Here is a 53,477-nt window from a genome sequence, read left to right on the forward strand (position 1 = left end):
CGTGCGTTATGAAGAGGTGGAGGTCGCCCTGTCGGAGGGGGAGACCGCCAGCCTTCGCCGCCCGACCTACAGTGCCGAAGACCTCGGCTATGGCCCCTTGGCCGAGGGTGCGATGCTCAGCCCCCGCGTCGCCCCGCCGATGATCGGCTTGGGCCTGTTGGAGGCGATTCCAGCGGCAGATATCTTGGCGCTGGCCGACCCGGAGGACGCCGATGGCGATGGCATCTCGGGCCGGGCGCAGATTGTCTGGTCCTTTGAACATGCGCGTCCGATGCTGGGCCGTTTCGGCTGGAAAGCCGGGGCGCCGACGATCCGCGAGCAGTCCGCCAGCGCCTTTGCAGGCGACATTGGCATTTCCTCCCCCATTTTCGACGCGGCATGGGGCGATTGCACGACAGAGCAGACCGCCTGCCGCGCGGCACCCCATGGGGATGGTGACGACCGTGGCACCGAGATCGACGCCGAAGGGCTGGATCTGGTGACCTTCTACAGCCGCAACCTTGCCGTGCCCGCCCGCCGCGATGTTGGCGCACCTGAGGTGCTGCGCGGCAAGGCGGTGTTCCATGAGGTCGGCTGCACCTCCTGTCACCAGCCGAAATTCGTGACCGCACGACTGGAGGATCAGCCCGAGCAGAGCTTTCAACTGATCTGGCCGATGACCGATCTTTTGCTCCATGACATGGGCGAAGGGCTGGCTGACAATCGCCCCGAGGGCCGCGCGAATGGGCGCGAATGGCGCACCGCGCCGCTCTGGGGCATCGGCTTGACCGAGCAGGTCAACGGCCATACCCAATTCCTGCACGACGGGCGCGCGCGGTCGCTGCTCGAAGCGGTGCTCTGGCACGGCGGCGAAGCCCAGCCCGCCCGTGATGCCGTGGTCGACATGCCCAAAGCCGACCGTGACGCCCTGATCCGCTATCTGGAGAGCCTCTGATGCGCAGCCTGCTGACCGCCACCTTCCTTCTGACCGCCGCCCCCGCCCTCGCCGGGGTGGAGGAGGTGATCCAAGATCACGTGCTGCCCGGCACCGCCCGTTTCGCCTCTGCCACTGCGGCGCTCGACGCTGCAGCGCAGGCCAATTGCACCGACACGGCCCTGCGCCCGGCCTATCAAGAGGCTTTCGACGCATGGCTCGGCATCGCGCATCTGACCCTTGGACCGTTGGAGGAAGACGGGCGCGGGCTGGCCATCGCCTTTTGGCCCGACACGCGCGGCATGATCGGGCGTAGCGTGGCGCGACTGGTGGCTGAGGAAGACCCAATTGCGACAAGCGGGGAGTACGCCGAAGTCTCCATCGCCGCGCGCGGGCTCTTTGCGCTGGAACGGCTGCTTTATGACGATGACTTCGCAGGCTACGGGGCCGAAAGCTATCCCTGCGCGTTGGCTCGTGCGATGGCCGCCGATTTGGCCGTGCTGGGGCGCGAAGTCGACACCGCATGGCGTGAGGATTTTGCCGCCGCGCTCCGCAGCGCCGGGGAGGCGGGCAATGGCCGTTTCCTCAGCCCGCGCGAGGCATCGCAGGCGCTTTACACGGCTTTGGCGACCGGGCTCGAATTTCTCGTGGACCAACGTCTAGGCCGCCCGATGGGCAGTTTTGATACGCCGAAACCGCAGGTGGCCGAGGCGCGCCGTTCGGGCCGCAGCCTGCGCAATGTGGTGTTGTCACTCGAAGCATTGCAGGGTCTAGCCGACACGCTGTCGGACGCCGCCACCCCCAAAACCGACGCCGCATTCGACCGCGCCTTGAGCGCCGCGCGCGTGTTGGAAGACCCGGTCTTTGCCGGGGTGGCCGACCCGATAAGCCGCATCCGGGTCGAGGCGCTGCAAAACGATGTGCGGGCCGTTTCCGAAGCCGTGAGCGCTGAGATCGCCCCGGCACTTGGCGTTTCGGTCGGGTTCAACTCGGCGGATGGCGATTGATGCCCTCGCGTCGCCATTTCCTTGCGGGTCTCGCCGCCGCGACGAGCTTACCAGCGATTGGCTGGGCCGCCGCCGGCAGCCCTGCCTACCTTGCCGCAGCGCGCGACCCATCCGGGGCCTATGCGCTTTTCGGGCTGGACGGGACGGGCCACGACATTTTCCGCATTCCGCTGCCCGATCGGGGCCATGCCGCCGCCGCGCATCCCACGGCGCCCGAGGCCGTGGCCTTTGCCCGCCGTCCGGGGCGGTTTGCACTGGTGATCGATTGCGTGGAGGGCCGCGTCGCCCATCGCCTCGACGCGCCGGAGGGGCGGCATTTCTACGGGCATGGGGCGTTTTTGCAGGGCGGGGCCATCCTTGCCACCAGCGAGAATGAGATCGACACGGGCGAAGGGCGCATCGGGCTGTGGTCCCGCGCCGAGGGCTATGCCCGGATCGGAGAGATCGCCTCGGGCGGGATCGGCCCGCATGAAATCCGCCGCTGGTCTGAGGATGTGCTGGTCGTGGCCAATGGCGGCATCCGCACCCATCCCGACAGCGGCCGGGAGAAGCTGAACATCGACGTGATGCGGCCCAACCTGTCCTATGTCAACCTCTCGGGCGAGATGCTGGAGCAGGTCACATTGCCCGACGATCTGCGCAGGAACTCGATCCGCCATCTGGCCTTGGCGCCCGACGGGCAGGTGGCTTTTGCGATGCAATGGCAGGGAGAGCCGAACGACGCCGTGCCGTTGTTGGGCCTCCACCGGCGCGGGCAAAACCCGGTATTGGCCGAGGCCGATCTGGCCGAGCAAATCGCGATGCAGGGCTACGCGGGGAGCGTGGCATTCGCGGCAGATGGCGGGGCGGTCGGTATCACCTCCCCCCGGGGCGGGCGGCTGCATCTGTTTGACAGCAAAGGTGGTTTCCTTGCCAGCCACCGCCGTGCCGATGTCTGCGGGCTGGCGCCGGGCCGGGGCGGTTTCGTCGCCACGGATGGGCTGGGCGGTATCCTGTCGCTGCAAGAGGCAGCGCTGTCGCGGCTCACTACAGCCGCGCGGGCGTGGGACAACCATCTGGTTGCTATCGACGGATAGGCGGGCGGGGGCACTGCCCCCACCGGGTTTCAGTCGGTCTTATACGTCGGGTGGAACAGCCCGCCGGGCGAGAGGGTGAAAATCTCCACACCATCTTCGGTCACGCCGACCGAATGCTCAAACTGCGCCGAGAGGGATTTGTCGCGGGTGACGGCGGTCCAGTCGTCGGCGAGGGTCTTGGTCTCGGCCCGGCCAAGGTTCACCATCGGCTCAATGGTAAAGAACATGCCCGGCTCAAGCACAGCACCGGTTCCGGGGCGGCCATAGTGCAGCACGTTGGGCGGCGCGTGAAAGACCTGCCCCAACCCATGACCGCAGAAGTCGGTCACGACCGACATGCGGTGGCCTTCGACAAATGTCTGAATTGCATGGCCGATGTCGCCAAAGGTATTGCCCGGCTTCACCGCCTCGATCCCGTGCATCAGGCTGTCGTGGGTCACGTTGATCAACCGCTCGGCCTTGCGCGAAAGCTTGCCCGCCACATACATGCGGCTGGTGTCGCCGAACCAGCCATCGACGATCACGGTCACGTCGATGTTCAGGATGTCGCCGTCTTTCAGCTTCTTGTCGCTGGGGATCCCGTGGCAAACCACATGGTTCACCGAGATGCAGCTGGCATGCTGATAGCCCTTGTAGCCAATCGTCGCGGATTTCGCGCCGGCGGCGTTGACCTTCTCTTCGATCAGGCGGTCAAGCTCTCCGGTGGTTTGACCGGGGAAGACATGCTCTGCGATCTCGTCGAGGATCGTGGCGGCCAGACGGCCCGCCGCTTGCATCCCCGCGTGATCCGAAGGCTCGTAAATGCGAATGCCGTCGCGCGTCTGGCGGCCTCGGTGTGCGTTGTTCACCGCTCTCTCCATCTTTGTGTTCGCTCCTATTTAGCGTGGCTTTCCGGCAAGGGCCAGTGCAGCTCAGCCCGCAAAGGGGATCGGTTGCGCCAGTGTGACGGCTTGGGGCGTGATATGGGTGCCGATGGCGTAGATTTCCAGCCCCGCCGCCCGCGCGGCTTGGGACGCGGCGGCGTAGGTCGGGTCGATATCGGCGGCGAGGGTCATCTGCGTGCAATCGGTGCGCTGCACCAGATACAGCAGCACGGCGCGGTGCCCGGCCTGCGCCATCCGCGCCAGTTCGCCCAAATGCTTCGCCCCGCGTGCGGTGACGCTGTCGGGGAATTCGGCCAGACCCGTTCCGCGTGAGAGGGTGACCGATTTCACTTCGACATAGGCATCGGGCAGGCCATCACCGCGCAGCAGGAAGTCGATGCGGGAGTTTTCGCCGTATTTCACCTCGGGCCGCACCTCGGTGTAAGCCGCGAGCGGAGCCACTTCGCCCGCGATCAGCGCCGCCTTCATCGCGCGGTTGGGCAGGGCGGTGTCGACCCCGGTGAAATGGCCGTTCTCATGGTCGACCAGCCGCCAGCCGTAGTTCAGCTTTTTCTTCGGATCGTCGTTCGGCTCCAGCCAAATCCGGCTGCCCGGTTCCGCCAGCCCCATCATCGAGCCGGGGTTGGCGCAATGGGCGATCACTTCCTCGCCCGTATCCTCCAGCCTGCAATCGGCCAGAAAGCGTTTGTAGCGGCGGATCAGCCGGGCGGGGACAAGTTGGGTTTGAAAGCGCATGAGGCGCGGCCTATACCGAAGGGACGCCATCCTCAAGGAGCCACCTCCATGTCAAACCCCACCGCCGCGATGATCGTGATCGGCGACGAAATTCTCTCGGGCCGGACCCGCGACAGCAATATGCATCACCTTGCGGGAGAGTTGACGAAAGTGGGGATCGACCTCAAGGAGGTGCGCGTGGTGTCGGATGATCATGGCGCGATCATCGCCGCCGTGCAGGCACTCTCAGGTGCCTATGCCCATGTGTTTACCTCGGGCGGCATCGGGCCCACGCATGATGACATTACCGCCGATTGCATCGCCGCCGCCTTTAACCGTGATATCGACGTGCGCGACGACGCGCGCGAGATACTGGCCGAACACTACGCCCGCGCGGGCACCCAGATGAACGAGGCCCGCCTGCGCATGGCGCGCATTCCGGATGGTGCCGCGCTGATCGAAAACCCGGTCTCTGCCGCGCCGGGGTTCGTGGTTGAGAATGTGCATGTCATGGCCGGGGTGCCGACGGTCTTTCAGGCGATGGTTGCCAGCGTCCTGCCGGGGCTCACAGGCGGCCAACCCCTGATCAGTGAGACGCTGCGCATCGACCGGGGCGAGGGTGATATTGCCGGGCCTTTGGGCGCGCTGGCCGAGGAATACCCGCATCTGTCGATGGGCAGCTACCCGTTTCAGAAAGACGGCATTTTTGGCGCGCATGTGGTGATCCGGGGCAGCGATCCGGGGATGGTCGAAGCGGCGATGGTCAAGCTCAAGGCCGCCTTCGCATGAGCGAGGCGCAGGCGTTTTTTGATGCGGGCGACGCGACATGGCCCGCCGCGCGGCGGTTTGATCACGGGCCATGGACCTTGCGCGAAGGGCAGGGCGGCGGCAAACGCGTCTCGGCGGCGACGACACGCGGGGCGATAACCGACGCCGACATTCCGACCGCCGAAGCGGCGATGCGCGAGATGGACCAGCGCCCGCTGTTTATGGTCCGCGCGGGGGAAGATGACCTCGACGCGCTGCTGGCCGCACGGGGCTACGACGTGGTCGATCCGGTCAAGGTGCTGAGCGCGCCGATTACCCGGCTTACGGATGTGCCGATGCCCCCGGTCACCGCCTTTTGCATCTGGGAGCCGCTGGCGATCATGGCCGAGGTCTGGGCCGCCGGAGGGGTCGGCCCTGCGCGTCTTGCCGTGATGGACCGCGCCGCGACCAAAACAGGCATCCTTGCGCGCTGGAACGAGAAACCGGCGGGCGTGGCCTTTGCCGGGGTGCACGAGGACATCTGCATGGTGCACGCCGTCGAAGTGCTGCCGCATCAACAGCGCCAAGGTGTGGCCACTTGGATCATGCGCGCCGCCGCCCATTGGGGGCAGGCGCAGGGGGCCACGCGGCTTTCGGTGCTCTGCGTCGATACCAATACCCGCGCGCAGGCGCTCTATGCCAAGCTGGGCTTTGCCCCGGTCGGGCACTATCATTACCGTCAAAACACCGAGTGAAGGATAAGACCATGGCCAACGACATGCCCACCGCCCTTGATCTGCCGATGGTCGATCCGCTGCCCGAAGCGACGCAGAAGTATTTCGACATCTGTCAGGAAAAGCTCGGGATGGTGCCGAATGTTCTGCGGGCCTATGCCTTTGACATCGACAAGCTGAACGCTTTTGCGGGCATGTATAACGATCTGATGCTGGGCGATAGCGCGCTCAGCAAGCTTGAGCGTGAGATGATCGCGGTGGCGGTGTCCTCGGTCAACAAATGCTACTACTGCCTTGTGGCCCATGGGGCAGCGGTGCGCGAAATGTCGGGCGATCCGCAATTGGGCGAGGCGCTGGTGATGAACTACCGCGTGGCCAAGATTACGGCCAAACAACGGGCCATGCTGGATTTCGCGGTAAAGCTGACCGAGGCCAGCGCCAAGGTCGAGGAGGCCGACCGTCAGGCGCTGCGCGATGCGGGTTTCGCTGACCGGGATATCTTTGACATCGCCAGTGTGGCCGGGTTCTTCAACATGACCAACCGGATGGCCAGTGCCACCGACATGCGCCCGAACGACGATTACCACGCGCAGGCGCGATGAGCCGGGCGGGGGTTGCTGCGGTTCTGCTCGGGGTGCTGCTGGCGGCTCCCGCGGCGGCGCTTGAATTGGCGCTGCCCAGCACCGCGCGCCTGACGGCAGAGCGTAACACCGCGCCGGACCGCTATGCCGCGCCCGTGGGTGTCTATGCCGAAGGGCAGGTGGCGCGGGTCAATGTGGATGGCAGCGTGCGCCGCGCCGCGTGGCGGATGGACACGCCGGGGCTGACCGCCTTGCAGGTGATGCGCCCGCTGCGGCGACAGCTGGGCGAAGCGGGATTTGACATCGTGCTCGACTGTGCCGCGCGGGAATGCGGCGGCTTTGATTTTCGCTTTGCGGTGGAGGTGCTGCCGGGGCCGAACATGTATGTGAACCTGCGGGCTTTCCACTTCATCACCGCCCTGCGACGGGGCGAGGACGGAACGCCGACCGAGGCGATCAGCATCCTTGCCAGCACGGCGGCGACCTCGGCCTATGTGCAGATCATCCAAGCCCGCAGCGGCGACGCGCCCGAAGGGGAAAGCACCCCCATCACGCCAGAGGCGACTGCCGAGGTGCCGCTTGCCACTGCGACGGGCGATTTCGCAGAAACCCTGAAGGTCGACGGCCATCTGGTGCTCAACCGGCTGGAGTTCGAGACCGGCACCTCCGCGCTTGGACCCGGCCCCTTTGCCACCCTTGAGCGGCTAGCCGAGTTGCTCAAGGCCGAGCCGGATCTGCGCGTGGCACTGGTGGGCCATACCGATGCGGTGGGCAGTCTAGACGCCAACACCGCCCTGTCGCGCAGACGGGCCGAGGCGGTACGGGACCGTTTGGTGCAGAGCTATGACGTGGCCCCCAGCCGGGTCGAGGCGCAGGGTGCCGGCTATCTCGCGCCGCGGGCCAGCAACCTGACCGAAGCGGGCCGCGAGCAGAACCGCCGGGTTGAGGTGGTTGTGCTCTCTGCCGAGTAGGCTATTTCGTGACCGTCATCTGGGTGGCCAGCAGCAGGTTCGTCTCGCTGGAGCTCACCCCCTGAATGCGGCGGATTTGGCCCAGCACGCTGTCCAACTCTTCGACGGTCTCGGTCCCCGTTTCGACGATCAAATCCCATTTGCCATTGGTCGCATGGATCGCCTGCACGGCGGGCATGCCCGCAAGGATACGCTTGATCCGGTCGGTGCCCGCCCCTTCGATGGCCAAGAGCGTATGGCCCCGGATCGGGCTGTGGCGCATGTCTTCTTTCAGGATCAGTGTAAAGCCCAAGATCGCGCCGGAACTGACCAGCCGTTCCACCCGCGCGCGGACCGTCACCCGCGACAGACCGGTGGTGGCCGCCAGCGCGGAATAGGACATGCGCGCGTCGCGGCGCAGTTCTGCGATGATCTTGTTGTCGATCTCGTCCATGGGGGATCCCGTTTGCTTTGTTGAATAGGGTTTACGGCAGCGCGGGCAGGCTGGCCAGTCTTTGGGGATGCGCAATTGACGGCGGCGGGGAAACCCATAATCTGCCGCGGAAAGGATTTCCTCCATGCAAAGCCGCGCGCCCCTGTTCACCCCGGTCCTGATGGTCGGTTGTATCATCATCATGGTCAGCTTCGCCGTGCGGGCCTCTTTCGGTGTCTTCCAGATACCGATTGCCGAGGAATTCGCATGGGCGCGCAGCGAATTCTCCCTCGCCATCGCGATCCAGAACCTCGCCTGGGGCATCGGCCAGCCGATCTTCGGCGCGTTGGCCGAAAAGATCGGCGACCGAAAGGCGATCATCATCGGCGCGGTAGTCTATGCGGTGGGGCTGCTTTTGTCGGCCAATTCCGCCACTCCGATAGAGCATCAAACCTATGCTTGGCTGGTGGGGTTTGGCATCGCGGGCACGGGCTTTGGCGTGATCTTGGCCGTGGTGGGCCGCGCCGCGTCGGATGACAACCGCTCCATGTCGCTGGCCATCGCCACCGCGGCGGGCAGTGCGGGGCAGGTCTTTGGCGCGCCGGTGGCAGAGTGGATGCTGAGCTTCATGTCGTGGCAGATGACCTTTGTCAGCTTCGCGGGCGTGATCCTTGCGATGCTGCTGACCCTGCCGATGATGCGCGCGCCCACGATGGCGAGCCGGGCCGAGCTTGAGGAGTCGATGGGCCAGATTCTCGGCAAAGCCTTCCGCGATCCGTCCTATACGCTGATCTTTCTGGGCTTCTTCTCCTGCGGGTATCAGCTTGCCTTCATCACCGCGCATTTCCCGGCCTTTGTGACCGAGATGTGCGGCCCAATCTTGGCCGGAGGTGTGCTGCACAACATCGGCATTACCACCACCTCGGCGCTTGGCGCTGTGGCGATCTCGCTCATCGGCCTCGCCAATATCGCGGGCACCTTGCTGGCGGGCTGGGCGGGCAAACGCTATTCCAAAAAGTATCTGCTGGCGGGGATTTACGTTGGGCGCACGGTGATCGCAGCGGCCTTTATCATGTTCCCGATCACCCCGGTGACGGTGATCCTATTCTCCGTCGGTATGGGCGCGCTGTGGCTGGCGACGGTGCCGCTGACCTCGGGCCTTGTCGCGCATATCTACGGGCTGCGCTATATGGGCACGCTTTATGGGATCGTCTTTTTCAGCCACCAGTTGGGCAGCTTCCTTGGCGTTTGGCTGGGTGGGCGGATGTATGACATCTATGGCAGCTATACCGGCGTTTGGTGGGTCGGCGTGGCCGTGGGGGCGTTCAGCGCCGTGGTCCATCTGCCGATCCGCGAGAAACGGTTGGAGGGGCTGGTGACCGCTTAACGCGCGCGCCAACGCTCAAGGATGTGGCGCGCGGTCATCAGGTCCAGATGCGCGCCGCCGCCGTTCTTGAACAGGGTAATTTCATCGTCGCTTTGGCGGGTGAAGGCTCCGAGATCGTAGTAATCCGCGATCAGATGTGCGCGGGTAATGGTGCCTGCCTCAAGCGGGATGTTGATTTCGCCGATATGGCCGATGGTGGTGTCGAAACTGTCGACAAAGACCCGCGCGCGCAGGAGCGCCGTGTCGTCGACCTCGCGCATGTCGGGGCGGTAGGCGCCGATCAGATCGACGTGCTGGCCGGGTTGCAACCAGTCGCCCATGATCAGCGGGTCGGTCGACATGGTGGCGGAGGTGACGATATCGGCGGCGCGCACGGCCTGTTCCAGATCGGTGGCCACGTTGATCTTAAGCTCGGCCGCCATCGCCTCGGCGTTTTTGGCGGTGCGGTTCCAAACGGTGAAACGCGCCTGCGGGAAGGCGGCGGAGTAGGCGGCGTGCAGCGCGCGGCCTTGGGTGCCCGCGCCAACGATCAGGATGTTCTCGCTGTCGGGTCGCGCCAGCCGGCGCGCGGCGAGCAGGCTATCGCCAGCGGTCTTCCATTTGGTGACGAGGTGGAAATCCACGATCGCGGCGAGCGTGCCGGTTTCGTCATCAAACAGAGACACGCCGCCGTTGACCATCGGGACCTCGCGGTCGGGATTGCCGGGGAAGATCGTGGCGGATTTCACCGCAATGCCCAGCCCGTCGATCCATGCCGCGCGGCTGAGCAGCGTGTCCTTGCCGCGATAGAGGAAAGTGTCACCAATCTCGGCCTTGGGGAGGTCATGGCCCGTGGCCAGCGCATCGGTGAGCGCAATCCAATCCAGCAGCGCTTCGCCTTCGTCGAAGGAGATGTTGGGGATGTCGGTCATGCGGCCTCCTCCCGGTTTAGCACTCCGGCGGCGACAAGACGGTCGGCCCAGCCCTGCGGCCCGGTGAAGTGATGCGTCTGCCAGCCGCGCGCGGCGGCGGCGGCGATATTGTCGGCGCGGTCATCGGTAAAGAGCAGCGCTTCAGGCGGCAGGCCGCTGCCTTGCTCCACGGCTTCGTAAATCGATGGCGCGGGTTTGATCATGCCCAGGTGGCCGGAAATGAAATCGCGGTCGAACTCGCGCAGAAAGGGGTAGTGCGTGGCGGCAAGATCATAGCTTTGGATGCCAAAGTTGGTGAGCGAGAAGACCGGCACGCCGCGCGCCTGAAGCGCCTTCATCAGCCGCAGGGAGTGGTCGATCACTGGCGCGGCCATGTCGATCCAGCGGTCATGCCAGAGGCGGATTTCGTCGCCCCACTCGGGCGTCGCTTCGGCCATGGCATAGATCGTGTCGCGGAAGTTTTCGCCGCTGTCGACGCGGTCGTTCATGCCGTGCAGATCGACGGCAGCGAACATCGCGCGGCGGCGGTCTGCGCCGATGACGCTGTCGTAAAAGCGTTCGGGTTGCCATTCGATCAATACGTTGCCGATGTCGAAAACGACCGCCTGAGGTGTCATATCACTTGCCCTATCAATTCCTAAACGCGGGGCTAACCCCGCGCTGCCGCGCGCAATTCCCGCTCCAATGCCTCTAGGAAGCGGGAGCGGTCGGCCTTTGTAAACCCCTTGCCGCCGCCTTGGCGAAAGGGGTCTGCGGCGCGCAGGTCGGTCATCAGATCGCGGGTCGCCAGCACGTTGCCGATGTTGGCCTGCGTGAGGGCCTCGCCGTTGTGTTTCAGCACCCTTGCCCCGGCTTCCACGCATTTCGCGGCCAGCGGGATATCCCCCGTGACCACCACATCGCCGGACCCGCAGCGGTCGGCGATCCACATGTCGGCGATGTCGGGCCCGTCAGGCACGATCACCACCTCGACCAGCGGGTTCTGCGACATGCGCAAGCCCCCGTTCGAGACGAGGAACATCTTGACCTTATGGCGGGTCGCCACCCGCTCGGCTTCGGCTTTGACGGGGCAGGCGTCGGCGTCGATGTAGAGCGCGGTCATGGCTTAACCCGCATAGAGCGCGTCGGCGTGGAAGGCGACGTGATCTTCCATAAAGCTCGCCACGAAGAAATAGCTGTGGTCATAGCCCGGCTGCATGCGGAAGCTGCCTTGCTGGCGTTTCGCCGCCATGGCCTCGGCCAATGCTTCGGGTTTTAGCAGGTCAAGGAACTGATCGCTGCTGCCTTGGTCGATCAGGATGGGGCCATCAAAGCCCTTTTCGCGCATCAGCAGCGTGCTGTCATGCCTAGCCCATGTGGTTTCATCCGTGCCTAGATAGGCGCTGAGTTGCTTCTTGCCCCAGTCGCTCGACGTAGGGTTGGTGATCGGCGCGAAGGCCGAGACCGAGAGGAACCGCCCCGGCAGGTTCATCGCCAGCGTCAGTGCGCCGTGGCCGCCCATGGAGTGCCCGGTGATGCCCTGCCGCTCCATATCGAGGGCGAAGTTCTCGCTGATCAAGCCGGGCAGTTCCTCGGCCAGATAGTCCCACATCTGGTAGTGTTTGGCCCAAGGCTCCTGCGTGGCATTCACATAGAACCCCGCGCCTTTGCCGAGGTCGTAAGCGTCATCATCCGCCACATCCTCGCCCCGCGGGGAGGTATCGGGGAAGACGACAGCGATGCCATGTTCCGCCGCCCAAAGCTGCGCGCCCGCCTTGGTCATCGCGTTCTCATGAGTGCAGGTCAGGCCCGACAGATACCACAGCACCGGCACCGGGCCGTCCTGCGCCTCGGCGGGGAGGAAGAGGCCAAAGGTCATGTCGCAGCCGCAGGCGTCGGAGTTGTGGGAGTAAACCCCCTGCGTGCCACCGAAACAGGCGTTTTCCGAGATGGTTTTCATGGCAGCGTTCCTTTCGAACTTGAATGTGTCACAGGGCCGAAACCCAGCCTACGACAAGGCTGACGGTCACGATACTAACTGTGGTTGAGACGAGAATGGCGGCAGAGACCCGCTGAGGGGCGACGCCATAATGTTGGGCGAGCATATAGACATTGCCCGCCACCGGCAGTGCTGCGGCGGCGATGATGACCCCGGCTTTGTAGGGATCGACCCCGAAAAGAAACAGCGCACCAAAGGCCACGAAAAGCGGGTGCAGCACGAGTTTGCAAAAGGTCAGCCAGCCCGCGATCTCAATCCGCTCGGCGGATTTGGAAGCCAGCGACGCGCCGATGGCAAAGAGCGCCCCGGGGGTGGCAGCCCCGCCGAGGATGGCGAGGAATTCGTTCAGCGGTACTGGGATCGGGATGCCGAAGCCGGACCAGAGGAACCCCAAGGTGATGGCGACGATCATCGGGTTTTTCAGCAGCCCCAGTCCGACGATCTTGAGCGTCGCCAGCCGCAACTGCCCCTCGCGCGACCCGGTGATCAGGATCACGATGAGGCTGGAAAAGATGATCATGTCGACGGTCAGCGCCAGCAGCACGGGGCCGATCGCCTCGGGCCCCAGAAGCAGTGTCAGCATCGGCACGCCCAGAAACCCGGTGTTGCCGATCACGGCGCATTGCGCCTCGATCCCGTTGGTCGCTACGTCGAGCCTGCGCAGGAAACCGACGAGGCTGGCAATGGCATAAACGAAAGCCGTGCCCCAAAGATAGGCGGCGACAAGGCGGCTGTCCCACACCTCGGCCAGTGACAGATTGGCGGAAAAGCGAAACAGCATTGCCGAAAGGGCGAAATAGAACACGAATTTGGTGAGATAGGCCGTCGCTTCGGCTGAGAAGAACCGCGTGCGCCCGGCCCAGTAGCCAAGGCCGATCAGCGCAAAGAACGGCAGGGTTTTCAGGAAGATCGCGACCATGGGTAAAGCATTAGCCAGCCCGCCCTTGGGGTGCAATGGGGCATGGCCCTTTGCCTTACCCTGAGCCGATCAGCACCCCGGCGGCAAAGACCAATGCGCCGCCCAGCACCACTTGGAACGCGGCGCGAAAGAAGGGTGTTTCCATGAACTTATTCTGGATCCACGCAATGGCCCAAAGCTCTACAAAGACGACGATGATCGCCACGACAGTTGCGGTCCAGAAGTCGGTGATCAGGTAGGGCAGCGCGTGGCCCAGCCCGCCCACCGTGGTCATCACGCCCGAGGCTACCCCGCGTTTGATCGGAGAGCCGCGGCCCGACAGTTCCCCATCGTCCGATGCCGCCTCGGTGAAGCCCATTGAGATGCCCGCCCCGACGCTCGCCGCAAGGCCGACGAGGAAGGTCGTCCAAGTGTTATGGGTGGCAAATGCGGTGGCAAAGATTGGCGCGAGGGTCGAGACCGACCCGTCCATCAGACCCGCCAGCCCGGGCTGGACCCATGTCAGGAGAAACTGCCGATGCGCGCGGCTGTCTTCGTCGCTGCGGCTGTCGCTGTTAAGGTGTTTCTCGGTCAAATCCTGCGCGCTGTTGTGGTGGCCAGCCTCGGCAGCGGCCAGATCGCCTAACAACTGCCGTGTCGCCGCGTCTGACGTGCGCGCGGCGGCGGCAAGGTAGAACCGCTCGGCGTCCTGTTCCATCGCGGCGGCCTCTTGTCGAATACGCTCTAGCGACAGGTTCTCGATCAGCCAGACCGGGCGGCGCGCGTAGTAGCCCGAGACATGTTCGCGCCGGATCAGCGGGATGACATCCCCGAAACGGGCGCGGTGCAGGTCGATCAAGCGGCGGCGGTGTTCGTTTTCCTCCTCGGCCATCCCGTCAAAGACGGCGGCGCTGTCGGGGTAGGCCTCGCGCAGCCTTTCGGCATAGTCGCGGTAGATGCGCGCGTCATCCTCTTCGGAGGAGATGGCCAGCGCCAGCACCTCTTGTTCGCTCAGGTCTTTGAAACGTTTGCGGCTGAGAGAAAATCGCATCGAGAAGGCTCCGTGGTCTGGCCCTCACAGTAGGGCCATCGGCGGGTTCCAGCAAATGCAAAGCGCCTTGCCCTTGGCGGCGCGCGTGATGGACCTACCTGTTGCGGGATGGTCGGCCCTTGCTCCGACGCCACGCGAATAACGAGGTTTGGAACATGAGATTAGTTTTCTTGGCACCCCTATTGGTGGCGGGCTGCGCCGAAGTTGCGACAGCGCCGGTGCAAAACCCCATTCCGGCCCCAGCTGCGCCGACGGGGCAGATTACGCCACCGACGGCCACAACAACACCGCCCGCACAGACCGCGCCACGCCCCGCACGGACAGAAGCGCGCGCCTCCACGACCAAGCCCAAACCCCTGCCCAATTCGGTGATCGACGCGGTGAATGAGCCGTCTAGTAACTCTAGCAGTTCGAGCAGTTCCAGCACGCCTACCGCGCCCACGCCTGCCAAGCCACTGGCGGAAACCTGCAAAGAAGGCAGCTGGTGGGGTCTGATTGGCCGTCCCCGCGCGGCGGCAAACATCGTGTCCGAGCCCAAGCGCGTCTATACCGAGGGCGACCCGGTGACGATGGATGCCAACCCCAACCGCACCAACATCGTGTTGGACGCGGAAGGGAAAATCGCCAAGGTCACCTGCGGCTAGGCTAGGTTTTCGGTCTAGCCCTTCGGACGCTTGTCGAGAATGCGCACGGCTTTGCCCTCTGACCGGGCAACGCCGCCTACGTCCATGACCTCGACCTTGACCGAGATGCCGACGGTTTGCTTGATCTGCGCCGAGAGCGCTTTGATCGCGGTGGCGCGGGCGTCGGGGGTCACGCTGGCATCGGCGCATTCGCAGAACACGCGCATCTGATCCATTCGGTCGGGCCGCGACAGTTCGATCTGGAAATGCGGGGCAAGCCCCGGCGTGGCCATCAGCGCTTCTTCGATCTGGGTGGGGAAGACGTTGACGCCGCGCAGGATGATCATGTCGTCGCTGCGGCCCGTCACCTTCTCCATCCGGCGCATAGACCGTGCGGTTCCGGCCAGCAGCCGGGTCAGGTCGCGGGTGCGGTAGCGGATGATCGGGAAGGCCTCTTTGGTCAGCGAGGTAAAGACCAGCTCGCCCATCTCGCCATCTTGGACCGGAGCACCCGTTTCGGGGTTGATGATCTCGGGGTAGAAGTGATCCTCCCAGATGTGCAGCCCGTCCTTGGTCTCCACACATTCCATCGAAACGCCCGGCCCCATGACTTCGCTGAGGCCATAGATATCGACCGCATGCATGTCGAAGGCCTGTTCGATTTCCAGACGCATGGCGTTGGTCCAAGGCTCGGCCCCGAAGATGCCCACCTCAAGCGAAGATTGGCGCGGGTCGATGCATTGGTTGGCGAATTCATCCAAAATCGACAGGGCGTAGGAGGGCGTCACCGTGATGCCTTTGGGCTGGAAATCTTCGATCAGCCGCACTTGGCGCGGGGTCATCCCGCCCGAGATTGGCACGGTCGACAGGCCAAGCGCATCGGCCCCAAGGTGAATGCCCAAGCCGCCAGTGAACAGCCCATAGCCATAGGCGTTGTGCAGCATATCGCCGGGACGCATCCCCGCCGCGCGCAGGGAACGGGCGACGACTTGGCCCCAGTTCGCCAGATCATCCTTGGTGTAGCCCACCACCGTCGGCTGCCCGGTGGTGCCAGATGATGCGTGAATGCGCGCCACCTGATCGCGCGGCACGGCGAACATGCCAAAGGGGTAATTGTCGCGCAGATCGGTTTTGACGGTGAAGGGAAAGCGCGAGAGATCGGAAAGCTGTTTCAGATCGTCGGGGTGCACGCCTGCATCGTCAAAGCTCTGCTTATAGAAGGGCACGTTGTCATAGGCGTGGCGCAGGGACCATTTCAGACGGTCCAATTGCAGGGCGCTGATCTCGTCCCGGCTGGCGATCTCAATTGGGTCGAGCGTATCCTTCGCGGGGGTCAGGTCTTTCATCAGGTCGGCTCCTCCTCGGTAAATAGCTGGCCCTTGATGCTGCGGGAGAGCCCGCGAAACAGGGCCACGACACGGTCATCCTCACCCGTGACGGTCACATCATAGATGCCCGACCGCCCGCTGCGCGACACTTCGCGTGCGGTGGCGGTCAGCCGCTCCTCTGGCTGACCGGGGCTGAGATATGTGATCTGGTTCTGCTGGGCGACGGTGGTCTGGTTGTAGCTGTTGCAGGCAAAGGCAAAGGCGCTGTCGGCAAGGGTAAAGATGAAACCACCGTGGCAAATCCCGTGACCGTTCAGCATGTCCGGGCGCACCGACATCGACAAAACCGCGCCGCCGGGGGTGACATCGTCGATGGTCATGCCCAATCCGGCAGAGGCGGAATCTTGGGCGAACATCACCTCGGCACATTTGCGGGCGCGGGCTTTTGGGGTCATTCCATCGGGCCTTTGTGTTTCATTTTTTCGATTGGTTGCACAATTCTGTAACGCTTTCAAGAAATTTTGAGCGGCGCATTCGGCCATGTCAGGGCTTGATTTGGCCCCCGTCAGGGTCAACTGTAAAGCCATGAGCATAGAGCCCCCATCGCCGATCACGGCTTTCGAGCGCCCCGCCGAACAGGTCGCATTCCACCGCACGGAACTGTCGCTGATTCTATCGCTTTATGGCCGGATGGTCGCCGCCGGAGAGTGGCGCGATTACGGGATTTCTCATCTCAAGGACGTGGCTGTCTTTTCGGTTTTCCGACGCACGGCAGAGATACCGCTTTACCGGATCGAAAAGCGGCCCAAGCTGCGCAACCGCCAAGGGATGTATGCGGTGGTGGGCACCGGCGGGCAGGTGCTTCGCCGGGGGCATGACCTTAAAGCCGTGCTGCGCGTGTTGGAACGCAAGCTGATCCGGTCGGTGGATTAAACGCCGGGGCGGCGATGTGCGGTGACCGGCCCGTCGCCAGCGGCTTCGATCCGGGCGATGGCATCGGTGATGTTTTCGTAGCTCACGGCCATCGCATGCGCATTGGCGTGGATCATCGTTTCGGCATCGACCACCAACGCGACATGGCCTTTCCAGAAGAGCAGGTCGTTGCGTTGGTAGTCACCGTCGACCGGCGCGCCCAGAGTGCGCTCCTGCTGGTCGCTGTCACCGGGGCAGGGGATGCCGCAGGCCAGCAGCGCCGCCTGCACGAGGCCGGAACAATCAATCCCCCAGCGGCTGTTGCCACCCCAGAGGTAGGGCGTGCCGAGGAACAGCGCCGCGATCTGCGCGGGGTCGGACTCTCGGCGATCGATGGGGGCAAGGTGGCCACGCGGGATATGGCCCTGCGGGGTCTCGGCAAAATCCCTGGTCTCAGCAATGACCGTGACGGGTGAGCCGTAGCTGAGGCTCAGGAGGTCGGGAGATTTCAGATCGGCGTTGGAATAGGCATGGGTGGCAGGCACGCGGACGCGATGAGTGACCCTGCGCGTTGTGCTCAGCGCGCGTTGCAGGACGTAGCCGCAATAGCCATCCTTCTCGGCCTGTACATAGGCCCAGCCCGACGCCTCATGCAGGACGGTCACCTCTTCGCCGAACAACACCTGCCGGTCGCGCGGCCCGTCGGGGCGGCGGCAGAGGTCTGCCACCGGCACCGCCACCTGCGCGGGGCGGTTTAGGGTCATCAGCGCCGGATCAGCGGCGAGGCGTGGATCGCTCATGGCTTTAGCAGGGCTGGCAGCGCGGCATAGAGCGCGCGGGTGCCTTGGCCCGCGCCGCCTTTGGGGCGGGCGGGGGCATCGGCGGGCTGCCAGCCGTAGATGTCAAAATGCGCATATTTGCTCTCGGTCACAAAACGGCGCAGAAAAAGCGCTGCGGTGATCGACCCGGCAAAGCCGCCCTTGGGCGCGTTGTCGAGATCGGCAATACCGGGCTCGATCAGCGCCTCGTAAGCGTCATGGAAAGGCATCCGCCAGACCGGATCGGCAGAGCCCGCCGCGGCGCTTTCTAGGGCCGAGACGAAAGCGGCATCGTCGCTGTAATAGGGTGCAAGGTCCGGCCCCACGGCGACACGTGCGGCCCCGGTGAGCGTCGCCATTGAGATGATCTGATCCGGTTTGTCCTCATCCGCCAGCGCCAGCGCGTCGGCCAATACCAGACGCCCTTCGGCATCTGTGTTGTTAATCTCAACCGTCAGCCCCTTGCGCGAGGTCAGGATGTCACCGGGGCGGAAGGCGTTGCCGGAGACCGAATTCTCCACCGCCGGGATCAGCACGCGCAGTTGCACGGCCATGCCGGTGGCCATGATCATATGCGCCAGACCCAGCACTGCGGCGGCGCCGCCCATGTCCTTTTTCATCAGCGCCATGGACGCACCGGGTTTCAGGTTCAGCCCGCCGGTATCAAAGCAGACGCCTTTGCCCACCAGCGTCAGCTTTGGCCCCGTGTCGCCCCATGCCATGTCGATCAGGCGCGGCGCGCGGTCGGCGGCGCGGCCAACGGTGTGGATCATTGGCAGGTTGTTCTCTAGCAGCGCATCACCGGTTGTGACTTCGATCTTCGCGCCATGCTGCTCGGCCAATTTGCGCGCGGCGGCTTCCAGATCGGGCGGCCCCATATCTGAGGCGGGGGTGTTGATCAGGTCGCGGGTCAGCATTTCACCCGTGGCCAGCGCCGCGATCTGATCGGCGTCGATCCCTTCGGGCGCGACAAGGCGGGCGGCCAGCGCGGTTTGGTCGCGGTAGCGGTCGAAACGGTAGCCCGCCAGCAGCCAGCCAAGCGCCTCGTTCGCGGCTTGGTCCTCTGGCAGGCCGCTTTCGATCCGGTAGTCCCCCGCAGGCAGGCGGGCGGCTGCGGCGGCAAGGTGAAAGCGGCCCCTGCGGCGCGCGGCTTCGGTGCCGTAGCCCGCCAATGCCAGCGCGGGGGTGCCTTCCTCCCCCGGCACCACAAGCGCCTGACCAAGAGCACCCGCAAAACCGCTGGCTTTGACCCATGCCTGCACCGGGCCGGGCTGATCGGCAAGCCAGCCTTCAAGCGCGGCCTCGCTCAAGACATGAAGCGGCAGGGCGGCGGCGGAGGGGGCGGCGAATTCGGCGGACATGACAAACCTTTGCAAATCTGGATTTGCGCGCAGCCTACCTTTTCCATCGCCACCCGCAAGCGGTCAGATCGTGATGTCGGGCAAGTCCCATATCGCGGTGAGCGACCGCTCTCCGCTGCGGATCAACCGCGACAGAGTGGCGGCGGTCGCGATGTCATCCCCCGCGTCGATACAGATCACCACATCCGCCGCCACCCGTGCGACCAGCGCCATGCCGACCTGCTCTGCAATGGCGATCAGGCGGTGCACGCTTTTGCGCAGCCCGGCGCGGTCTTGGTCCTTGTGCAGCTTTTTGCAATGCGACAGGCGCAGGGCCAATTCCTCCATCGCGCGGCAGACGACATCTTCGGCGCCCACCTCCCCAAGTTGCGTGTAGAGCAGGCCAAGCCGCTCTTGATCGACATAGACCTGCTCAGTCGGGCGTATTTGCATAAGTTGCATTGGTATCATCCTTCAATCAGCCCCCACGGCCTTGAGACAATATGGCGCGGGAAGGTGTGCAAAGGGTTGCGATGGCAGTGTCTTTTCTCTCGAATTCGTATGGTATTTGCGCTATCTGCGCTAAAACCACATCACGCATTAAGGGACGTTTACACATGGACAAGGCCAAGGCTCTGCCGTCGTATCTGTTGCAACGCTATCAAGGGTGGAAGGCGACCGGCTATGCCGAGAACCAGACATGGTACCGCCGGTTGGCCGCCGAGGGGCAGCGCCCGCGCGCGATGGTGATCTCTTGCTGCGACAGCCGCGTGCATGTGACCTCGATCTTCGGGGCCGATCAGGGCGAGTTCTTCATCCACCGCAATATCGCCAACCTCGTCCCGCCCTATGAGCCGGATGGCAAACAGCACGGTACTTCGGCGGCGGTGGAGTATGCCGTCAACGCGCTGAAGGTCGCGCATCTGATCGTGCTGGGCCATTCCAGCTGCGGCGGCGTCGCGGGCTGCATCCAGATGTGCAAAGGCAACGCGCCCGAGCTTGAGAACCAAGACAGTTTCGTGGGCCGCTGGATGGACCTGCTGCGCCCGAAATACGAGACGGTTGAAAAGGTCGAAGACCCGGCAGAGCAGCAGCTTTTGCTGGAGCGTCAGGCGGTGATGACCTCGCTTGAAAACCTGATGACCTTCCCGTGGATCAAAGAAAAGGTCGAAGATGGCACGCTGAGCTTGCACGGCCTGTGGACCGACATCGGCGAGGGAAGCTTGGAATATTACGACGCCAAGGCGCAGACCTTCGAGCCGGTTTGAGCCCATCGCAGGCGCATGAGACAGAGACGAAAAAGGGGGCCGATTGGCCCCCTTTTTTATTCATAGACTGGGGCTGAACCTCAGCCCTTTTTCAGCACTTCTCGGCCCAGCAGTTCGGCGATCTGAACGGCGTTCAGGGCGGCACCCTTGCGCAGGTTGTCGCTGACGCACCACAGGTTGATGCCGTTGTCGATGGTGCTGTCCTGACGGATGCGGCTGATGAAGGTGGCGAAGTCACCCACACATTCCACCGGCGTGACGTAGCCGCCGTCTTCGCGCTTGTCGATCACCATAAGACCCGGCGCTTCGCGCAGGATGTCGCGGGCTTCGGCTTCGTCGAGGTGGTCTTCGAATTCGATGTTGATCGATTCCGCATGGCCCACGAAGACCGGCACGCGCACGCAGGTCGCGGTGACTTTGATCGACGGGTCGACGATCTTTTTGGTCTCGGCGACCATCTTCCATTCTTCCTTGGTCGAACCGTCTTCGAGGAAGACGTCGATATGCGGAATCACGTTGAAGGCGATCTGTTTGGTGAACTTGCTGGCGGGCTTGTCATCGGTCGGGTTGTAGATGCTTTTGGTCTGATCCCAAAGCTCATCAATGCCCTCTTTGCCCGCGCCGGAAACCGACTGGTAAGTCGAGACGACGACGCGCTTGATCTTGGCGCGGTCATGCAGCGGCTTCAGCGCCACGACCATCTGCGCGGTCGAGCAGTTGGGGTTGGCGATGATGTTTTTCTTGGAATAGCCGTGCACGTCCTGCGGGTTCACCTCGGGCACGATCAGCGGCACGTCTTGGTCATAGCGGTAAAGCGAGGAGTTATCGATCACCACGCAGCCCGCTTTGGCAGCGGCAGGGGCGTATTTCTTAGTCGCTTCCGAACCCACGGCAAAAAGCGCCATGTCCCAGCCAGTGAAGTCGAAAGTGTCGAGGTCTTTGGTCTTGAGGGTCTTGTCCCCAAAGCTGATTTCCGAACCCAGCGAACGGCGGCTGGCCAGAGCCACGATCTCGTCCACGGGGAACTGACGCTCCGCGAGGATGTTCAACATTTCACGGCCCACATTGCCTGTGGCACCGACGACGGCGACGCGATAACCCATCTGATTACTCCAGTCTGTCCAATTAAATTTGACGCCATTTAACGTGCCTGCGGGGCATTGGCTAGGGCCAGCCGCGCGCGGGCAGGGCAGAGCGTCGTTCTGCCGGGGTTAAAGAACCTTGATGACGTCCTTGTTGATCGCCAGCATATAGCCACGCCGGGCGATGTTCTTGACCAGCAGTTCCGACACCAGTTGGTTGCCCAGGGTGTCGCGCAAGCGCTTGATCCGCGTGGCCCCTGCGGCCTCATCACAGTCGGCCGCGTTGCGGCCCGATATCATGCCTTCGATCTCGGACCCTGACAGCACGTCATCGTCCATCCGCGCTTCGGCGAGAACCGACATCGTCTCCATCGCGGCGGCGGTGAGTTTGAAACCAAGATTGTTGAGGTAAACGGTATTCTCTTCGCGGCTGATCAGCAGGGAATTCACCTGAATGCCGGTCCGCTCAATCTGGGCCATGCGGCGGTTAAAGCCGACCAGCATGAACAAAAACACCATTGCCGCGACCAGCATGGCGCTGGCAAAGACCAGCAGCACGACGATCACGATGCGGTAGCTGGCCAAAGTCTCAGAGAATGCAGTGCCGGACTGGGCGAGGATTTCGAGCAGTTTGATCTCGGCTTGGGTGGTCAGATCGTCATTCTCGATAAAGATCCGCTCAACCCGAGCGTTAAAGACGTTCGCATCCGGCAGCGCCCAAAGCAGGACAAGCGCCCCGACCAAAAGCACGGCGACCACGGCGGCGATGCCACCGATCACGAAACGCCCGCCAAATCTGCGCATGTCAGAAGCGGAGGTAGAATGTTCCTGCACTGTCTTTCCTTTGATCCAAGCCTTCGTCACCGAAGACAGACAGCACATTCAACAATGTCCAGCCCTCCGCTGCAAGACGCGGCGTGAGTTCGGTTTCGGCGGAGGCTGGCTCGCAGGCCCCGGAAATCTGCGCCACCCCGTAATGGAGGCGCAGCGGATTGTCTTGCTTTGCCTTGTAATCGGCAAAGCATCCAGCCGTTGCCGCAGCGGGCAGGGCCAGTATGACCGCCAGCGCGGTCAGTAAGGAGAGACATGGATTTTTCATATGTTTTTAATGCGCTTTCGCCCGCTGTTATTCAATAACCAAGGCGTTTTGGACGCCTTGTTATTGGATAACGCCCCCCTGTTATTGCCTGTCTTTGGCCCTCACCCCAATTTGGTGGCACCAACAGACACACGAACCGATACGCGGTCCCCGAGTTATGACCGCATACGATCAAGGGCGCAGCAACGCGCCGATAAACGAGAAGGGACCAGACCCATGTACCGCAAGTTCATTGCTACCATCGCCGCCGCAGCGGTTGCCATCACCGCTTTTGGTGCCCGCCCTGCCGCCGCCGATGAAAAGGAAGTGTTGCGCACCCTCGCCGCGATTGCGGGCGTCGCGATCGTGGGCAAGATGATCTACGACAACAACAAAGAGCGCAACGAGCGCGAAACCGTCACCCGGCGCCGTGCCGCCCCCGTCTATGAGGCGCCGCGCTATTACCCCACGGTTTCCAAGCGGCCGCACCAGCGCCCCTACATCGATCCGCGCCCCGAACCGCGCCGCAGCGCCCGGAGCTATCCTGAGCGCGACCGTGCCACCTACCCTGAGCGCGAAGTGCGCCCCCTGCCAGAGCGGGTGGACCGCAAGCTGCTGCCGCAGCAGTGCTTCCGCAGCTATGACGGCGAAGACGGCAAGGTGATGATGTTTGGCGAGCCCTGCCTTGAAAAGAATTATTCCCAAGTCGACCGACTGCCCAACTACTGCGCCAAGCGCGTGAAGACGGCGGACGGCGCACGCTACGGCTATGATGCCCGCTGCCTGCGCGACTCGGGTTACAGCTTGGCCCGTCGGTAACACCGGCGTGCCTTGACCGAGCGGCACGTCCCTGTCGCTCGGGTGTTGAAAGGGGGGGTGTTCGGGCGCCTCCCCTTTCTCTTTTTTGTTGCACCTTTTCGGCGCATGCGGTTTCACCTCGCCCTATGATACCTGACTTTGAATTTGAACGCGGCGCGGCTGCCCGCGGCTTTCGCACCATTGCCGGGGTGGATGAAGTGGGCCGTGGCCCGCTGGCCGGGCCGGTCACCGCCGCCGCCGTGGTCTTTACCGAAGGGCAAATCCCCGAAGGGCTGAACGATTCCAAAAAGCTGACCGCCCGCGCTCGTGAACGGCTCTATGAAGAGATCATGTCGGTAGCCGTGGTTTGCGTGGCCCATGCCACCGTCGAAGAGATCGAAGAACACAACATCTTGCGTGCCAGCCATCTGGCGATGACACGCGCGCTGGCCGGGCTGGCCTGTGCGGCGGATTACGCATTAATCGATGGCAATATGCTCCCGCGCGATCTGAGCCTTCCGGCGCAACCTGTGGTGAAGGGGGACGCGCGCTGCCTGTCCATTTCGGCGGCTTCCATCGTAGCCAAAACCGTGCGCGATAACCTCATGGTGGATTTGGCGCAACAGCATCCCGGCTATGGCTGGGAAACCAATATGGGCTACGGATCGAAAAGCCACATGGCCGCGCTGCAGGATCTTGGTGTGACCCCACACCATAGACGTTTGTTCAAGCCGGTACACAATATCTTGTATCAAGCCAATTTGTTAACCGATTGATTCAAAAAAGAAATTGACCACGAATCGTTGATGGCCCATTTTATCCACAACCAATGAGCGCTTAAGCGCCGGGTAATGAGGCAGAGATATGAAAACGATGACAAAGGGCGCTGCGGCGCTTCCCTTGAACACTATTGTTGCGGGCGATTGCATAGAGGCAATGAACGCCCTTCCAGCAGAGTCGGTGGATCTGATCTTCGCGGATCCGCCCTACAACTTGCAGTTGCGGAGTGATTTGCATCGCCCGGACAACTCCAAGGTCGATGCAGTTGATGACGAATGGGACCAATTCGCCAGCTTCAAAGCCTATGACGAATTCACCCGCGCTTGGCTTAAAGCCGCACGGCGTTTGCTGAAACCCGATGGCGCGATCTGGGTGATCGGCAGCTATCACAACATCTTCCGCGTCGGCGCGGCGCTACAGGACCAAGGTTTCTGGATCCTTAATGACGTGGTTTGGCGCAAGTCCAACCCGATGCCGAACTTCCGCGGCAAGCGCTTTACCAACGCTCATGAGACAATGATTTGGGCCGGCAAGAGCGAGAACAGCAAATACACCTTTAACTACGAAGCGCTGAAGGCGCTGAACGAAGGCATCCAGATGCGCAGCGATTGGGTGCTGCCGATTTGCACCGGCCATGAGCGTCTGAAGGACGAAGCAGGCGACAAGGCGCATCCGACGCAAAAGCCCGAAAGCCTGCTGCACCGCATCCTCGTTGGTTCGACCAACCCCGGCGATGTGATCCTCGACCCGTTCTTTGGCACCGGCACCACCGGCGCTGTCGCCAAGATGCTGGGCCGCGATTTTATCGGCATCGAGCGTGAGGCAGCCTATCGCAAGGTTGCCGAGAAACGCATCTCGATGGTGCGGAAGTTCGACAACGAAGCGCTGCAAACCACCACCTCCAAACGTGCCGAGCCGCGCGTGCCCTTCGGCCAGTTGGTCGAGCGCGGCATGCTGCGCCCGGGCGAGAACCTCTATTCCATGAATGGCCGCCACAAGGCCAAGGTCCGTGCCGATGGCACCCTGATTGGCAGCGATGTCAAAGGGTCGATCCATCAGGTGGGCGCGGCCTATGAGAAAGCGCCAAGCTGCAATGGCTGGACCTATTGGTGCTACAAAAAAGATGGCAAGAATGTCCCCATCGACATTCTGCGTCAGCAGATCAGAGCCGAAATGGCGAACTGATCGACCCACAGACATTCGAACACCGCCGGCACCCGTGGCCCCCATGCGTGGGGGCAGCCACACGGGTGCCTACCTTGACCCCGCCCCATGGCGGGGTTTTTTTGTCGGATCGGCCTAATTCACCCACCGTTTGCGGGCCTGAAACTCACGCAGCACGGCATCAATATAGCGGGCATCGAAATCGGATTTATTCACCACGTAGAGCACCCCGGCAGAGGCGGCTTTTTCCCACATGCCGGGGGAGGGCCAATCGCTGACCATAATCACCGGCGTCTGCGCATGGCGGTCGTCGCAGGCCAGCTCCAACGCGAAATTCGCGCCCAACCCGTCGGGCAGGTTGTTGTCGAGCAAAATGAGCGCCTTGTCCCCCGCGCTCAGCGCCTTGCGCGCGGCGTCGATGCTGGGGGCGAACTCCACCCGCATCCCGCCATAGGCGCGGGCCAGAACGCGGCGCAGCCTCTCTCTGTCAAACTCACTGTCCTCGACGATCAGACAGGTGCCATCATAGGCCACCCCCGAGGGCGCTTGCTGTTGCTGCATCAATACCACTCCACTGGTAACAATCTCAGCCTATGTGACAGGCAAAGTTTAAATTTGCGTTGCCGCGCTCAGAGACGGGGCAGGGGATTGCTGGCTTTGTTGTAGGCTTTCCAGTCGGTGATCTCGGGGTAGTACATCTCGCGCCATTTGCGCACGCGGGGGTTCATGATGCGCCGCCACAGCGGGGGGACCATCGCGGCCATCGTCATCACCGGATAGCCATAGGGCAGCTGCGGCGCGTCGCCCGGGCCATAGGTCTGCAAGACCGGGAAGCGCCGGTCGGGTTTGTAGTGGTGATCGGAATGGCGTTGCAGGTTGATCAACAGCCAGTTCGACGCTTTATGCGCCGCGTTCCAAGAATGGCGCGGCTGGACATGTTCGTATTTGGCCCCACCCAGATGTTTGCGCGTCAGCCCGTAGTGTTCGATGTAATTGACCAGCTCCAACTGCCAGATCGCGACCCCGGCCTGCACGAGGAAGAGGCCCAGACCGCTCCACCCGCCCAAGACCAGCGCCAGCAGCAAAAAACCGGCCTGTAGCGCCCAGTATTTGAAGAAGGGATTGCCCGGATCGGTCCACGGCAGCCCCTTGCGCGCCAGCATGTTCTTTTCCGCATGAAAGGCCGAGGTGAGCGACTCCCGCAGCACGCGGGGATAGAAGCGGTGGAACCCTTCGTTATAGCGCGCGGTCACCGTGTCGCGCGGGGTGCCGACATGGCGGTGGTGCACCAGCAAGTGCTCGGATCGGAAATGCGAATAGAGCACCATGGCCAGCAGGATATCCGCCAGCCGCCGTTCGGTCCTGTTCCGCTGGTGCATCAATTCATGGCTGTAGTTAATCCCGATGGTGCCGGTGATGACGCCCACGCCGAAGAACAGGAAAATACGCTCTGCCGTGTCCAGATGCGCGGCCCGCGTGGCGTAATAGATCAGACCAAAGACGGTCAGGAATTGCAGCGGTGCCCAGATCAGTGTGACAAGGCGATACCAATAGAGATCGTCCTCGGTTGCTTCCAGATCAGCGTTGTCGAGGTTCAGCCCCAGCACCGCGTCGAGCATCGAAAACAGATACCACGTCACCAGCGGCAGGAGCGCGATGGTCCAGCCGCCCTGCGCCGCACAAAACCACGCCAGCGGGATCAGCAGCAGCGACAGCCAAAACGGCAAGGCGCGGCTGATGCGGGCAAGGTCTTGTGGGGCGATGATGCGGTTCGGCATGGGGCACCTCATTGTTGCGCGCCAGATATACCGCAGATCGCCGGGGGTACAAAGCCTGACGCGGCGCTAGCGGGCCAGATCAAAAGCCTTGCGCATCACGGTGGGCAGATCGCTGGGGCTGAACTGGTTCTGGCCGATGAATTCACCGTATTCAGGCGCGGCATCATGGCTGACACGCGCGTGCTGCACGGTCAACATCAGGTGAAAATGGGTAAAGGTATGGCGTACCTCGCCGGGCAGGGGCTGCCAATCGGCCGTTAGCGGCGGCGTCCCTTCGGGGCGCGGCTCTGCCGTATCGATCCAGTCAGAACCGGGCCAACCAAGCATCCCGCCAAGCAGCCCTTTGTCGGGCCGTGTTTCAAGCAGCCACGCGCCATCCTCGCGTTGCGCCAGATAGACGGTGCCGTGGCGGATGGGTTTCGGCTTTTTCGGGGTCTTCTTTGGCAAAAGCGCCGCCGTGCCTTCTGCCCGCGCGACGCAGGGTTCGCGCCACGGGCAGATGCCACAGGCAGGGGACTTCGGCGTGCAGATTGTAGCGCCCAGATCCATCACGGCTTGGGCATAGTCTCCGGGCCGGTCATGCGGGGTCAGCGTGACGGCCCGCGCCATCAATTCGGGCTTGGCGGCGGGGAGGGGGGTGTGGATGTCATAAACCCGCGCCATCACCCGCTCGACATTGCCATCAAGCACCGCATGGGGCAGATCGAACGCGATGGAGGAGATCGCCGCCGCCGTATAGGGCCCGATCCCCGGCAGTTTCAGCAGCGCATCATGATCCGCCGGGAAGCTGCCGCCATGCTCTGCCACCACCGCACGCGCGCATTTCAACAGGTTGCGGGCGCGGGCATAATAGCCGAGCCCCGCCCATTCAGCCATCACATCCGCGTCTTCCGCCGCGGCAAGGGCCGCCACATCCGGCCAGCGGGCGGTGAACCGCGCGAAATAGTCCTTTACCGTGGCCACGGTGGTCTGCTGCAACATGACCTCGCTCAGCCAGATGCGGTAGGGGTCGGGCGTTACCCCGGCCATCCGCTCATGCGGCGGCACCCGCCACGGCAGGGCGCGGGCGTGGGTGTCGTACCATTCCAGCAGGATCGGCGGCAGCTTGCTGACGGATGTCTTCTCACGCAATGTTTAGGCCTTTCCACGGGGCAGGGGCTGGTGACGCTGGGGCAAATGGTTATGTATGTCAGTACATTCGGGAAACAAAGCCATGCCGCCACGTCGTACGACTACAAAAGGGTTTAAACGCACCGATAGCCTGCTCTCGCAGCAGATTCGCAAGGCGAGCGAGACCCGTGGCTTTGCCCAATCGCGTCTGTTGACCCATTGGACCGAAATCGTGGGCGAGGCGACCGCCGCCATCTCACGCCCGGTTGAGGTAAGCTATGGCCGCAAGGAGGGTATCGGCGCCACGCTGACCTTGCTGACCACCGGGGCCAATGCGCCCATGCTGGAGATGCAGAAAGAGCAACTGCGCGCGCGGGTCAACGCGGTCTATGGCTATAACGCCATCGCGCGGGTGCGGATCACCCAGACGGCGGCGACCGGTTTTGCCGAAGGGCAGGTGGCGTTTGACCATAAACCCAAGGCCGAAAAACCCAGCCCGACCCCCGCGCTGCAACGCAAAGCAGCCGAAGCCGCTCAGCCTGTGACCGACGAGGGGCTGCGCGAAGCCCTTGCACGTCTGGGCGAGAACATATTGAACAAGAACCAAAGCTGACCACCTAAAGCTGACGTAACAGACAAAGGAACATCTCATGAATCGCAGAAACGTAATCCTTGGCGGTCTCGCCACACTCGGCGTCGGTGGCTGGTTTGCCGCGAGCAGCTTCGGCTCCTCTCCCCTCGGCAGCACTGCGCTGACACCTTTTGTTGGTGCCGCGAATGCCCAGACGACTGAAGGCGATGTGGATACCTCAGGCATCACCGAGATGGTCATGGGTGACGAAAACGCGCCGGTCACGATGATCGAATACGCGTCTTTCACCTGCCCGCACTGCGCGACCTTCCACAACGACACCTTCAAAAAGCTGAAGGCTGATTACATCGACAGCGGCAAAGTGAAGTTTATCTACCGTGAAGTCTTTTTCGACCGCTATGGCCTCTGGGCCTCCATGGTGGCGCGCTGCGGTGGGCAAGAGAAATTTTTTGGCATCGCTGACCTGATCTACAAATCGCAAAGCGAGTGGACCCGCGCGGGCGAGCCTGCGGCCATCGTCGACGAGCTGCGCAAGATTGGCCGTCTGGCTGGCCTTGATAACGAGACGTTGGACGAATGCCTGAAAGACGGTGCCAAAGCCGAGGCGCTGGTGGCATGGTACACCGAGAACTCCAAAGAGGATGACATCTCTAGCACGCCGAGCTTTGTCATCGACGGCAAGAAACATTCGAACATGTCCTATGCCGACATGAAGGAAATCCTCGACGACGCGCTGGCTGGCTAATGACCGCACCGCTTGCAGGACTGAAAGTCGTCGAATTGGCGCGTGTTCTGGCCGGCCCTTGGGCCGGTCAGACACTGTCGGACCTCGGATGTGAGGTGATCAAGGTGGAAAGCCCGGCGGGGGATGATACCCGCCAATGGGGCCCGCCCTTTGTGACCCGTGACGAGGATGTGACCGCTTCCTATTTCCACTCGACGAACCGGGGCAAAGCCTCTGTCATCGTGGATTTCCGGACCGAGGAAGGTCAGGCGCAGGTCAAGGAACTCTTGGCCGACGCGGATATTCTGATCGAGAATTTCAAGACTGGCGGATTGGCGAAATACGGGTTGGACTATGCCAGCCTGTCTGCGCAGTTCCCCAAGCTGATCTATTGTTCGATCACGGGTTTCGGCCATACCGGGCCTTATGCCCATCGCGCGGGCTATGATTTCATCATCCAAGGCATGTCGGGCCTGATGTCGATCACTGGCGAACCGGACGGCCAGCCGCAGAAATCCGGCATGGCGATCACCGATATCTTCACCGGGGTCTATGCCAGCACCGCGATTTTGGCCGCCGTGCATCAGCGTCATCAGACGGGCGTGGGGCAACATATCGACATGGCGCTTTTGGATTGTGCCGTGGCGATCACCGGCAATCAGGCGATGAACTATTTGACCACCGGCAAGGCGCCGACACGGATGGGCAACGCGCATCCGAACCTGACGCCCTATGAGGTGTTTGAGTGTTCCGACGGGCATCTCATCATCGCCACGGGCAATGACGGGCAATATCAGCGCCTGTGTCAATTGCTGGGCCTCGATGACATGGCCACCGCGCCGGAGTACCTCAAGAACGCCGACCGGGTCGCCAACCGGCCCGAGATGATCCGCCGCCTGACCGGGGCAACCCGTCTGCGCAGCCGTGATGATCTGCTGGCCGCCTGTGAGGCGCATGGCGTGCCTGCCGGGCCGATCAACGATATGTCCGATGTCATGGCCGATCCGCAGGTCGTCGCGCGGGGCATGCAGATCGAGCTTGATGGCGTGCCGGGGCTGCGGTCGCCCTTCACCTTTTCGGGGGCCGAGCTTTCACTGCACCGCCCGGCACCGAAACTGGGCGAAGACAACAAAGACTAGGGCGGTGGCAGCCTGTCCAACGCTGCATGCAGCGCGTTGCCTTCGGGCAGGGACAGGCGCACCGGCAGGGTCAGCACCTTTGCGCGGAACTCCATCGGCAGGCGCACGGCGTCTTTCTCGGTAGTGACAAGCTGCGCGTCGCGCATCGCGGCCTCGGTCTCTAGTCGCAGCATCAGCCGTGGCGTCAGCGGCTGGTGATCCTCCAACGCCTCGGCGTGGAGGATCGTCGCCCCCAGCCCGCGCAGCGTGGCGAAGAACTTCTCAGGGTGGCCGATGCCTGCAAAGGCGAGCACTTGGGAATCCGACCAATCCATCCCGGTTTGCAGGGGCGCGAGTTCGGCGCGTGCATGGGGCAGATCGGTGTTCGGTAGCCCTGCCGCAAAACGGGTTTGCGCCGCTTCATCCCCGATGGAGAGCAGCAGGTCAGCCCGCGCCAGCCCCGCCGCGACAGGCTCGCGCAGCGGCCCGGCGGGCAGGCACAGGCCGTTACCGAAACCTTTGACCGCGTCCACCACGACGATGCTCAGATCCTGCGCCAAAGCGGGGTTCTGAAAGCCGTCATCCAGCACCACGACAGTGGCGCCCGAAGCCTCTGCCGCCTGCGCCCCCGCGGCACGATCACGGGCGACCCAGACATCCGCGAATGCGGCCAGTAGCAGCGGCTCGTCGCCCACCTCGCCCGCGCTGTGCTGCGCAGGATCCACCCGCACCGGGCCTTCCAGCGTGCCGCCATAGCCGCGTGAGACGACATGGGGGCGGTGGCCGCGCTCTAGCAGATATTGCAGCACCGCCATCACCGTGGGCGTCTTGCCGGTGCCGCCTGCATTGATGTTGCCGACGCAGATCACCGGAATACCCATGCGCAGTGGTGTGCCGCTGGCCAGCCGCCGCGCGGTGGCATTGGCGTAAAGCACGCCCAGTGGTTGCAGCAACCGTGCACGCCAATCGGGTCGGGGCTGATGCCAGAAATCAGGCGCGCGCATTTGAGGCTCCCGCATGGTCGTCGAGGCTGTCTTGGATCAATTCGATCACCCTATCGGCCAGTTCGGCCCCTTCGCTGATCACATCCCAGCCCGCATGAGCCATGGTCGCCGCCTGATCCGGCGCAATCAACCGCGAGACCGCATTGCCAAGCGCACCTGCGTCATTGACGATCCGCGCCGCGCCTGCCGTGGCAAGCCGCCCGTAGGAGGGCAGATAGTTACGCACTTTGGGACCATAGAGCACCGCGGACCCAAGCGCCGACGCCTCGAACGGGTCGCAACCGCCATGGCCAGACACCAGCGAAGACCCGAGGAACGACACCGGGGCCACACGGAAAAACAGCCCCCGGTCGCCGGGATCATCGGCCACCATGACCTGCGTCGTCTCATCGGGGTAGGGATCATCTCCCCACCGCATCGCGGTGAACCCACGCGCGCGGGCACGTTCATAAGCAATGTCGGCGGTAGGGTAGTCATGGGTGTGCAGGATCAGCAGCAAGCGGTGCGACAGGCGCAGCGCTTGGCGGTGAGCGGTCAGCACGACGGGTATCTCTTCGGGCAGGATCTGCGTGGCATACCAGACCGGGCGACCGACAAGGCAAGCCGACATATCCGCCAGGTCCGAATCCGCGCAGCGCAGCGCTTGGCCGCCCGTCAGCAGCGGCGAAGTCACCTCTCCCTTGCTGCGCGGCAGGCCCAGTTGCACCAGACGGCGCAGCACTGCCGGAGAGCGGGTGAGCACCTGATCGAAGGCGGACAACAGCTGTCGGGTCACATCGGGCATCCAGCGGTCCCGGCGGCCATCGAAGCCAGCGCTGTCGGCGTCGATCATCATCATCGGGCAGCCGCGTGCCGCGGTTTCCAACACCAGATTGGGCCTCAGCCCACCCCATGTCCATAGGCAAAAGCCGGGGCGCCAATGGTCAAGGAACCGCGCGATATTTTCGGGATGTTCGCTGGGGGCGGGAAGGATGAAAAGATCGCGGGTGTCGGTCGGCGGGAGGTCTTGGGTGGCCGCGCTCTCCGAAAGGGTCACCAGCACCGCGACGCGGTCGCGCATCGCCATCAGACGTTTGGCAAGGTCGAGCACGGCCAAGACATTGCCCGCCTCGGCGGCATGCATCCAAACCAGCTCACCCTCGGGGCGCGCGGCATAGGGCGCTGCGTCTTCGGCCCCGCCCCGGCGCACAAGGGCGCGATAGGCTGCAAGCCCCAGCGACCGCGCCGCCATGGTGGTTTATTCCAGCTCTTCGGTGGGCGAGGCCGAGGTCTCTTCGTCGCGCAGGCGGTGCAGATGCGCGATGAAATAGCGCATATGCGCGTTATCCACGGTCCGGTGCGCTTCGGATTTCCATGCGTCATAGGCGCTGGCGTAGTTGGGGAAGATCCCGACGATATGGATGTCGTCGACGTTCTTGAAAGCGTTCTTGGTCGGATCGACAAGTTCGCCACCGAAAACAAGGTGCAGGCGTTGGGTCATGGAGCTGTCCTTTGATCTGTCAAAGCTGCGGTGCTGCGCATAGTGCCTAGCAGATGGGGCCGGTCACGCAAGGGCGTCGATCAGCGCGCGCTGCACCATTGGGCCGCCCGCGACGATGCCATCCACGCGCGGGTCGGGGTTGTTGAACCTGAGCGGCGCGCCGGTGGCGGTTGTACAGGTGCCGCCCGCCTCGGCCACGATCAACGTGCCTGCGGCGATGTCCCATTCCCACGTGCGGCGCAGGGTGATCATCGCGTCAAACGACGCATCGGCCACCAAAGCCATCCGGTATGCGAGCGAGGGACGGTAGCTGCGTTTGAACACAGGCGGTGCGCCGCCGTGCCAGCGTTCTGCCACCAGCGCGGGCCGCGCGGCGAGGACGGTCGCCTCGGCCAGATCGCCGACCTCGGAGGTGCGGATCGGCGTGCCGTTCAGCGTGGCCCCACCGCCCCGGCTGGCAGCGTAGAGCATGTCGCGCATCGGCAGGTAGACCACTGCCGCCGTAACCTCGCCCGCCTCGGCCACCGCCAGTGAATGCGCCCATGTGTCAGAGCCTTCGACAAAGCTGCGGGTGCCGTCGATCGGATCGATGATAAAGACCCGTTCATGCCCCAGTCGGTCGGTATTGTCCTCAGTCTCCTCCGAGAGCCAGCCATAGCCGGGCCGTGCGCCGCGCAGTTCCGCCAGCAGCAGGTCATTCACCGCCAGATCGGCCTCGGTCACCGGGCCTGCGTTGTCGGGCTTGTCCCAGCGTTTTGCCGTGGCCCCGACAAAGCCGCGCGCGACCGCACCTGCCTTAAGGGCGGCGTCGATCAAAAGGGAGAGGTCGTCCTCAGGCACCGGCAAGGGTCATTCCCGGTACCAGCAGAGAGGGCACAACACGGCTGAGATGTCTGCGGGCATCATTGGCGGGGATCATCGCCCGCAGCATGTCGCGCAGATTGCCCGCGATGGTGCATTCGTTGATTGCATGGGTGATCTCACCATTCTCGACCCAAAAGCCCGAAGCTCCGCGCGAATAGTCGCCCGTATTGGGGTTGATCGTGCTGCCGATCATCGAGGTCACCAAAAGCCCGGTGCCCATCTCAGCGATCAGATCGTCGCGGCTGGCCTGCCCTTGGGTCAGCGCGATGTTCCAGTTCGACGGCTGCGGGCCCGAGCCGGGGCCCCGCGCGGCGTTGCCGGTGGGGGTAAGCTCCAGCTTGCGGGCCGTGGCAAGGTCGAGCGTCCAGCCTTGCAGGATGCCTTTTTCAACGATGGCGCGTTGCTGGGTCGGCAACCCTTCGGCATCGAAAGGACGTGAGCCGGTGGCACGGATGCGGGACGGGTCTTCGATCAGGGACAGATCTTCGGGCAGCACCTGCTCATCCATCGCATCGCGCAGGAAGGACGCCCCGCGCGAAATCGCCTGACCGTTGATCGCGCCCAGCAGATGCCCGATCAGCGAGGCGGCGATGCGTTCGTCAAACAGCACCGGATAGCTGCCGGTGGGCGGCTTGCGGGCATCGAGCCGCGCCAGCGCGCGTTCGCCCGCGCGGGTGCCGATCTCTTGCGCGTCGCGCAGGTCGGCCTGAAAGATGCGGCTGTCGCCGTCGTAGTCCCGCTCCATCCCCGTGCCGCTGCCCGCGATGGCGACGCAGGACAGCCCGCGTTCACTGCGGGCATAGCCGCCCTCAAACCCATTGGTCGCGGCGAGGTAGATTTCCTGTGCGCCATAGCCAGCGCCTGCGGATTGCACTTGGCTCACCCCTTTGACGGCCAGCGCGGCGGCTTCGGCGCGGGCAGCGTCATCTTGCAGGGCTTCGGGGGAAGGCTCTGGCGCGGGGTCGCAAAGCTCTAGCCCTTCCGCATCGCGGCGGGCAGAGAGTTGAGCGGGATCGGCCAGCCCCGCATAGGGGTCTTCGGGTGCTTCGCGGGCCATGGCGACGGCGCGTTCGGCCATTTCCTCAATCGTGCGCGCGGAGGTGTCTGAGGCCGAGACATTGGCCGAGCGTTGCCCGACAAAGACCCGCAACCCGATGTCGGTCCCTTCCGAACGTTCGGCCTGTTCCAGTGCCCCGCCACGCACTTCGATCGAGACGGAGCTTGCCGTGATCGCCATGGCATCGGCCGCATCCGCACCGGCCTTGGTGGCCGCCTGAAGGAGGGACTTGGTCAATGCATCAAGGGCGTCTGGCATGGTCTGGCTCCTTTTGGGGTTGGAAAAGGGGTAATCCCCCGCCCCAAGAGGGGCAAGGGCCGCGCTGTATTTTCCCACGCGGAAAGGGCGCGGACCAAGACCGCGCCGGTTGTTATTTGATCTGCTGACCGTTGGCGAGGATGCCGCCCTCTTCGGTGAACTCGATTCTGGAGGTCAGGGAGTCTTCGCCCTCGCCCGGGACGGTAAAGAGCCCCATCATCATCCGCGCGCCCAGTGCCTGCTCCTGTGGGATCAGCCCCATGGTCACCAATTTGTCGAGCAAGGCCACGCCGCCAACCAACGACAGGTCCAGCGCGCCGACGGGCTTTGGCATGCCGGGCACGGTTTGCATATCGTCGTTGTCAAAGGTGATCGCGCCTGTGGCATCGAACTCTGCCCCCGCCACGTCAAGTGACACTTCATTCACGTTCAATTCGTGAATTTCGCCCGGTGCCTCATCGCCCATGGTGGCGGTGACTTCGGGGTCCATCAGTTCAAACAGCAGCTTGGCCTTGCCCGACAGGTCCACGACCAAAGTTGCCGGGTCGCGAGGCAATTGGCCGGTGGGGTCAAAGATGCCCCAGATCATGTCCGACATCTTGAAGCTGTCGAGCTTGACGCCAAAGGCAAAGTCCTGCGGCTCCTCGGACTTCATCACCGGCATTTTCAGATTAAACGCACTTTCCGCCATGCTGAACTGGATCGGGAAGGGCATGTCGGCGGCGGTGACGCTGACTTCGATGTTCTGCTGGCCACCGTCATAGGAAAGCCCCTCTGGGCCCATGGCAACGCCCAGCTTCGCCCCGGTTGAGCTTGAGGCCAGCTGAAATTCCCCATTTTCGGGGTCAGAGACTTGCATGTCGGTGCGGCCTGCGCCAGCGGTAAAACTGCCGCCAAAGGTCAGACCTTCGCGCATCATCGCAGCCACGTCGGCGCCTGCGTCGATCATCGGCAGCGTGCCGCTGCCATCAAAGACCACTTGATCCACGCCGCCCTTCACGGCAACACGGGCAGGGTCCTCGGGGGTTTTCATCACCACGTCATATTGCAGGTTGTCGATGCGGCCCGACTGGTCGTAGCGGCGCGTATCGGTCCCGGTCATTTCGGTCCGGCTGCTGACGCCGCTGCCGGTCAGGGTGAATTTGGCTTCTTCTTCGGTATAGCTTTCTTCGCCAACCTTGAGCCCCGCAAGCGTGAGCGAGATGCTGTCGGCGGCATAGTCATACTGCAGCGCCTCCGCGCTGCCGCTGGCGCGCATCACCGGGGCGGTCTGGGCGTAGTTCAACACCATCGACACCGGTTCATCCTCGGGTGTTTCGGGCGCGACGTTGATCGTCATCGGCATGACATTGGGCATGCGGATATTGACCGCGCCGTCACCTTCCGGCTCGAAACGCAGCGTGCCGAGCGACAGGGAAAAATCGCCACCCTCTTCGGCCATGTCCATCTTCAGGGTCACATCGCTGACGGTTAGGTCCGCGCCGTCAAAGGCTTCGCTCGCTTCAACCTGATAGCCCATGCTCTGCATATACTGGCGCCAATCGCCCCAGACTTCGGCAGGGGTTAGGTCGGCCCAGAGGGGCGTCGAGGCCAGCGTGACCGGCAGGGCGAGAAGCAGCGACGCTGTGGGGATGCGAGACATCGGAAAATCCTTTTCGGCAATGAGTTGTGCATAGGGTCTGCCAATCCCCGCGCAGGGTCAAGCGACGCGAGGCTGGACCCGGGTTGATCGGCAGATTACCACAGCCTCCAAGCAATGTACAAAATTAGCGGAAGGATCACCCCATGGACATGACAGGCAAGACGATCATGATTACCGGTGCCAGCCGGGGCATCGGCGCCGCCGCCGCGCGGGTTTTCGCCGAGGCAGGCGCCAATGTCGCCCTGTTGGCGCGCAGTCAGGATGCCATCGCCGAATTGGCCGGAGAGTTGGGCAATCGCGCCATCGCCATCCCCTGCGATGTGACCCGCTATAACGAAATGACCTCGGCGGTTGAGACCACGCGCCGGGCGTTTGGCGGGCTGGACGTGCTGATCAACAATGCAGGCGTGATCGATCCGATCTCGCTCATGGCGGAGGCCGATCCGACGGATTGGGCCAAGGCGATCAACATCAACGTGACGGGCGTCTTTCACGGCATGCGCGCGGCTCTGCCACTGATGAAGGAAAACGGCGGCGGCTCGGTGCTGACGATCTCTTCGGGCGCGGCGCATAGCCCGGTCGAGGCATGGAGCCACTACTGCGCGTCCAAGGCGGCGGCGAATATGCTGACCCAGTGTTTGCACCACGAAGAGGGCGGCAACGGCATCCGCGCCATCGGCCTGTCTCCCGGCACCGTGGCCACCGACATGCAGCGCGACATCAAGGACAGCGGCGTGAACCCGGTTAGCCAGTTGGATTGGGACGTGCATATCCCCGCCGATTGGCCCGCCCGCGCGCTGCTGTGGATGTGCGGCCCGGAGGCGGATCGTTTCTTGGGTGATGAGATTTCCCTGCGCGACGAAGGCATCCGCAAGGCGGTGGGCCTGATATGATCGAGCTTGACCGCGCGGGCGACATCTGGACCGTCAGGATCAACCGCCCCGACAAGGCCAATTCCCTGACGCATGCCATGCTGGTCGAACTGGCCGATATCATGGAGGACGCACAGGCCGCCCGCGCGGTGATCCTGACCGGTCGCGGCAAGGTGTTCAGCGCGGGGGCCGATCTTGACGAAGCCCGCGCGGGACTGGCGAAATCGGATGTTTGGGAGCGTCTGTCGGGCGCAGTGGCTGCCCTGCCGGGGCTGAGCATTGCCGCGCTCAACGGCACGCTGGCGGGCGGTGCGATGGGCATGGCGCTGGCCTGTGATCTGCGCATCGCCGTGCCGGGGGCAAAGTTCTTCTATCCGGTGATGAAGCTCGGATTTCTGCCGCAGCCCTCGGACCCGGCGCGGATGGCGGCGCTGATTGGCCCTGCGCGGACCAAGCTTTTGCTGATGGGCGGGCAGAAGATCACGGCGGAGGAGGCGCTGACCTTTGGCTTGATCGACCGCCTTGTCGAGGCGGAAGAACTGCAGGAACACGTGCTGGCGCTGGCCGCCGATACGCTGGCTGCGCGGCCCGAAATCGCCAGTAGCATCAAGCAGATGTGCGGCTCTGGCGGGGTCTGACCGCTAACGTTTGCGCGTGCCGCCCGGGACTTTAGAGCGAAAACCGGGCGGGCGTTTCGCCACCCATGCGGCGAATTTGGCCAGCCTCGGATGGCTGCGCAGCGCTTCGGGCGTGTTGTAGTGCCGCGCCAGTTCGGTCTCGGTCAGGGCGGCGTGTACCTCGCGGTGGCAAATGTGGTGCATCAGCACCGTCGGGCCCCCCTTGCCGCCGCGCAGCTTGGGGATCAGATGATGCAGGCTCTGTGGCACATCCCGAGGAATAGGCCGGTGGCAGAGCGGGCAATCTGGCAAGTCCTCGCCTTCGGTCACGGTCCTCCCTTTCGCTTGCATTGCAGGGCCACGGCAGGCAAGAGGATGTGTCAAATCCTCCCCAAGGCAAGGACAGGCCAATGGCTTCCCCGTCAGAAAATCAGACCGAAGGGCGCGCCGCGTGACCCGGGCCTTGGTCATCGGGGGCGGCCCCGCAGGGCTGATGGCGGCCGAAGTCATGGCGCAGGCGGGGCTGTCGGTCACGCTTTGCGAGGCGAAGCCCTCGGTCGGGCGCAAGTTCTTGATGGCGGGCAAATCCGGGTTGAACCTGACCAAGTCCGAACCGTTCGCGCCCTTTCTCGCCGCCTATGAAGAGGCGCAGACCGCCTTGCGCCCGATGCTGGAAGCCTTCGATGCCCAAGCGGTGCAGGACTGGGCCGAAGGATTGGGGCAAGAGGTCTTTACCGGCTCCACCGGACGGGTTTTCCCCCGTGCGATGAAGGCCTCTCCGCTGCTGCGGGCTTGGCTTGCGCGGCTGGCGGACTGCGGGGTGACGATCAACACCCGCTGGCAGTGGCAGGGGTGGGACGGGGATGCATTCGCTTTCGATACGCCGGGGGGGCGGGAAGTGGTCGAGGCCGATGTGACGGTGCTGGCCCTTGGCGGTGCAAGTTGGCGGCGGCTTGGCGCGACCGGGGCATGGGCGCCCCTGCTGGCCGAGCGCGGCGTGGCCCTGCGCGATTTCGCCCCGGCCAATGTCGGCCTGCTGGTCGATTGGTCGCCACATATGACACGACATTTCGGCGCGGCGCTCAAGGGTGTGGCATGGCGCGCTGGCCCCTACACCTCACGTGGGGAGGCGGTGATCTCGGCCCGTGGGCTGGAGGGCGGGGGCATTTACAGCGTCTCTCGCGGGCTGCGCGAAGGGCAGGGGCTGTCGCTTGATCTGCTGCCGGACTTGCAGGCCCGCGATGTCGCGGCACGTTTGGCGAAGCCACGCGGCAAGGACAGTCAGGCCAACCATCTGCGCAAGCGGCTGAAGCTGACCCCCGCTCAGATCGCGCTGCTGCAAGAGATGGCGCGCCCGCTGCCGCAGGAGACCGAGGCGCTGGCCGCCTTGCTGAAAGACCTGCCCATCGCCCACGCCGGGCTGCGCCCGATGGTTGAGGCGATTTCGACGGCGGGGGGGATAGCGCTCGACGCGCTGGATGCGGGGCTGATGCTGCGCGAGGTGCCGGGCGTCTATGCCGCCGGGGAAATGCTGGATTGGGAAGCGCCTACGGGCGGCTATCTGATCAACGGTTGTCTGGCGACCGGCCATTGGGCGGGCCGCCATGCCGTGGAATGGGCGCGGCGTTAACCGTTTTCTTTGGCCATCGCCGCGACGAAAGCGGGGCGTTCGCGCAGGGATTTCGCCCAGAGGTTCAGTTTGTCATCCACACGCGGGAATTTCGCGCCGATGGACCAGTTGATGCAATGCACCGCCAGCAGGTCGGGGACGGTGATCTGATCGCCCATCAGAAACGGCCCCTCCAGGCGGTCAGACAGGTTTTTGGCCGCACGTTCGAACTCGGCCTTGAGGCTGTCTTTGATTGCGGGCACGCGCGCTTCTTCGGGGAAAATGAAACTGTGTTTTGCCGCCGCCCAGAGGATCGCGTCGAACTCGTCGATCAGCCAAAAGGTCAATGCGTCCTGCCGCGCGCGTTCGGGCGTGCCTGCAGGGGCGGTCAGCGCGCCGTGCTTGTCGGCCAGATAGGTCATGATCGCGAGGGAATCGGTCAGTACCTCATCGCCGTCCACAAGCGCGGGGATCTTGCCCGAAGGGTTGTATTTGCGCGCCTCTTCCGAGCGGGGCGCGGCGGGGTTCAACGTGTAGGGCTGGCCCAATTCTTCGAGCATCCACATGACGCGAAACGCCCGCGATTTGGTGCCGCCGATGACTGTATACATTGAATTTCCTCTCCCAAAATCAACGTTGTGCGCCCAGCATCGCCAGACGGATAAAGGCCCGCTCGACCAAAGCCAGCGCCGGGGCGTGCTGCCCGGCAGAGCGCAGCTTGAGGTCGGTTTCGGTCAGCACCGCAAGCGCGGTTTCCAGCTTCACCGCGCCCCAGTTGCGCGCCTGCCGCATCGCGCGGTCGCGGTCGCGCACGCCATAGATCGGCGCGCCGGGGTTGGCGGCGATGCGGTAGAGGGTGCGGAAATGCCGGGTCGCCATGATCGTCAGCGTTACCGGGTTCACGCCTTGGCCTTGCAGCTTGCTCATCACTGGGCCGATTTCGGCGGCGCGGGTCTCGGCCACCACATGCAGGATGTCGTCGACTTCGGCCTCGGTCGAGGTGGGGGCGCAGGCGGCGATGTCATCCAGTCCAATGGGGGTGCTGTCGCCCAGTTTGTAGAGCGTGATCTTCTCTAGCGTTTGGCGAAAATCACCCGGATCAAGCGTGCGGGCCAGATCGCTGAGTGCGGCCATCGCATCGGCCTCAGGCGTGAGGCCCGCATCCTTTAGCATCTGCTCGATCTCGGCCCGGTCGGGCGGGTTGTCGTAGATCGGGGTGGCGTAGGCGTTTGGGTGTGCCTCAAAGGCTTTGAGCACCTTGGAGGTCTTCTTCAGATCGCCCGCCGTGACGATGATCTGCGCGTCGCCGGGCTGCCAGTCTTTCAGCGCGTCGAGCAGGATTTTGGCAATGTTGTCGTTCGCCTCTTCCACCAGCGCGGCGCGTGGTCCGGGGAAAAAGCCCACTGCTTTGATTGCATCGAGCAGCATCGCCGGATCGCGGCGCAATTCACCTGCTGGCATCCGGCTGAGGCGCATTTCCTCTTCGGCATTGGGGCCGAGCAGGTTTTTCAGGAATTCCTGCCGTTTCAAGGCCACGCGCATGGCATCGCTGCCGTAGATCAAAAGCCCTGTCCGCGCGGGATCAGGCCGCGCGAAATAGGGCTTGGCGTCGCGCGGGGTGAGCTTCATTGCGGCAGGTCAGCTGCGTAAAGACGGCTCACGACGAGGTCAGCCAGAATCACCATCAGGCGCTCCTGCGCGTCCAACTCGGCGGCGCGGGTGGCGACGGTGGTGCCGGTGGCGGAATAGCCGGTGAAGCTTTCGACCCTGCCCGAGGTCACGATCTGTCCGCTGTCGAGATCGCGCAGCGCGTAGGCGGTGGTGCCAAGCAGGTTATAGCGCCGGGTGTTGCCTTCGCTGTCGATGGCAAGCCCGTCTTCGGTTGTGGTGGTGGTCAGCGCCAGCCCCCAGCGGGGGGTGGCGGCACGGCCCAAGCGGGTTTCCACCTCGCGCACCAGAAAATAGCCAAAGCGATCTTCGGGCGCGTCGACCAGCACGCGGTTTTGCAGGGCCGTGCCCGCGCCGCCGGGGCCATAAACCGGCTCGAACCCGCAGGCGGCGAGCGCCAGCAGGGGCAGGGCCAGCAGGAAGCGGCGGCGCATATGGGCGGGCTTAGGCAACGACATTCACAATCCGTCCGGGCACGACGATGACCTTTTTCGGTGTGGTCCCGTCCAGCGTTCGAATGACAGCTTCATGCGCCAGCGCGATTTTTTCAACCTCTTCCTTGGGCATGTCGGCGGGCACCTGAATTTCCGCCCGACGTTTGCCGTTGATCTGGATCGGCAGGGTCACGGTGTCATCGACCAGCATCTTCTCGTCGGCCTTGGGCCATGGGGCCTTGGTGATCAGCCCTTCGCCGCCTTGATGCGCCCAGATGTCTTCCGACAGGTGCGGGGTCATCGGCGACATCAACTGCGCCAGTGTCATGATCGCTTCGCGTTGCGCGGCATAGCCTGCCTTGGATTTCTGCAAAGTGGCCGTGAAGGCGTAAAGCTTGGCGATCGCCGCGTTGAAGCCGAAGGATTCCACGCCCATTGTCACGTCATGGATCGTTTTGTGCAGGGCGCGCAGCAGATCATCATCGCCGGTGCCGGGCGCTTCGCGGTCCATTTCGCTCACGCGGTCGCAGATGTTCCACACGCGCGACAGGTGCTTGTAAGACGCCTCGGCACCGCTGGCGGTCCATTCCACGTCGCGTTCGGGGGGCGAATCGCTGAGCACGAACCAACGCGCGGTGTCGGCGCCGTAGTTCGAGATGATGTGCAGCGGGTCGACGACGTTTTTCTTGGACTTCGACATCTTGGCGGAAGGGATGATTTCAACCTCGGTGCCGTCGCTGAGTTTGCCGTCGGTCACCTCTTCGGGGAGGTGATAGACTGGGCGGCCATTACCGTCGCGGGTCTGGTAGATCTCATGCGTGACCATGCCTTGGGTGAAGAGCGCGTCGAAAGGCTCGGCCGCCCCTTCGGGCAGGTGGCCGGTGATCTGCATGGCGCGCGCAAAGAAGCGGGCATAAAGCAGGTGCAGAATCGCGTGCTCGATGCCGCCGATATATTGATCGACGTTCATCCAATATTGCGCGTCTTCCATGACGGTCGGCGTGTCCGCGCGCGGCGCGGTGAAGCGGGCGTAGTACCACGAGCTATCCACGAAAGTGTCCATCGTGTCGGTCTCGCGCAGGGCGTCCTTGCCACAGGCAGGACAGGCGCAGTTGCGCCATGTCGGGTGACGGTCGAGCGGGTTGCCGGGGGTGTCAAAGCTGACGTCATAGGGCAGCTCAACCGGCAGGTTCTCTTTCTTTTCGGGCACCACGCCGCAGTCGTCACAATGGACAACCGGGATCGGACAGCCCCAGTAGCGCTGGCGGCTCAGGCCCCAGTCGCGCAAGCGGTATTTGGTGACGCCTTGGCCGATGCCGTTTTCTTCACAAAAGGCGATGGCGGCATCGACGGCGTCTTCGCCGGTCTGCCATTGGTCGCCCGCAAAGCCACGGTTGTAGAACACCTTTTCCGATTTCTGCGGCACGAAAGCTTCGTCGAGCTTGGGCGAGGCATCTTCCGAGGGCAGGAAGGTCGAGATGATCGGCAGATCGTATTTGCTGGCAAAGTCGAAATCGCGCTGGTCGTGGCCCGGGCAGCCAAAGATCGCGCCGGTGCCGTAGTCCATCAGAATGAAGTTGGCGATATAGACGGGCAGTTCATGGGCCGTGTCAAAGGGATGGCGCACGCGGATGCCAGTGTCATAGCCCAGCTTCTCGGCGGTCTCGATCGCCTCTTCGGTGGTGCCGCCCTTGCGGCATTCAGCACAGAAGGCGGCGACGGCTTCGTCGTCCCGCTCCAGCGTTTTGGCCAGCGGGTGGTCGGGCGAAATGCCGACAAAAGACGCGCCCAGCAGCGTATCGGGGCGGGTGGTGTAGACTTCGATGCGGTCGAAACCTTCGGGCGCTTCGATGGTGGAGAAGGCAAACTGCAAGCCGCGCGATTTGCCGATCCAATTGGCCTGCATCAGTTTCACCTTGGCGGGCCAGTTGTCGAGGCTGTCGAGCGCCGAGAGCAGTTCCTCGGAGTGGTCCGAGATCTTGAAGAACCACTGCGTCAACTCGCGACGTTCCACCGGCGCGCCAGAGCGCCAGCCGCAGCCGTTTTCGACCTGCTCGTTGGCCAGCACGGTCATATCGACCGGGTCCCAGTTCACCACGGCGTTTTTGCGGTAGACCAGACCCTCTTTGAGGAAGTCCAAAAACAGCGCCTGCTGCTGGCCGTAGTAGCCGGGGTGACAGGTGGCGATCTCGCGCGACCAGTCGATCGAGAGGCCGAGCGGCTTCATCTGCTTTTTCATCTCGGCGATGTTGTCGTAGGTCCAATCCGCCGGGTGCCCGCCGATGGCCATGGCTGCGTTTTCGGCGGGCATGCCAAAGGCGTCCCAGCCCATCGGGTGCAGCACGTTATGCCCCGTCGCGATCTTGTAACGCGCGATTACGTCGCCCATCGTGTAGTTTCGCACATGGCCCATGTGGATGCGGCCCGACGGGTAGGGGAACATCTCAAGCACATAGTATTTCGGCTTGTCAGCGTTACGGACGGCCTGAAAGACGCCATCCTTTTCCCAGGCTTGCTGCCAGCGGGCTTCGATCTCGGCGGGGGTATAGCGGGGCATGACGGGGACCTTCGTGACATGAAAAACGCCGGGCTGCTGCTTTCACAAGGCCCGGCGTTGGAAACGTGTTGAGTTAAGCGGGCTCAGAATTTGCTGTCGGACACGCGCATCTCCCGCGCCCGGCTGAGGATCGCATCCTCTACCGCACGGGTTGTCGCCCGTGCCACCGGCTGGCCGCCTGAGGATTGCAGCGCCACGTTGAGCGAGCGGGCGTCCAGTGCCGGGTCGTCGATCAGCACGGTCGCGCGATACGCACGGCCACCGCCCGGAGGGGTGCCGTAGCCTGTGACGATAACCCCGGTGAAAGGATCGACCGATTGCACCGGCAGGAAGTTCAGCACTTCCAGCGAGGCCGACCAGAGGTACTTGTTCACCGAAACGCTGGAATCCGTGTTCTTGCGATTGAAGATCGACCAGATCGTATTGTCTGGATTGGTCTCAATGTTATTGGGATTGTTCGGGTTGGTGTATTGATCCGGCCGTTCCGTGGCTGGGCTGCCAAAGCCCCCACCACAGGCGGCAAGCGCGCTGAGCGCCAGAACGGAGATCGCCATCTTGCAAGCGGTACGAAGGGCCATTGCAGCTTTCCTTTGCCTGTTTGCGCTCCGGTCTATCCAAGCAGGCCCTTATCGGCAAGGTCTATGTCATAGGTGCCTGTTCGGGCGCTCTGCCCCTGCGCCAAAGGCAGTAACGGGCAGGCGGGGCAAGCCCGGGCGGCGAAACTGTGGCATAGCTGCACCAGCGTCAGCGACATTGAGGGCGGGGGGCGCGTGAACCTTGCCAAGTGCGGGGCATTGGGGGCAAACACCCTTCATACCCTTACCGGATTCCCCGGTCTGGGCATATGAATTCAAACCGAGGGAAAACTCATGAAAAAAGTTCTCTTCGCTACAACAGCCCTGGTTGCGACCGCCGGTGTAGCAGCAGCAGACGTAACATTCGGCGGCTACGGCCGTTTTGGTATCCTGTACAACGACACAGCAGCAGGCGACTCCACAGACGTCACCAGCCGTTTCCGTCTGCAGATCGACGCGACAGCTGAGTCCGACGCTGGCGTTGTCTTTGGTGCCCGTGCACGCATCCAGCAGAACAACTCGGATGAGCAGCAGTCGATCAACGAAGGTCCCGACAACGTTCTCGGTACAGCTGATGACTTCGCAGAAAATGCTGGCCCAGCCGGTACAGGCATCAACGGTGTGCGTTTCTTCGCTCGCACCGGTGGTTTTGAAGTCGGCGTTGGCAACATCTTCGGCGCTCTGGAATCCATGCCGGGTCAGTACCCGATCGACCTCGGCCTGACCGGCCTGGGCTATGACTACACCGCGTTCGACGGCAACGGCGACGCATACTCCTCCGGTGGTAACGGCGCAGCTGGCTCCAACGGCGTTGAAGTCATGTACTCCGCTGGCGATCTGTCGGTTCACGTGTCGGCTTCGGACGTCAACGACCGCGTTGCTGGTTACGTTGCTTACACATGGAGCGGCTGGACCTTCGCAGTTGGTGGTCAAGACTCCGACGACGCAGGCGACACCGAGTTCACAGCAACAGCTGGCGGTTCCTTCGGCATCGCCGACGTGACACTGGCGTTTGCTGACAACGGCACCAACGGTGACCGCGTTGTTCTGGCCGGTCGTTTCGACGTTGGCGCAGCGACAGACGTAGAAGTCTATGTTGCTGACCAAGACGGCGCAGGCAACGACACCGGCTACGGTGTTGACTTCAACCACGACCTGGGCGGCGGTGTCTCCCTGCGTGGTGGTGTTGCTCACCGCTTCAACGGCGACGACCGCGCCGACATGGGTGTTCGCTTCAACTTCTAAGTTGAACGACATACTCTGAATATTGGGGCAGGCCTTTTGGTCTGCCCCTTTTCTTTTGCGCGGGCCTGTTGTTTTCTGCGCGCCTGAAATGGAGGGCCGAAAATGAGTCTGAGCGACATCCAAAACCGCATCACGAAAGCCGAAGCCGATGCAGGCCGCGCGGCGGGGTCGGTCACCTTGATCGCCGTCAGCAAGGTTCAGCCCGACGCGCGTGTGCGTGCGGTCTTGGAAGAGGGGCACCGCTCTTTCGGCGAGAACCGCGTGCAAGAGGCGGCGGGCAAGTGGCCCGACTTCCGCGAGGATTTCGACGGGATCGACCTGCACATCATCGGCCCCTTGCAAAGCAACAAGGTCCGTCAGGCGATGGAACTGGCCGAGGCGATCCACACCGTTGATCGCCCCAAACTGGCCAAGACCATCGCGCGTCTGGCGCAGGAAATGGGCCGCTGTCCCGATCTGTTCATTCAGGTCAACACCGGCGAAGAAGATCAGAAGGCCGGGGTGATGCCCCGTGAGGCGGATGATTTCATCGCTGAATGCCGTGCGCTGGACCTGCCGATCAAGGGGCTGATGTGCATCCCCCCGGTGGATGAGGCCCCATCACTGCATTTTGCCTTGCTGGCCAAGATTGCCGCGCGCAACGATCTAAGCGGCCTGTCGATGGGCATGAGCGGTGACTTTGAGCAGGCCATCGCGCTTGGTGCCACCCATGTGCGCGTCGGCTCCGCCATCTTTGGCGATCGGGTTAGCGAATAATCAGCCGCGTCGCCGGGCCGACACGGGCCGCGATCTCATGAAGATCGTCCCGCGCAAAGGCGATGCAGCCCTCGGTCGGGTAGCCGGGCCGCCGCCACTGGTGAATAAAGATCGCGGAGCCGCGCCCGGCCTCGGCCTCTGGCCAGTTCCAATCGGTCAGGATCACCAAGTCATAGAGCGGATCAGCGCGGCGCAGCGCCTCGTGGCTATGGGGGTAGGGGGCATGGACGCGGTGGTTGTAGTCAGGCTGGCCGCTGGCGTCCGACCACAGATCACCGGGCCCGATCGGCTGCGCCCAAGCGCTTGGGGCCGGGATGCGGTCAGGCCGGTAGAGCATGCCGACCAAGCGATGGACCCCGCGCGGCGTGGCACCATCGCCTTCGCGCTTGTCATGGGTCAGACCGCCCTTGCCGATGCTGCAGGCATAGCGCCGCCCCTGAAACCGCAGCCCCGTCGGGGTCAAAACCATATCGTTCGGGGTCACAGCAGATGCCCCGATTTCGCGGCTTTGGTGGCCAGATAGGCGCTGTTATGGCGGTTCTCGCCCACGGCCAGCGGGACGCGCTCGGTCACCGCAATGCCGCTCTGCTCCATCATGCCGACCTTGCGGGGGTTGTTGGTCAGCAGACGCACGGCGGAAAAACCCATCGACCGCAGGATGTCGGCCCCGAGGCGGAAGTCGCGCTCATCATCCTCAAACCCCAGCCGGTGATTGGCCTCAACAGTGTCGAAACCCTGATCCTGCAAGGAATAGGCGCGCATCTTATTGGCAAGGCCGATGCCGCGCCCCTCTTGGTTGAGATAAAGCAGCACGCCATTGCCCTCACCGCCCATCTGCGCCAATGCAGCCCGAAGCTGCGGGCCGCAGTCGCATTTTAGGCTGCCCATCAGATCGCCAGTAAAACAGGCCGAATGCAGCCGGCAGAGGACGGGCGTGTTGCGGGCAGGGCGGCCAATCTCGATGGCGTAGTGTTCTTCGCCACCGTCCTCGGGGCGGAAGATATGCAGGCGCCCGGCCTCGGATACCTCCATCGGCAAGCGGGCGTTGACCACCGGGTGCAGCGCGCTGCGCTCGGCAAGGATCGGGGCGGCGGCGGTAAGGTCGATCAAGGTCAGACCATGCGTCCGCGCGAAATCGGCCCCCTGCGGCAGATCAAGCACCAGTGCGGCGGGCAGCATCCGGGCGGCTTTCACCAGATCAATCGCGGCGCTATGGGCGACCGTATCCCCGCCCCGCGCGGTCTGCAGGGGCCCTTTCATCGGCGCGCGCAGGTCATCCGCCGGATCGGCGATGCTTTGCACCCAAGCGGGCGTTGCACCGGGGGGCAGCAGCACGCGCGCGAGATTGCCATCATAGGCGCGCGCCTTAAGCGTTTCCGCCCGCCGCGCCGTGATCGCCAACACCGGCGCACCGCCCAAGGCCAGCACATCCGCAAGGCGCTGCGCGGTCAGCGTTTCCGCCGCCAGAACAAGCGCGGCCTGCGCCCCACCGGCCAAAACCACGGGCACGCCCATGCGTAAATCGGCCCGCGCACGCGCCAGTTGTTCGGTGATGTCCGGGGCGAAACTCATGGTTTGTTGCAACTCCGCAAAGGCTTCAGCGTTTATCTAAGTTATTTCCCAAGGAATTGAAACATTTCACGCTTTGTTGACACGAGGCTGTGAGGCAGAGGTCACATACCTTGTCGGAGCCCGCGCCGAAGCGCATGTATAAGGCAAATGACGGAGAGATAGATGGCCCAGCTTAAGAAAATCCTGCTCGTTGACGATGACGATGACCTGCGCGAAGCGCTGAGCGAACAGCTTATCATGACCGAGGATTTCGATGTGTTCGAGGCCGCCAACGGCACCGAGGCGATGACCAAGGCGAAAGAGGCGCTCTATGATCTCATCATCCTCGACGTCGGCCTGCCCGATACCGATGGCCGTGAGCTTTGCCGTCTGATGCGCAAACAGGGGGTGAAAAGCCCGATCCTGATGCTGACGGGGCATGACACGGATGCCGATACCATCCTCGGCCTTGATGCCGGGGCGAATGACTATGTCACCAAACCGTTCAAATTCCCCGTCCTTCTGGCCCGTATCCGCGCGCAGTTGCGCCAGCATGAACAGTCCGAAGATGCGGTGTTCCAGCTTGGACCCTATACGTTCAAACCCGCGATGAAGGTTCTGACCACGGAGGACGACCGCAAGGTGCGTCTGACCGAGAAAGAGACCAATATCCTCAAGTTCCTTTACCGCTCCAACGATGGTGTGGTGCCGCGCGATGTGTTGCTGCATGAGGTCTGGGGCTACAACGCGGGCGTCACGACCCACACGCTTGAAACCCATATTTACCGCCTGCGGCAGAAGATCGAGCCTGACCCTTCGAATGCCCGCTTGCTGGTGACTGAATCCGGTGGTTATCGCCTGATGGCATAAAAACCGGGAACCATTTCCAACCTCGTTTGGTTGGAAACCCTGAGAGGCGGGGTTTTCATGACCCGCCGCTCGGTTTGAAGCCCGACTTTTGTACCCGGGTAAAGGTACATACCTCCCTGTTGGACTGGCCGGGCCATAGTGCCCGGCCTTTTTTTGTCTGCTTGAGCTTTCCGGATTTCGCCATGGCACCGCCGCGCCACCCGCGTTATTGTGCCAGCCTACCCCCAGACCGGAGCCTGCCCCCATGTCCTTTTCTCTCGCCACTTGGAACATCAACTCTGTCCGTCTGCGCGAGCCTTTGGTGTTGAAGCTGCTGGCCGAACACGGGCCAGATGTGCTCTGCCTTCAAGAATGCAAAAGCCCGGTCGACAAGATCCCGGTCGAGGCGTTCAAGGCGGCGGGATACACGCATATGGTTGCGCGTGGGCAGAAGGGCTACAACGGTGTGGCGATCCTGTCAAAGCTGCCCTTGGTGGATGCGGGCGATCAGGATTTCGCCATGTTGGGCCACGCCCGCCATGTGGCGGCCAAGCTGGAAAACGGCACCACGATCCACAATTTCTACGTCCCCGCAGGCGGCGACAAACCCAACCGCGAGATCAATGAGAAGTTTGGCCAGAAACTCGATTACCTCTCGGAAATGCGCGACTGGTTCCACGGCGACAAACCCGAGAAGTCGATCCTTGTGGGCGACCTGAACATCGCCCCGCGTGAGGATGATGTCTGGGACCACAAAAAGCTGTTGAAGATCGTCAGCCACACGCCTGTCGAGGTCGAAGCGCTTGGCGCGGTGCAGGATGCGGGCAATTGGGTCGATATCACCCGGCAGGATGTGCCGGCTGGCAACCTCTATAGCTGGTGGTCCTACCGCGCTGCCGATTGGGATGCCGCCGACAGGGGTCGCAGGCTCGATCATATCTGGGCCACATCGGATATCGCGCAGGCCGGGCACTCCAGCCATATCGTCCGCGATGCGCGCGGTTGGGAGAAACCCAGCGACCACGCGCCGGTTTTTGCCAGTTTTGACCTTTGAATCGCGTCCCCGCACGTCCATATAAGGCCAAACGCGATTAGCGAGGATAACAGCATGACCGACCTGAACCTTTCCACCGCCGCCCCTGCGGATGCCGATCTGATCAAGGACACGACCGAGGCGACCTTCATGGCTGATGTGGTCGATGCCTCGCAAACGGTGCCGGTCATCGTCGATTTCTGGGCGCCGTGGTGCGGCCCCTGCAAGACGCTTGGCCCGATGTTGGAGGACGCCGTGCGCGCGGCCAAGGGCGCGGTGAAGATGGTGAAGGTCAATGTCGATGAGGCCCAGAACATCGCGGGCCAATTGCAGATCCAATCGATCCCCACGGTCTATGCCTTTTTCAAAGGCCAGCCGGTCGACGGTTTCCAAGGCGCGCTGCCGCAGTCCGAGATCAAGGCTTTCGTCGACCGCGTGGTAAAGGCGGGGGGCGGCGAAGCCCCCGGTGATACGCTGGCCGATGCCGTCGCCGCAGCCGAAGAAATGCTGGCCGAGGGTGCCGCCACGGATGCGGCGCAGACCTTTGCCGCAATTCTGGAAGAAGACCCGATGAACGCGCCCGCCTATGGCGGCATGGTCCGGTCCCATATCGCCATGGGCGCATTGGATCAGGCCGAAGCCCTGCTCAACGGTGCGCCGATCGAGATCTCTAAGGCCCCCGAGCTTGAAGCCGCTCATGCTCAGCTGCAACTGGCGCATCAGGCCGCCGATGCCGGCCCCGTGGCCGAGTTGACCGAGAAGGTAGAGGCGAACCCCGACGATCATCAGGCGCGGTTCGATCTGGCCCAAGCGCTTTACGCCCATGACGATGCCGAGGCCGCTGTCGATCACCTGCTGGAGCTTTTCCGCCGCGACAGAGAGTGGAACGAAGGCGCCGCCAAGACGCAGCTTTTCACTATCTTCGAGGCGCTGAAACCCAATGATCCGGTGGTGCTGAACGGGCGTCGCAAACTGTCGTCAATGATATTTGCCTGAGGAGACGGGCGCGCTAAGTCCCTTGTCATGATCAAGCCAGCAGAACTGCCCAAGACTATTGCGATCTTTCCGTTGGCAGGGGCGCTGCTGCTGCCCCGCTCGCGCCTGCCGCTGCATATCTTCGAGCCGCGTTACCTTCAAATGATCGAAGACGCGCTCAAGACCGATACGCGGTTGATTGGCATGGTCCAGCCCAACGAGATGCCCGGCCGCGACGGCAACGGGCTGCACCAGATCGGCTGCGCGGGCCGCATCACCCAGTTTTCCGAGACCGAGGATGGCCGCTATATGGTGACCCTTGGCGGCGTCTCGCGCTTTCGCGTGGTGGAAGAGATCGAAGGCTTTTCCCCCTATCGCCGCTGCGATGTGAACTGGGCGGGCTTTGACCGTGACTTGGGCGAGGATGAGGTCGACGACAGTTTCGACCGGGCGCGGTTTCTTAATCTCTTGGGGCGGTATTTCGACACCCGCGGCCTCTCGGCTGATTGGGACACGTTGAAAGATGCCGAGGATGAGCTGCTGATAAACTCCCTGTCGATGATGTTGGAGTTTGAAGCCGAGGACAAACAGGCGTTGCTAGAGGCGCCTTCGCTGGAAACCCGGCGCGAGACATTGGTGACATTGATCGAATTCGCGATGCGCGGCGGTCAGGAAGAGGGCTTGATGCAATGACGGATGCGACCGTTCAATTCGACCGCCGGATGTTGGAGGCATTGATCTGCCCGCGCACCCAAACCACGCTGACCTATGACGCGGAAAAGCAAGAACTGGTGTCGAAAGCTGCCGGGCTGGTCTATCCGATCCGCAATGGCATTCCGGTGATGCTGCCGGACGAAGCGCGGACGCTGTAACGGGCCCCCGCTACAGGGGCTTTCCACGCATCAATCTGGGCAGCTCACCCGTCAGCCCCGCCGCTTCGCGGATGAAGGTCCGGCGCAGGCCGGGCAGGGCGTTGATCGCGGCCATGCCCATGTCGCGGGCCAAGCGCAAAAGTGCATTGTCGTTCGAAAACAGCCGGTTGAAGCTGTCGGTCGCCAGCGCAAGGCTGGCATTGTCGAACCGTCGCCATTCCTGATAACGCGCCAGTACCGCGTCGTTTCCGGGGTCTTCGCCCCGGCGCACCGCATCGGCAATCACCTCGGCCAAGGCCGCCACATCGCGCAGGCCCGCGTTCAGCCCCTGACCCGCGATGGGGTGCACGCCATGGGCCGCGTCGCCCAGAAGCGCCACGCGCGGCGCGGTCATGGAATGCGCCAGCGACAGGCCCAGCGGATAGCTGTAGCGCGGGCCGGTCAGAGAAATCTCACCCAGAAAGCTGCCAAAGCGCGGGCGCAGCACGTCGAGGTATTGCGCCTCGGGCAGGGCATTGATGGCGGCGGCATTGGCGCTGGCTTCGCTCCAAACGATCAGCGAGCGGTTGCCGGTCAGCGGCAAGATCGCCAGCGGGCCGGGGGGCATAAAGAACTGATGCGCGATGCCGTGATGCGGTTTCTCGTGATCGACCACACAGACCAGCGCCGTCTGACCATAGGACCATGCGATGCGCTTGATGCCCGCGCGTTCAGCCGTGCCGCTGCCGCGCCCATCGGCCCCCACGGCCAGCCGCGCGCGCAGGGTCTTGCCGCCATCGAGG

62 protein-coding genes (2 of these 62 cut by a window edge) are annotated in these 53,477 nt (G+C 63.3%); 27 read left to right on the top strand and 35 right to left on the bottom strand.

The features are described from left to right. The 3 genes in view from K3758_RS01675 to K3758_RS01685 are tightly spaced (each overlapping or abutting the next) and all read left to right on the top strand, a layout consistent with a single transcriptional unit that may run on beyond the window. A protein-coding gene (locus K3758_RS01675; protein ID WP_409202613.1) for a di-heme oxidoredictase family protein crosses the window boundary here: on the top strand, positions 1–934 show its 3' portion. Its footprint begins 608 nt before the window's first position; 934 of the gene's 1,542 nt are visible here — the last part of the coding sequence; its start codon lies beyond the left edge, outside the window; its stop codon occupies positions 932–934. Then, complete coding sequence (locus tag K3758_RS01680; RefSeq protein WP_259947147.1) at positions 934–1,920, top strand: imelysin family protein; 987 nt, start codon at positions 934–936, stop codon at positions 1,918–1,920. Before K3758_RS01675 ends, K3758_RS01680 begins: the two co-directional genes overlap by 1 nt. Then, positions 1,920–2,996, top strand: coding sequence for a DUF1513 domain-containing protein (locus tag K3758_RS01685; protein ID WP_259947148.1), 1,077 nt, complete (start codon positions 1,920–1,922; stop codon positions 2,994–2,996). Before K3758_RS01680 ends, K3758_RS01685 begins: the two co-directional genes overlap by 1 nt. A gap of 29 nt (positions 2,997–3,025) precedes the next feature. Here K3758_RS01685 and map read toward each other — a convergent pair whose 3' ends face one another. Then, positions 3,026–3,856: a type I methionyl aminopeptidase gene (gene map, locus K3758_RS01690; RefSeq protein ID WP_120349970.1), complete on the bottom strand. Its 831-nt coding sequence runs from the start codon at positions 3,854–3,856 to the stop codon at positions 3,026–3,028. Between the two features lie 51 nt (positions 3,857–3,907). After that, complete coding sequence (sfsA, locus tag K3758_RS01695; protein ID WP_259947149.1) at positions 3,908–4,615, bottom strand: DNA/RNA nuclease SfsA; 708 nt, start codon at positions 4,613–4,615, stop codon at positions 3,908–3,910. A gap of 48 nt (positions 4,616–4,663) precedes the next feature. Between sfsA and K3758_RS01700 the strand changes: the two genes are divergently transcribed. Genes K3758_RS01700 through K3758_RS01715 form a run of 4 tightly spaced genes read left to right on the top strand, consistent with a single transcriptional unit; the run spans position 4,664 to position 7,627 of the window. Beyond that, positions 4,664–5,383 (top strand): molybdopterin-binding protein, encoded by a 720-nt coding sequence (locus K3758_RS01700; RefSeq protein ID WP_259947150.1) that lies wholly within the window; start codon positions 4,664–4,666, stop codon positions 5,381–5,383. Further along, positions 5,380–6,096, top strand: coding sequence for a GNAT family N-acetyltransferase (locus K3758_RS01705; protein ID WP_259947151.1), 717 nt, complete (start codon positions 5,380–5,382; stop codon positions 6,094–6,096). The genes K3758_RS01700 and K3758_RS01705 overlap by 4 nt, the downstream gene beginning before the upstream one ends. A gap of 11 nt (positions 6,097–6,107) precedes the next feature. Then, entirely contained in the window at positions 6,108–6,677 is a 570-nt protein-coding gene (locus tag K3758_RS01710; RefSeq protein ID WP_259947152.1) for a peroxidase-related enzyme, read from the top strand. Continuing rightward, positions 6,674–7,627, top strand: coding sequence for an OmpA family protein (locus tag K3758_RS01715; RefSeq protein ID WP_259947153.1), 954 nt, complete (start codon positions 6,674–6,676; stop codon positions 7,625–7,627). The genes K3758_RS01710 and K3758_RS01715 overlap by 4 nt, the downstream gene beginning before the upstream one ends. A 1-nt stretch (position 7,628) precedes the next feature. Here K3758_RS01715 and K3758_RS01720 read toward each other — a convergent pair whose 3' ends face one another. Then, positions 7,629–8,060, bottom strand: coding sequence for an Lrp/AsnC family transcriptional regulator (locus K3758_RS01720; RefSeq protein WP_007118685.1), 432 nt, complete (start codon positions 8,058–8,060; stop codon positions 7,629–7,631). A 124-nt stretch (positions 8,061–8,184) separates the two neighbouring features. Between K3758_RS01720 and K3758_RS01725 the strand changes: the two genes are divergently transcribed. Further along, positions 8,185–9,426, top strand: a complete 1,242-nt coding sequence (locus K3758_RS01725; RefSeq protein ID WP_259947154.1) for an MFS transporter — start codon at positions 8,185–8,187, stop codon at positions 9,424–9,426. Here the strand turns inward: K3758_RS01725 and K3758_RS01730 are convergent. From K3758_RS01730 to mbfA, 6 genes are read right to left on the bottom strand one after another with little or no spacing between them, the layout of a single operon-like run. Further along, a complete protein-coding gene (locus K3758_RS01730; RefSeq protein WP_259947155.1) occupies positions 9,423–10,337 on the bottom strand; it encodes an ornithine cyclodeaminase family protein in 915 nt (304 codons plus the stop codon). The genes K3758_RS01725 and K3758_RS01730 overlap by 4 nt on opposite strands. Beyond that, the gene (locus K3758_RS01735) at positions 10,334–10,954 is read right to left on the bottom strand and encodes an HAD family phosphatase (protein ID WP_259947156.1); all 621 of its coding nucleotides are present in this window, start codon (positions 10,952–10,954) and stop codon (positions 10,334–10,336) included. Before K3758_RS01735 ends, K3758_RS01730 begins: the two co-directional genes overlap by 4 nt. A gap of 32 nt (positions 10,955–10,986) precedes the next feature. Continuing rightward, positions 10,987–11,439, bottom strand: coding sequence for a YaiI/YqxD family protein (locus K3758_RS01740; RefSeq protein WP_259947157.1), 453 nt, complete (start codon positions 11,437–11,439; stop codon positions 10,987–10,989). Positions 11,440–11,442: 3 nt separating this feature from the next. After that, positions 11,443–12,276, bottom strand: coding sequence for an S-formylglutathione hydrolase (gene fghA / locus K3758_RS01745; RefSeq protein WP_259947158.1), 834 nt, complete (start codon positions 12,274–12,276; stop codon positions 11,443–11,445). A 28-nt stretch (positions 12,277–12,304) separates the two neighbouring features. Next, positions 12,305–13,234, bottom strand: coding sequence for an AEC family transporter (locus K3758_RS01750; protein ID WP_067622181.1), 930 nt, complete (start codon positions 13,232–13,234; stop codon positions 12,305–12,307). 55 nt (positions 13,235–13,289) lie between these two features. Beyond that, on the bottom strand, positions 13,290–14,264 hold the full coding sequence (gene mbfA / locus K3758_RS01755) for an iron exporter MbfA (protein ID WP_259947159.1): 975 nt from the start codon (positions 14,262–14,264) through the stop codon (positions 13,290–13,292). Between the two features lie 155 nt (positions 14,265–14,419). Here mbfA and K3758_RS01760 point away from each other — a divergent pair, with 155 nt between their 5' ends. Further along, complete coding sequence (locus tag K3758_RS01760) at positions 14,420–14,908, top strand: I78 family peptidase inhibitor (protein WP_259947160.1); 489 nt, start codon at positions 14,420–14,422, stop codon at positions 14,906–14,908. Positions 14,909–14,922: 14 nt separating this feature from the next. On the opposite strand, the gene paaK is transcribed toward K3758_RS01760, so the two are convergent. Beyond that, complete coding sequence (gene paaK, locus K3758_RS01765; RefSeq protein ID WP_259947161.1) at positions 14,923–16,233, bottom strand: phenylacetate--CoA ligase PaaK; 1,311 nt, start codon at positions 16,231–16,233, stop codon at positions 14,923–14,925. Beyond that, complete coding sequence (gene paaI / locus K3758_RS01770) at positions 16,233–16,670, bottom strand: hydroxyphenylacetyl-CoA thioesterase PaaI (protein ID WP_259947162.1); 438 nt, start codon at positions 16,668–16,670, stop codon at positions 16,233–16,235. Before paaI ends, paaK begins: the two co-directional genes overlap by 1 nt. Positions 16,671–16,800: 130 nt before the next feature. On the opposite strand from paaI, the gene K3758_RS01775 reads away from it, so the two are divergent. Further along, the gene (locus K3758_RS01775) at positions 16,801–17,148 is read left to right on the top strand and encodes a DUF2794 domain-containing protein (protein ID WP_259947163.1); all 348 of its coding nucleotides are present in this window, start codon (positions 16,801–16,803) and stop codon (positions 17,146–17,148) included. Here the strand turns inward: K3758_RS01775 and K3758_RS01780 are convergent. The 3 genes from K3758_RS01780 to K3758_RS01790 all read right to left on the bottom strand — a co-directional run bounded on the left by K3758_RS01780 (position 17,145) and on the right by K3758_RS01790 (position 19,747). Beyond that, a complete protein-coding gene (locus K3758_RS01780) occupies positions 17,145–17,927 on the bottom strand; it encodes a C40 family peptidase (protein ID WP_259947164.1) in 783 nt (260 codons plus the stop codon). The two genes, K3758_RS01775 and K3758_RS01780, sit on opposite strands and share 4 nt — an antisense overlap. Beyond that, positions 17,924–19,306 carry a M17 family metallopeptidase gene (locus K3758_RS01785; RefSeq protein ID WP_259947165.1) on the bottom strand — a complete coding sequence of 461 codons (1,383 nt, stop codon included), beginning with the start codon at positions 19,304–19,306 and terminating at the stop codon, positions 17,924–17,926. The genes K3758_RS01780 and K3758_RS01785 overlap by 4 nt, the downstream gene beginning before the upstream one ends. Positions 19,307–19,369: 63 nt before the next feature. Then, the gene (locus tag K3758_RS01790; RefSeq protein WP_067623578.1) at positions 19,370–19,747 is read right to left on the bottom strand and encodes a hypothetical protein; all 378 of its coding nucleotides are present in this window, start codon (positions 19,745–19,747) and stop codon (positions 19,370–19,372) included. A gap of 155 nt (positions 19,748–19,902) precedes the next feature. Between K3758_RS01790 and K3758_RS01795 the strand changes: the two genes are divergently transcribed. Next, positions 19,903–20,553: a carbonic anhydrase gene (locus K3758_RS01795; RefSeq protein WP_067942032.1), complete on the top strand. Its 651-nt coding sequence runs from the start codon at positions 19,903–19,905 to the stop codon at positions 20,551–20,553. An 80-nt stretch (positions 20,554–20,633) separates the two neighbouring features. Here K3758_RS01795 and K3758_RS01800 read toward each other — a convergent pair whose 3' ends face one another. From K3758_RS01800 to K3758_RS01810, 3 genes are all read right to left on the bottom strand, one after another. Then, complete coding sequence (locus tag K3758_RS01800) at positions 20,634–21,656, bottom strand: aspartate-semialdehyde dehydrogenase (RefSeq protein ID WP_067623574.1); 1,023 nt, start codon at positions 21,654–21,656, stop codon at positions 20,634–20,636. 108 nt (positions 21,657–21,764) lie between these two features. Further along, positions 21,765–22,439: a hypothetical protein gene (locus tag K3758_RS01805; RefSeq protein ID WP_082849503.1), complete on the bottom strand. Its 675-nt coding sequence runs from the start codon at positions 22,437–22,439 to the stop codon at positions 21,765–21,767. Position 22,440: 1 nt separating this feature from the next. Continuing rightward, on the bottom strand, positions 22,441–22,734 hold the full coding sequence (locus K3758_RS01810; protein ID WP_067265999.1) for a hypothetical protein: 294 nt from the start codon (positions 22,732–22,734) through the stop codon (positions 22,441–22,443). Positions 22,735–22,950: 216 nt separating this feature from the next. Between K3758_RS01810 and K3758_RS01815 the strand changes: the two genes are divergently transcribed. From K3758_RS01815 to K3758_RS01825, 3 genes are all read left to right on the top strand, one after another. Next, positions 22,951–23,532, top strand: a complete 582-nt coding sequence (locus K3758_RS01815; RefSeq protein ID WP_259947167.1) for a hypothetical protein — start codon at positions 22,951–22,953, stop codon at positions 23,530–23,532. Positions 23,533–23,657: 125 nt separating this feature from the next. Beyond that, positions 23,658–24,287, top strand: a complete 630-nt coding sequence (locus tag K3758_RS01820; protein WP_259947168.1) for a ribonuclease HII — start codon at positions 23,658–23,660, stop codon at positions 24,285–24,287. Between the two features lie 88 nt (positions 24,288–24,375). Further along, the gene (locus tag K3758_RS01825) at positions 24,376–25,476 is read left to right on the top strand and encodes a site-specific DNA-methyltransferase (protein WP_259947170.1); all 1,101 of its coding nucleotides are present in this window, start codon (positions 24,376–24,378) and stop codon (positions 25,474–25,476) included. 114 nt (positions 25,477–25,590) lie between these two features. On the opposite strand, the gene K3758_RS01830 is transcribed toward K3758_RS01825, so the two are convergent. From K3758_RS01830 to mutY, 3 genes are all read right to left on the bottom strand, one after another. After that, positions 25,591–26,016, bottom strand: coding sequence for a response regulator (locus tag K3758_RS01830; protein ID WP_259947172.1), 426 nt, complete (start codon positions 26,014–26,016; stop codon positions 25,591–25,593). Positions 26,017–26,084: 68 nt separating this feature from the next. Continuing rightward, positions 26,085–27,233, bottom strand: a complete 1,149-nt coding sequence (locus K3758_RS01835) for an alkane 1-monooxygenase (protein ID WP_259947175.1) — start codon at positions 27,231–27,233, stop codon at positions 26,085–26,087. Positions 27,234–27,299: 66 nt separating this feature from the next. Next, positions 27,300–28,364: an A/G-specific adenine glycosylase gene (gene mutY, locus K3758_RS01840; protein ID WP_259947177.1), complete on the bottom strand. Its 1,065-nt coding sequence runs from the start codon at positions 28,362–28,364 to the stop codon at positions 27,300–27,302. 82 nt (positions 28,365–28,446) lie between these two features. Between mutY and K3758_RS01845 the strand changes: the two genes are divergently transcribed. From K3758_RS01845 to K3758_RS01855, 3 genes are read left to right on the top strand one after another with little or no spacing between them, the layout of a single operon-like run. Continuing rightward, a complete protein-coding gene (locus K3758_RS01845; protein ID WP_259947179.1) occupies positions 28,447–28,956 on the top strand; it encodes a DUF721 domain-containing protein in 510 nt (169 codons plus the stop codon). A 37-nt stretch (positions 28,957–28,993) separates the two neighbouring features. Then, positions 28,994–29,680, top strand: a complete 687-nt coding sequence (locus K3758_RS01850; RefSeq protein WP_259947181.1) for a DsbA family protein — start codon at positions 28,994–28,996, stop codon at positions 29,678–29,680. Beyond that, a complete protein-coding gene (locus K3758_RS01855; protein ID WP_259947182.1) occupies positions 29,680–30,798 on the top strand; it encodes a CaiB/BaiF CoA-transferase family protein in 1,119 nt (372 codons plus the stop codon). The genes K3758_RS01850 and K3758_RS01855 overlap by 1 nt, the downstream gene beginning before the upstream one ends. Here the strand turns inward: K3758_RS01855 and lpxK are convergent. The 6 genes from lpxK to K3758_RS01885 all read right to left on the bottom strand — a co-directional run bounded on the left by lpxK (position 30,795) and on the right by K3758_RS01885 (position 37,082). After that, positions 30,795–31,781 (bottom strand): tetraacyldisaccharide 4'-kinase, encoded by a 987-nt coding sequence (gene lpxK, locus K3758_RS01860; RefSeq protein WP_259947183.1) that lies wholly within the window; start codon positions 31,779–31,781, stop codon positions 30,795–30,797. The two genes, K3758_RS01855 and lpxK, sit on opposite strands and share 4 nt — an antisense overlap. Beyond that, positions 31,768–33,012, bottom strand: a complete 1,245-nt coding sequence (locus K3758_RS01865) for a 3-deoxy-D-manno-octulosonic acid transferase (RefSeq protein ID WP_259947184.1) — start codon at positions 33,010–33,012, stop codon at positions 31,768–31,770. Before K3758_RS01865 ends, lpxK begins: the two co-directional genes overlap by 14 nt. Positions 33,013–33,018: 6 nt before the next feature. Next, positions 33,019–33,261, bottom strand: coding sequence for a DUF4170 domain-containing protein (locus K3758_RS01870; RefSeq protein WP_132444107.1), 243 nt, complete (start codon positions 33,259–33,261; stop codon positions 33,019–33,021). Between the two features lie 63 nt (positions 33,262–33,324). Continuing rightward, positions 33,325–34,101, bottom strand: a complete 777-nt coding sequence (locus K3758_RS01875; protein ID WP_259947185.1) for a 3'(2'),5'-bisphosphate nucleotidase CysQ — start codon at positions 34,099–34,101, stop codon at positions 33,325–33,327. After that, complete coding sequence (locus tag K3758_RS01880) at positions 34,094–35,440, bottom strand: TldD/PmbA family protein (protein ID WP_259947186.1); 1,347 nt, start codon at positions 35,438–35,440, stop codon at positions 34,094–34,096. Before K3758_RS01880 ends, K3758_RS01875 begins: the two co-directional genes overlap by 8 nt. A gap of 112 nt (positions 35,441–35,552) precedes the next feature. Next, complete coding sequence (locus tag K3758_RS01885; protein WP_259947187.1) at positions 35,553–37,082, bottom strand: DUF2125 domain-containing protein; 1,530 nt, start codon at positions 37,080–37,082, stop codon at positions 35,553–35,555. Between the two features lie 143 nt (positions 37,083–37,225). On the opposite strand from K3758_RS01885, the gene K3758_RS01890 reads away from it, so the two are divergent. Together K3758_RS01890 and K3758_RS01895 are read left to right on the top strand one after the other, a co-directional pair. After that, positions 37,226–37,975 carry an SDR family oxidoreductase gene (locus K3758_RS01890; RefSeq protein ID WP_259947188.1) on the top strand — a complete coding sequence of 250 codons (750 nt, stop codon included), beginning with the start codon at positions 37,226–37,228 and terminating at the stop codon, positions 37,973–37,975. Then, complete coding sequence (locus K3758_RS01895; RefSeq protein WP_259947190.1) at positions 37,972–38,592, top strand: enoyl-CoA hydratase/isomerase family protein; 621 nt, start codon at positions 37,972–37,974, stop codon at positions 38,590–38,592. Before K3758_RS01890 ends, K3758_RS01895 begins: the two co-directional genes overlap by 4 nt. 3 nt (positions 38,593–38,595) lie before the next feature. Here the strand turns inward: K3758_RS01895 and K3758_RS01900 are convergent, their stop codons facing one another. Continuing rightward, positions 38,596–38,901 (bottom strand): HNH endonuclease, encoded by a 306-nt coding sequence (locus tag K3758_RS01900; protein ID WP_259947192.1) that lies wholly within the window; start codon positions 38,899–38,901, stop codon positions 38,596–38,598. A gap of 121 nt (positions 38,902–39,022) precedes the next feature. On the opposite strand from K3758_RS01900, the gene K3758_RS01905 reads away from it, so the two are divergent. Further along, positions 39,023–40,201 (top strand): TIGR03862 family flavoprotein, encoded by a 1,179-nt coding sequence (locus K3758_RS01905; RefSeq protein ID WP_259947195.1) that lies wholly within the window; start codon positions 39,023–39,025, stop codon positions 40,199–40,201. On the opposite strand, the gene K3758_RS01910 is transcribed toward K3758_RS01905, so the two are convergent. The 5 genes from K3758_RS01910 to K3758_RS01930 all read right to left on the bottom strand — a co-directional run bounded on the left by K3758_RS01910 (position 40,198) and on the right by K3758_RS01930 (position 45,417). Continuing rightward, positions 40,198–40,791: a glutathione S-transferase family protein gene (locus K3758_RS01910; protein WP_259947196.1), complete on the bottom strand. Its 594-nt coding sequence runs from the start codon at positions 40,789–40,791 to the stop codon at positions 40,198–40,200. The two genes, K3758_RS01905 and K3758_RS01910, sit on opposite strands and share 4 nt — an antisense overlap. A 19-nt stretch (positions 40,792–40,810) precedes the next feature. Continuing rightward, positions 40,811–41,809 carry a DNA polymerase III subunit delta gene (gene holA, locus K3758_RS01915; protein ID WP_259947198.1) on the bottom strand — a complete coding sequence of 333 codons (999 nt, stop codon included), beginning with the start codon at positions 41,807–41,809 and terminating at the stop codon, positions 40,811–40,813. After that, complete coding sequence (gene lptE / locus K3758_RS01920; RefSeq protein ID WP_259947200.1) at positions 41,806–42,306, bottom strand: LPS assembly lipoprotein LptE; 501 nt, start codon at positions 42,304–42,306, stop codon at positions 41,806–41,808. Before lptE ends, holA begins: the two co-directional genes overlap by 4 nt. After that, positions 42,293–44,839, bottom strand: a complete 2,547-nt coding sequence (leuS, locus tag K3758_RS01925) for a leucine--tRNA ligase (protein WP_259947202.1) — start codon at positions 44,837–44,839, stop codon at positions 42,293–42,295. Before leuS ends, lptE begins: the two co-directional genes overlap by 14 nt. Before the next feature lie 83 nt (positions 44,840–44,922). After that, positions 44,923–45,417 carry a DUF3576 domain-containing protein gene (locus K3758_RS01930; protein ID WP_259947204.1) on the bottom strand — a complete coding sequence of 165 codons (495 nt, stop codon included), beginning with the start codon at positions 45,415–45,417 and terminating at the stop codon, positions 44,923–44,925. Between the two features lie 291 nt (positions 45,418–45,708). On the opposite strand from K3758_RS01930, the gene K3758_RS01935 reads away from it, so the two are divergent. After that, positions 45,709–46,659, top strand: coding sequence for a porin (locus K3758_RS01935; protein WP_259947205.1), 951 nt, complete (start codon positions 45,709–45,711; stop codon positions 46,657–46,659). Positions 46,660–46,761: 102 nt separating this feature from the next. After that, a complete protein-coding gene (locus K3758_RS01940; RefSeq protein ID WP_259947207.1) occupies positions 46,762–47,415 on the top strand; it encodes a YggS family pyridoxal phosphate-dependent enzyme in 654 nt (217 codons plus the stop codon). On the opposite strand, the gene K3758_RS01945 is transcribed toward K3758_RS01940, so the two are convergent. Both K3758_RS01945 and ribA read right to left on the bottom strand, forming a co-directional pair. Beyond that, positions 47,405–47,899, bottom strand: a complete 495-nt coding sequence (locus K3758_RS01945) for a L,D-transpeptidase (RefSeq protein ID WP_259947209.1) — start codon at positions 47,897–47,899, stop codon at positions 47,405–47,407. The genes K3758_RS01940 and K3758_RS01945 overlap by 11 nt on opposite strands. Continuing rightward, positions 47,896–48,987: a GTP cyclohydrolase II gene (ribA, locus tag K3758_RS01950; protein ID WP_259947211.1), complete on the bottom strand. Its 1,092-nt coding sequence runs from the start codon at positions 48,985–48,987 to the stop codon at positions 47,896–47,898. Before ribA ends, K3758_RS01945 begins: the two co-directional genes overlap by 4 nt. Positions 48,988–49,149: 162 nt before the next feature. Here ribA and K3758_RS01955 point away from each other — a divergent pair, with 162 nt between their 5' ends. The 5 genes from K3758_RS01955 to K3758_RS01975 all read left to right on the top strand — a co-directional run bounded on the left by K3758_RS01955 (position 49,150) and on the right by K3758_RS01975 (position 52,695). Next, a complete protein-coding gene (locus K3758_RS01955; protein WP_067261731.1) occupies positions 49,150–49,836 on the top strand; it encodes a response regulator transcription factor in 687 nt (228 codons plus the stop codon). A gap of 244 nt (positions 49,837–50,080) precedes the next feature. Further along, entirely contained in the window at positions 50,081–50,869 is a 789-nt protein-coding gene (locus K3758_RS01960; protein WP_259947214.1) for an exodeoxyribonuclease III, read from the top strand. A 54-nt stretch (positions 50,870–50,923) separates the two neighbouring features. Next, on the top strand, positions 50,924–51,844 hold the full coding sequence (gene trxA, locus K3758_RS01965) for a thioredoxin (RefSeq protein WP_259947216.1): 921 nt from the start codon (positions 50,924–50,926) through the stop codon (positions 51,842–51,844). A gap of 27 nt (positions 51,845–51,871) precedes the next feature. Then, positions 51,872–52,516: an LON peptidase substrate-binding domain-containing protein gene (locus K3758_RS01970; RefSeq protein ID WP_259947217.1), complete on the top strand. Its 645-nt coding sequence runs from the start codon at positions 51,872–51,874 to the stop codon at positions 52,514–52,516. Further along, entirely contained in the window at positions 52,513–52,695 is a 183-nt protein-coding gene (locus K3758_RS01975) for a Trm112 family protein (protein ID WP_259947218.1), read from the top strand. The genes K3758_RS01970 and K3758_RS01975 overlap by 4 nt, the downstream gene beginning before the upstream one ends. Positions 52,696–52,705: 10 nt before the next feature. Here the strand turns inward: K3758_RS01975 and K3758_RS01980 are convergent, their stop codons facing one another. Then, positions 52,706–53,477: the 3' portion of an FAD-dependent monooxygenase gene (locus tag K3758_RS01980; protein WP_259947219.1), read on the bottom strand. 455 nt of this gene lie beyond the right edge of the window; the window shows 772 of its 1,227 coding nt (coding positions 456–1,227); its start codon lies off the right edge, out of view; its stop codon occupies positions 52,706–52,708.

The sequence above is a fragment of the Sulfitobacter sp. W002 genome, assembly GCF_025142135.1.
Lineage (GTDB): Bacteria > Pseudomonadota > Alphaproteobacteria > Rhodobacterales > Rhodobacteraceae > Sulfitobacter > Sulfitobacter profundi.

What these genes read in the sequence shown, in the direction of transcription:
- K3758_RS01910 (WP_259947196.1), bottom strand. Translation starts at nt 40,791, where the DNA reads ATGTATACAGTCATCGGCGGCACCAAATCGCGGGCGTTTCGCGTCATG.
- ribA (WP_259947211.1), bottom strand. Translation starts at nt 48,987, where the DNA reads ATGAGTTTCGCCCCGGACATCACCGAACAACTGGCGCGTGCGCGGGCC.
- leuS (WP_259947202.1), bottom strand. Translation starts at nt 44,839, where the DNA reads ATGCCCCGCTATACCCCCGCCGAGATCGAAGCCCGCTGGCAGCAAGCC.
- K3758_RS01710 (WP_259947152.1), top strand. Translation starts at nt 6,108, where the DNA reads ATGGCCAACGACATGCCCACCGCCCTTGATCTGCCGATGGTCGATCCG.
- paaK (WP_259947161.1), bottom strand. Translation starts at nt 16,233, where the DNA reads ATGAAAGACCTGACCCCCGCGAAGGATACGCTCGACCCAATTGAGATC.
- K3758_RS01890 (WP_259947188.1), top strand. Translation starts at nt 37,226, where the DNA reads ATGGACATGACAGGCAAGACGATCATGATTACCGGTGCCAGCCGGGGC.
- K3758_RS01880 (WP_259947186.1), bottom strand. Translation starts at nt 35,440, where the DNA reads ATGCCAGACGCCCTTGATGCATTGACCAAGTCCCTCCTTCAGGCGGCC.
- K3758_RS01785 (WP_259947165.1), bottom strand. Translation starts at nt 19,306, where the DNA reads ATGTCCGCCGAATTCGCCGCCCCCTCCGCCGCCGCCCTGCCGCTTCAT.
- holA (WP_259947198.1), bottom strand. Translation starts at nt 41,809, where the DNA reads ATGAAGCTCACCCCGCGCGACGCCAAGCCCTATTTCGCGCGGCCTGAT.
- paaI (WP_259947162.1), bottom strand. Translation starts at nt 16,670, where the DNA reads ATGACCCCAAAAGCCCGCGCCCGCAAATGTGCCGAGGTGATGTTCGCC.
- K3758_RS01715 (WP_259947153.1), top strand. Translation starts at nt 6,674, where the DNA reads ATGAGCCGGGCGGGGGTTGCTGCGGTTCTGCTCGGGGTGCTGCTGGCG.
- fghA (WP_259947158.1), bottom strand. Translation starts at nt 12,276, where the DNA reads ATGAAAACCATCTCGGAAAACGCCTGTTTCGGTGGCACGCAGGGGGTT.
- K3758_RS01975 (WP_259947218.1), top strand. Translation starts at nt 52,513, where the DNA reads ATGACGGATGCGACCGTTCAATTCGACCGCCGGATGTTGGAGGCATTG.
- lpxK (WP_259947183.1), bottom strand. Translation starts at nt 31,781, where the DNA reads ATGCGCGCGCCTGATTTCTGGCATCAGCCCCGACCCGATTGGCGTGCA.
- mbfA (WP_259947159.1), bottom strand. Translation starts at nt 14,264, where the DNA reads ATGCGATTTTCTCTCAGCCGCAAACGTTTCAAAGACCTGAGCGAACAA.
- K3758_RS01790 (WP_067623578.1), bottom strand. Translation starts at nt 19,747, where the DNA reads ATGCAACTTATGCAAATACGCCCGACTGAGCAGGTCTATGTCGATCAA.
- K3758_RS01895 (WP_259947190.1), top strand. Translation starts at nt 37,972, where the DNA reads ATGATCGAGCTTGACCGCGCGGGCGACATCTGGACCGTCAGGATCAAC.
- K3758_RS01720 (WP_007118685.1), bottom strand. Translation starts at nt 8,060, where the DNA reads ATGGACGAGATCGACAACAAGATCATCGCAGAACTGCGCCGCGACGCG.
- lptE (WP_259947200.1), bottom strand. Translation starts at nt 42,306, where the DNA reads ATGTCGTTGCCTAAGCCCGCCCATATGCGCCGCCGCTTCCTGCTGGCC.
- K3758_RS01775 (WP_259947163.1), top strand. Translation starts at nt 16,801, where the DNA reads ATGAGCATAGAGCCCCCATCGCCGATCACGGCTTTCGAGCGCCCCGCC.
- K3758_RS01730 (WP_259947155.1), bottom strand. Translation starts at nt 10,337, where the DNA reads ATGACCGACATCCCCAACATCTCCTTCGACGAAGGCGAAGCGCTGCTG.
- K3758_RS01700 (WP_259947150.1), top strand. Translation starts at nt 4,664, where the DNA reads ATGTCAAACCCCACCGCCGCGATGATCGTGATCGGCGACGAAATTCTC.
- K3758_RS01955 (WP_067261731.1), top strand. Translation starts at nt 49,150, where the DNA reads ATGGCCCAGCTTAAGAAAATCCTGCTCGTTGACGATGACGATGACCTG.
- K3758_RS01705 (WP_259947151.1), top strand. Translation starts at nt 5,380, where the DNA reads ATGAGCGAGGCGCAGGCGTTTTTTGATGCGGGCGACGCGACATGGCCC.
- K3758_RS01865 (WP_259947184.1), bottom strand. Translation starts at nt 33,012, where the DNA reads ATGGCGGCGCGGTCGCTGGGGCTTGCAGCCTATCGCGCCCTTGTGCGC.
- K3758_RS01685 (WP_259947148.1), top strand. Translation starts at nt 1,920, where the DNA reads ATGCCCTCGCGTCGCCATTTCCTTGCGGGTCTCGCCGCCGCGACGAGC.
- K3758_RS01725 (WP_259947154.1), top strand. Translation starts at nt 8,185, where the DNA reads ATGCAAAGCCGCGCGCCCCTGTTCACCCCGGTCCTGATGGTCGGTTGT.
- K3758_RS01930 (WP_259947204.1), bottom strand. Translation starts at nt 45,417, where the DNA reads ATGGCCCTTCGTACCGCTTGCAAGATGGCGATCTCCGTTCTGGCGCTC.
- K3758_RS01825 (WP_259947170.1), top strand. Translation starts at nt 24,376, where the DNA reads ATGAAAACGATGACAAAGGGCGCTGCGGCGCTTCCCTTGAACACTATT.
- trxA (WP_259947216.1), top strand. Translation starts at nt 50,924, where the DNA reads ATGACCGACCTGAACCTTTCCACCGCCGCCCCTGCGGATGCCGATCTG.
- K3758_RS01805 (WP_082849503.1), bottom strand. Translation starts at nt 22,439, where the DNA reads ATGCGCAGATTTGGCGGGCGTTTCGTGATCGGTGGCATCGCCGCCGTG.
- K3758_RS01815 (WP_259947167.1), top strand. Translation starts at nt 22,951, where the DNA reads ATGTACCGCAAGTTCATTGCTACCATCGCCGCCGCAGCGGTTGCCATC.
- K3758_RS01850 (WP_259947181.1), top strand. Translation starts at nt 28,994, where the DNA reads ATGAATCGCAGAAACGTAATCCTTGGCGGTCTCGCCACACTCGGCGTC.
- map (WP_120349970.1), bottom strand. Translation starts at nt 3,856, where the DNA reads ATGGAGAGAGCGGTGAACAACGCACACCGAGGCCGCCAGACGCGCGAC.
- K3758_RS01680 (WP_259947147.1), top strand. Translation starts at nt 934, where the DNA reads ATGCGCAGCCTGCTGACCGCCACCTTCCTTCTGACCGCCGCCCCCGCC.
- K3758_RS01845 (WP_259947179.1), top strand. Translation starts at nt 28,447, where the DNA reads ATGCCGCCACGTCGTACGACTACAAAAGGGTTTAAACGCACCGATAGC.
- sfsA (WP_259947149.1), bottom strand. Translation starts at nt 4,615, where the DNA reads ATGCGCTTTCAAACCCAACTTGTCCCCGCCCGGCTGATCCGCCGCTAC.
- K3758_RS01830 (WP_259947172.1), bottom strand. Translation starts at nt 26,016, where the DNA reads ATGCAGCAACAGCAAGCGCCCTCGGGGGTGGCCTATGATGGCACCTGT.
- K3758_RS01870 (WP_132444107.1), bottom strand. Translation starts at nt 33,261, where the DNA reads ATGACCCAACGCCTGCACCTTGTTTTCGGTGGCGAACTTGTCGATCCG.
- K3758_RS01795 (WP_067942032.1), top strand. Translation starts at nt 19,903, where the DNA reads ATGGACAAGGCCAAGGCTCTGCCGTCGTATCTGTTGCAACGCTATCAA.
- K3758_RS01740 (WP_259947157.1), bottom strand. Translation starts at nt 11,439, where the DNA reads ATGACCGCGCTCTACATCGACGCCGACGCCTGCCCCGTCAAAGCCGAA.
- K3758_RS01970 (WP_259947217.1), top strand. Translation starts at nt 51,872, where the DNA reads ATGATCAAGCCAGCAGAACTGCCCAAGACTATTGCGATCTTTCCGTTG.
- K3758_RS01800 (WP_067623574.1), bottom strand. Translation starts at nt 21,656, where the DNA reads ATGGGTTATCGCGTCGCCGTCGTCGGTGCCACAGGCAATGTGGGCCGT.
- K3758_RS01760 (WP_259947160.1), top strand. Translation starts at nt 14,420, where the DNA reads ATGAGATTAGTTTTCTTGGCACCCCTATTGGTGGCGGGCTGCGCCGAA.
- K3758_RS01820 (WP_259947168.1), top strand. Translation starts at nt 23,658, where the DNA reads ATGATACCTGACTTTGAATTTGAACGCGGCGCGGCTGCCCGCGGCTTT.
- K3758_RS01855 (WP_259947182.1), top strand. Translation starts at nt 29,680, where the DNA reads ATGACCGCACCGCTTGCAGGACTGAAAGTCGTCGAATTGGCGCGTGTT.
- K3758_RS01885 (WP_259947187.1), bottom strand. Translation starts at nt 37,082, where the DNA reads ATGTCTCGCATCCCCACAGCGTCGCTGCTTCTCGCCCTGCCGGTCACG.
- K3758_RS01940 (WP_259947207.1), top strand. Translation starts at nt 46,762, where the DNA reads ATGAGTCTGAGCGACATCCAAAACCGCATCACGAAAGCCGAAGCCGAT.
- K3758_RS01810 (WP_067265999.1), bottom strand. Translation starts at nt 22,734, where the DNA reads ATGAAAAATCCATGTCTCTCCTTACTGACCGCGCTGGCGGTCATACTG.
- K3758_RS01835 (WP_259947175.1), bottom strand. Translation starts at nt 27,233, where the DNA reads ATGCCGAACCGCATCATCGCCCCACAAGACCTTGCCCGCATCAGCCGC.
- K3758_RS01935 (WP_259947205.1), top strand. Translation starts at nt 45,709, where the DNA reads ATGAAAAAAGTTCTCTTCGCTACAACAGCCCTGGTTGCGACCGCCGGT.
- K3758_RS01735 (WP_259947156.1), bottom strand. Translation starts at nt 10,954, where the DNA reads ATGACACCTCAGGCGGTCGTTTTCGACATCGGCAACGTATTGATCGAA.
- K3758_RS01750 (WP_067622181.1), bottom strand. Translation starts at nt 13,234, where the DNA reads ATGGTCGCGATCTTCCTGAAAACCCTGCCGTTCTTTGCGCTGATCGGC.
- K3758_RS01780 (WP_259947164.1), bottom strand. Translation starts at nt 17,927, where the DNA reads ATGAGCGATCCACGCCTCGCCGCTGATCCGGCGCTGATGACCCTAAAC.
- K3758_RS01960 (WP_259947214.1), top strand. Translation starts at nt 50,081, where the DNA reads ATGTCCTTTTCTCTCGCCACTTGGAACATCAACTCTGTCCGTCTGCGC.